We start from the raw sequence: 56,304 nt of genomic DNA, 5'->3' as shown, positions 1-56,304 counted from the left end.
CCAGCTACGAGGCCCGCCGCTACGGCGTCCGCAGCGCCATGCCCACCGCCCGGGCCCGGGCGCTCTGCCCGCAGGCCGTCTACCTGCCGCCGGACTTCACCGCCTACTCGGCCGCCTCGCGGGCGGTGATGCGGATCTTCCGCGACGTCACCCCGCTGGTCGAGCCGCTCTCCCTGGACGAGGCGTTCCTCGACGTGGCCGGCGCCCGGCGGCTCTTCGGCGCCCCCACCGAGATCGCCCGGCTGATCCGCCGCCGGGTCGCCGAGGAGCAGGAGCTGACCTGCTCGGTCGGGGTGGCGCCGAGCAAGTTCGTGGCCAAGCTCGGTTCCACCCGGGCCAAGCCGGACGGGCTGCTCGTGGTGCCCGCCGCCCGGGTGCTGGAGTTCCTGCACCCGCTGCCGGTGGCAGCGCTGTGGGGGGTGGGGGAGCGCTCCGCCGAGGCGTTGCGCCGGCTCGGCCTGAACACCGTGGGCGACCTGGCCGAGGCGTCACCGGGCCTGCTGCGCCGGGCGGTGGGGGAGGCGTCCGCCGGCCACCTGCACGAGCTGGCCTGGGGGCGGGACCCGCGCGGGGTCTCGCCGGAGCACGTGGAGAAGTCGATCGGCGCTGAGGTCACCTTCGACACCGACGTCACCGACCCGGTGGAGATCCGCCGCGCGCTGCTCGCCCTCGCCGAGAAGGCCGGCGCCCGGCTGCGCGCGGCGGGTCAGGTCGGGCGGACCGTGTCGCTCAAGGTCCGGTTGGCCGACTTCCGCACGGTCAGCCGCTCCCGCACCCTCGGCGTGCCCACCGACACCGCCCGGGAGATGTTCGACACGGCGTGGGCGCTCTGGACCGCCCTCGCCCCCGGCGAGCCGGTCCGGCTGGTCGGCGTCCGGATGGAGGGGCTCGCCGCGGCGGAGGAGACGCCGCAGCAGCTCACGCTGGGCGCGCCCGAGCGCGGCTGGCGGGAGGCGGAGGCGGCGGCCGATGCGGCGGCCGCCCGATTCGGGCGGTCCGTCATAGGTCCGGCCAGTCTTCTCGGGAAGCGTGATCCCCGGCGAGTCGAAAAACCGGCCCGGCCGTAGGTCGTCCCGCTTTCCGACGCGCGAGACCCCTCGTAGACTTGCGGGTAAGCAGCCGGTCGGCTGCCACGGTCTGTCGGCCCGTCCGGGGCCGACCAACGTGACCGGGGAGGAGTGCCGTGCCGCTCTCGGAGCACGAGCAGCGGCTGTTCGAGCAGATCGAGCGGTCGCTTGCCGAGGACCCCAAATTCGCCTCGGCCGTGCGCGCCAGCGACCCGCGTTTCCACGCGCGGCGTCGCGTGCTCGTCGCTGCCGGCGTGGTCATCGCTGGTCTGGCCCTGTTGATCTACGGTGCCGTGATCAAGACGCCCCCGCTGGCCGTGGCGGGCTTTGTCGTCATGCTGGCCTCGTTGGGCTACGCGGTGCAGTCGCACCGCCGATCCCAGTCGCCCGACCTGCACGTGGTCGGCGGCACGACGAGCCGTCGTCGTCCCCGTGGCCGCAGCGGCCGCCGGGGCTCCTTCCTCGACCGGATGGAGGACCGCTGGCGGCAGCGCCCGGAGGGGCATCGCTGAGCACGTCCCGCCCCTGATCGGGCGGGTCCTTCGCGACGGCGGATCGCCGGCACTGCCCGGCGAGCGTGGTCGGCTCCGCGCGCCCTGATCCTCGGCACGCCCTGATTGATCTTCCGCGCTCTGGCTAGTCCGTGCGCCCGCGCCGCCCGTCCCTCGGCGCGCCTGCCCTGCCCGGGGCGACCCGGTCCGGCCCGCCGGCGGGGGAGCGCCGGCGGGCGGAACCGGGTCAGCGGGCCGGTCGGCCCGCCAGGAGACGACGCGGGTTCCAGCGCAGCAGTCGCTGCCGCACCTGCCCGGTCGTGGTGACCAGTCGGGTCGAGCGTTCGGTCAGGGCGTTCCGCCAGCGCAGCAGCACCGACGGCGGCAGCAGGGCCGCCAGCAACCGGGTGCGCCGGTCGGCCCGGGCCGCGAGGGCGCCGCGCACCGACCGCAGGGCCCGGTACAGCTCCTCGCCGGTCAGCGGGTCGCGGGCGTAGCGGGCCCGCTCCTCCGCCCGGCCCAGCAGCCGGACCCCGGTCACCGCCCCGGCGTCCTCGACCAGCGCCTCCCGGGCCAGCCGCTCGGCGGTGGTTCGTGGGGTCTCCGTCTGGTCCACCCGGACGTGGAAGTCGACCAGGGTGTCGAGCAACTCGTCCCAGGCCGCGTGCGCGTCCGCGCGGGCCCGGTCGGCGTCCACACCCACCACGATCTCGCGCGCCTCGCCCCGCTGCCCCGGCACGGCGGCCAGGGTGGTGGCCGCGGGCACGGCGGCCCGGGCGCGCCGGCGCCGGCGGAGCGCGGAGCGGCGCAGGGCTGGCACCGCGAGCAGCACCAGCAGGGCGAGCGCCCCGGCCACCCACCACGGCCAGACCGGGCTCTGCCGGGTCGGGCCGCCGTCGCCGACGGCGAGGCCCTGGTCGGCGTCCTTGTCGAGGCGGTCCGGGTCGTCCGGGCCGGCCGACGGGTCGACCCCGTCGGGAGCGGCGGTGCTCCCCGGCACGGGGGTGACGTCCTCGGGGGCGTCGGTGTCCGGGGCCCAGGCCGAGCGGACCGACCCCTGAATGCTCGCCGCCGGAGTGGCGTCGAACGGCACCCAGCCGAACCCGGCGAAGTAGACCTCGGTCCAGGCGTGCAGGTTCTTGTTGGTCAGCACGTACGTGCCGCCGCCGGAGTTGCTGCCGTTGCTGAAGCCGAACGCCACCCGGGCCGGGATGCCGGCCGACCGGACCAGCCAGGCCATCGCCGCGGCGTACTGCTGGCAGAAGCCCACCTTGGTGTTGAGGAAGTCGGTGATGTCCTCCCCGCTGGTGCCGTTCCGGGTCGACAGCGAGTAGGTGAACCCGTTCTCCACCGAGAAGTAGTCGTAGATCGCCCGGACCTTGTCGTAGTCGTTCGTCCTGCCCTTGACGAGCTGCTCGACCAGCCGGTCGACCCCCCGGACGGCCGGCGTGTTGGTCTGCTGCCGCAGCACCGGGTCGTCGGCCGGCAGGGACGGCGCCGAGCGCAGGGCGGTCGGGCTGAACGTCGAGCGGACGTAGTCGAACGAGTAGCGCTTGCCCCGGGAGTTCTCCCGGTTGGAGAAGACGATCTGGAGGTTCTGGTCGTAGAGCCAGCTGCCGCCGAGGTCCTCGGTCTTCACCGGCTCGGCGTAGACCGGCAGCAACGGCATGTTGAGGTTCTTGGTCACCTCGACGCTGGCCCGGTAGCGCTGCTGCTCCACGCCCCGGCCGCCGCGCTCCGCCGGGTCGGGCAGGTCCCGGTTGACCGGCCGCCCGGTGGGCACCCGCACCCGGAAGCCGTCCGGCCGCAGCTCGTCGGCCACCCCGAAGCGCAGGTAGAACGGGCTCGGCTCGTTGGTGGTGACCTTGACCAGCTCGGACACCTCGGTCTGGTTGAGCTGGCCGCTGAGCGCGGCGAACAGGTCGATCCGGCCGGGGCTGCCGCCCTGGCCCGGCCGCCCGTTGCCGGTGCCGGTGCCGTCGCCGACGGCGCTCATCAGCCCGCCGGTCATCCCGGGTACGGCCAGCGGCAGGGCCACCGCCAGGGCCACCCCGACCACGGCCAGCCGGCGGCCCGCCGCGGCCAGCGGCGACGCCTCCCAGACGTCGACGTCGCGCCCCTCGCCGGTGAACCGGCGGCCGAAGCGGCGTACCCGGTCGACGTTGTCGGTGACCAGCAACCAGAGGAAGCCGCAGGCGCCCACCACAAAGGGGGTGGCCGGGACGCTGTCCACGTAGACCGCCACCGGCACCGAGTAGATGGCCAGCATGGGCAGCCCGGCCAGCGCCGGCCGGCGCAGCCCGACGGCGAGCACGTCCACCACCACGGCCACCGCGCCGATGCCGAGCACGGCGAGGAAGAGCAGCGAGTCCACATCCGGCACCTGCACGCCGTAGGAGCGCATGTCCGGCAGGGAGGCGCTCAGCAGGTCGCCGAAGTGGGCGAAGGTGGCCGGGGTGGGCACGAACGCGAAGAACTCGGTGCCACCGGGGAAGACCCAGGTCAGGGCCAGGGTGAGACCGGCCAGCATGGCCAGCACCTGGCCCCACAGCGGCGCCCGGACCAACCGGCTCAGCGCGGCCGCGCCGGCCACCACGGCCACCACGATGGCCGCCTGGATGAGCCACGTCCAGCGCTCGAAGATCGCCGACAGCGGGGCCGCCGCCAGCAGGGTCGCCGCCGCGGCGACGAAGCCGAGGTTGCGGTGCGCGGTCACGGGTCCACCCTTCCGGTCATCGCACGCCTCCGGCCACGGTCTCGGCCAGCGCCGCCCGCAGCGCGAACCCCTGGGACCCGCGGGCCGCCTGCGGCCAGAGCACCGGCAGCCGGTTGCCGTGCTCCACCCCGATCACCCGCCAGCCGCTCTGCATCAGGGCGAGCGCGGCGGCGCCGTGCGCGTGCTCCGCCTCGGCCCGGGCCTTCGGCGGCAGGTTCAGCCAGGTGTTGCTGTCGAGCAGGAAGCCCACGCAGGTCGCGCCGCTGCCGCGCAGCCCGGCCAGCAGCTCCGCCTCGGCCGTGCTCAGCGTGCCGAGGAGCGCGATGATCAGGCCGCCGTCGGCCCGCTGCCGGACCTGCTGCACCAGCGTGGTGAGCTCGCCGCGCTTGTCCAGGTGCACCTGGGCGAGCTGGTCGAGGAGCAGACCCTCGCCGCCGGCCTCGGTGGCGTCCACGTCCGCGCCGGAGCCGGTGACCAGGCGCAGCTTGTAGCCGGCCTGGCGCAGGTGCACGGCGATGCTGGCGGCGGCCGACACCGCCCACTCGAAGCTCGCGGTGGGCCCGTCGCCCCGGTGCCCGAAGGCGCGGGTGTCCAGCACCACCGTGGCCCGGCTCTCCCAGGGCTGTTCCTCCCGGCGCACCATCAGCTCGCCGGTGCGGGCGGTCGACTTCCAGTGCACGCGGCGCAGGTCGTCGCCCATCCGGTACTCCCGGGTGGCCGCGTCGTCCTCGCCGTGCACCGCCACCGAGCGGGCCCGGCTGTCGCCGCTGCCCGCGTACTCGCCGGGGAGGCGGACCGAGGGCAGGGGGGTGACCTGCGGGATCACGACGAGGTGGTCGGTGCTGGGGAAGGCCCGGCTCAGCTCGCAGAGCCCGAACGGGTCGGTCAGCCGGATCACCAGCGGCCCGACCTCGTAGCGGCCGCGCACGTCGGCCCGGACCGTGTACGCCACCGAGCTGGCCTGGTGGGCGCCGAGGCGCTCCAGCACCACCCGCGGCCGGCTGCCGAGCGCGTAGGGCAGCCGGTCCTCCAGCAGTAGGGTGCCGGTGGGCAGCCGGGACAGGTTCTGCAGCCGCAGCACCACCCGGGAGCTGGCCCCGACCGGCACCCGGTGCGGCTCCAGCGACCGGTTGCAGGCGAGCTTGTAGCGGCTGCGCCCGACGTAGGCCGCGGCGAGCAGCGGCAGGATGGCGAGCAGGACGGCCACCCGGAGCAGGTCCTTCTCGCCGAGGATGCCGGCGGAGATCGCGGCGGCGACCGCGGCTGCCAGGAACGAGCGGCCGCGGGTGGTCAGTCCTCGCAGCCCGTCGCGCACCTCACGGCCTCCGCGGCTCGTACGGCCCGCGACCGTTGCCGCCGGGCCGGGTGTCGTACGGGGAGCGCTTGCGGTCGTGCGGGAGCGGGAGGCGGTGCACCAGCTCGGCGACGATCGCGTCGGTGGTGCGCCGGGCCAGCTGGGCGTCGGCGGTGGGGATGATCCGGTGCGCCAGCACCGGCACCGCGAGGGCCTGGAGGTCGTCCGGCAGAACGTAGTCGCGGCCCTCCAGGGCGGCCACCGCGCGGGCGGTGCGCAGCAGCTGGAGGGTGGCCCGCGGGGACGCGCCGAGCCGCAGGTCGGTCGCCTCGCGGGTGGCGGTGACCAGGTCGATCGCGTACTGCTTGACGGCGTCGGCGACGTGCACCTGCCGGACGTGGCCGATCAGCCGGCGGACGGTGGCCGCGTCGGAGACCGGCCGCAGCTCGTTCAGCGGGTCGGTGCCCCCGTGACCGTCCAGCATGGCCAGCTCGGCGCCCGGATCCGGGTAGCCCATCGCGATCCGGGCGGTGAACCGGTCGCGCTGCGCCTCCGGCAGCGGGTACGTCCCCTCCATCTCGATCGGGTTCTGCGTCGCGATCACCATGAACGGGGTCTGCAGCTGGTAGGTCACGCCGTCGACGGTGACCTGCCGCTCCTCCATGCACTCCAGGAGCGCCGACTGGGTCTTCGGCGAGGCCCGGTTGATCTCGTCGCCGACCACCAGGTTGGCGAAGACCGCGCCGGGGCGGAACTCGAAGTCGTGCGTCTCCTGGTTGTAGACGCTGACCCCGGTGACGTCGCTGGGCAGCAGGTCGGGGGTGAACTGGATCCGGCGCACCGAGCAGTCGATCGACCGGGCCAGGGCCTTGGCCAGCTTGGTCTTGCCGACGCCGGGGACGTCCTCGATCAGCAGGTGGCCCTCGGCCAGCAGCACCGCGAGGGCGAGCCGGACGGTGGCCGTCTTGCCCTCGATGACCTGCTCGATGTTGGCCACGATGGCCTCGCTGGCGGCGCGGAACTCGTCGTGCGGCAGCAGACCGCCCACCTCGTCCCAGGTCTGTTGTGTCACGGGCCTCCTCCTCGTCGCCTGGACGGCAGCGCTGAATAGAGCACCTGGACCCGCCGTTAGGTTCGCGACGTCGAGCCACGTCTGCCGCAGAAATCTCAACTGTCTCTCAGGCTAACCATGTTTCTCGTCGTCGCCGACCCCCGCAGGCGGTCGGTCGGTTACGCCCGGAATATTCGCCGGACCGGGGGAATGTCCCGACCGGTGGTGCGGGCGAGATGGCCGACGGGTAGGCGGGGTACACTCCGGGGCATGGCCGGAGCCTTCCTGCTTCTTACCGAGCCGTGCTGATGCGCTGAACGCGCGACAGCACGGCCGCCCCTCCTGCGCGAGGGGCTTTTTTGTGCCCGCAGCAGACCTCCCCATATCCGACATGACCCGCGCCGAGGAGACGCCATGAGTGAGGCAGCCGCACCGGCGACCGACATCCCCCCGTTCCGGTACACCGCCGCCCTGGCCGACGAGATCGAGCACCGCTGGCAGGACACCTGGGCGCGCGAGGGCACCTTCCACGCGCCGAACCCGGTCGGCCCGCTGGCCGACCCGGACCACCCGCGCGCGGGCGCCGAGAAGCTGTACGTGCTGGACATGTTCCCCTATCCCTCCGGCGCGGGCCTGCACGTCGGCCACCCCCTGGGCTACATCGGCACCGACTGCTACGCCCGCTACCAGCGGATGGCCGGTCGGAACGTGCTGCACGCGATGGGCTTCGACGCGTTCGGCCTGCCCGCCGAGCAGTACGCGGTGCAGACCGGCACCCACCCGCGGACCACCACCGTGGCCAACATCGAGCGGTTCAAGGCGCAGCTGCGCCGGCTGGGCCTGGCCCACGACGAGCGGCGCTCGGTGGCGACCATCGACACCGAGTTCTACCGCTGGACCCAGTGGATCTTCCTGCAGATCTTCAACTCCTGGTACGACGCGGACGCGAAGAAGGCCCGGCCGGTCGCCGAGCTGATCTCCGAGTTCGAGGGGGGCACCCGGCCCACCCCGGACGGCCGGCCGTGGGCCGAGCTGACCGTGGGCGAGCGGCGGAAGATCGTCGACGACCACCGCCTGGCGTACGTCTCGGAGGCGCCGGTGAACTGGTGCCCGGGTCTGGGCACCGTGGTGGCCAACGAGGAGGTCACCGCCGACGGCCGCTCCGAGCGGGGCAACTTCCCGGTCTTCAAGCGCAACCTGAAGCAGTGGATGATGCGGATCACCGCGTACGGGGACCGGCTGCTGGAGGACCTGGACACCCTGGACTGGCCGGAGCCGATCAAGCTGCAGCAGCGCAACTGGATCGGCCGGTCCACCGGCGCGCACATCGACTTCCCGACCGAGCGCGGCCCAGTGCGGGTGTTCACGACCCGCCCGGACACCGTCTTCGGCGCCACCTACATGGTGCTGGCCCCCGAGCACGAGCTGGTCGACGTGCTGGTGCCGGCCGCCTGGCCGGAGGGGACGAAGGACGCCTGGACCGGCGGGCACGCCAGCCCCCGGGCCGCCGTCGACGCGTACCGGAAGGCCGCCGCGGCCAAGACGGACGTGGAGCGGCAGGCGGAGACCAAGGAGAAGACCGGCGTCTTCGTCGGCGCCTGGGCCACCAACCCGGTCACCGGCGGACCGGTCCCGATCTTCATCGCCGACTACGTGCTGGCCGGCTACGGCACCGGCGCGATCATGGCGGTGCCCGCCCAGGACGAGCGGGACTGGGACTTCGCCGAGGTCTTCGACCTGCCGATCGTGCGCACCGTGCAGCCGCCGGAGGGCTTCGCCGGCAAGGCGTACACCGGGGACGGCCCGGCGATCAACAGCGCCGCGCCCGACCGCGGCCTGGACCTGAACGGCCTGGGGGTGGCCGACGCCAAGGCCCGGATCATCGAGTGGCTGGAGGCCAACGGGCACGGCGCCGGCGCGGTCACCTGGCGGCTGCGGGACTGGCTGTTCTCCCGGCAGCGCTACTGGGGCGAGCCCTTCCCGATCGTGTACGACGAGACCGGCGCGCCGATCGCGCTGCCGGAGTCGATGCTGCCGGTCGAGCTGCCCGAGGTGGACGACTTCTCGCCGAAGACGTTCGACCCGGAGGACGCCGAGTCCGACCCGGAGACCCCGCTGTCCCGCCGGCGCGACTGGGTCGAGGTGGAGCTGGACCTGGGCGACGGGCCGAAGCGCTACACCCGGGAGACCAACGTGATGCCGCAGTGGGCCGGCTCCTGCTGGTACGAGCTGCGCTACCTGGACCCGACCAACTCGCAGACCTTCGCCGACCCGGCGAACGAGGCGTACTGGATGGGGCCGCGCGCGGCCGGCGACTCCGGCGGCACCGACCTGTACGTCGGCGGCGCCGAGCACGCCGTGCTGCACCTGCTGTACGCCCGTTTCTGGCACAAGGTGCTGTACGACCTGGGCCACGTCTCGTCGATCGAGCCGTTCCACCGGCTGTTCAACCAGGGCTACATCCAGGCGTACGCCTTCACCGACCCGCGCGGCGCCTACGTGCCGGCCGAAGAGGTCGTCGAGGTCGACGGCCGCTACTTCCACGGCGACACCGAGGTCACGCGCGAGTACGGCAAGATGGGCAAGTCCCTGAAGAACGTCGTCACCCCGGACGAGATGTGCGCGGCGTACGGCGCGGACACCTTCCGGGTCTACGAGATGTCGATGGGGCCGCTGGAGGTGTCCCGCCCGTGGGAGACCCGGGCGGTGGTCGGCTCGTACCGGTTCCTGCAGCGGGTCTGGCGCGCGGTGGTCGACGAGCAGACCGGCGCGGTGCGGGTCACCGACGCGCCGGCCGACGAGGCCACCCGGCGGCTGCTGCACAAGGTGATCGACGGGGTCCGCGGCGACATGGAGGCGATCCGGTTCAACACCGCGATCGCCAAGCTGATCGAGCTGACCAACGGGCTGACCCGGCTGGCGGAGACCCCCCGCGAGGTGGCCGAGCCGCTGGTGCTGATGGTGGCCCCGTTCGCCCCGCACATCGCCGAGGAGCTGTGGCGGCGGCTGGGCCACGACACCTCGCTGGCGTACGCGGGCTTCCCGACCGCCGACCCGGCGCTGCTGGTCGCCGAGTCGGTGACCTACCCGGTGCAGGTCAACGGCAAGGTCCGGGGCCGGGTCGAGGTGGCCGCCGACGCGTCCGAGGACGACGTCCGGTCGGCCGCGCTGGAGGCGGTCGCCGGGGCGCTGGCCGGCAAGGAGCCGCGCAAGGTCATCGTGGTGAAGGGCCGGATGGTCTCGGTCGTCGCCTGACCCCACCGCCGCGTGTCGGAGGCGCGTCCCGGGCCCGGGACGCGCCTCCGCCGTGTCCCGGGCCGGCGGGGAACCGGCCGTCGGTCAGCGGGCCTGGAACGCCGCCTCGACCGCCGGGCGGTGGTGGAGCAGCCACCCGTGCCAGCCGCGTACCGCGTCGACGGCGCCCGCCGCCCGGAGCCGGCGCATGCCCGGCTCGTCCCGGTCGGCGCCGGCGTCGATGCCCCGCCAGGTGCCGTCGAGCTGGTCGAGCATGACGCCGACCAGCTCGCCCCGGGGCAGGGACACCCCGGGGGCGGCCGACTCGTAGGCGTCGCAGAGCAGCCGGCAGCGCCGGGCCAGCTCGGCCGGGTCAGCGTCGCCGCCCAGCGCGGCCCAGTGCCAGCCGGCGAAGGCCACGTCCTCGATGCGCCGGCCCGGCCGGGCCAGGTCCCAGTCCAGGAAGGCCACCGGCAGCGGCCCGGCCGGTGAGGGCCGGTAGACGGTGTTCTTCGGCGACAGGTCCCGGTGGCAGACCGTCTCCGCGTCGCCGGCCAGCGGGCTGCTGGCGCAGGCGTCGTGCAGCGCCCGGATCAGGCCGGCCAGCCGGGTGAGCGCCGGATCGGCGAAGTAGGCCGGGTCCTCCCGGTCCCGCCAGGGCACCCGCCCGTCGAGGTGGGTCAGCACCTGCCGGCCCCGCTCGTCCACCCCGAGGTAGCCGGGCGCCAGGCCCGGCGCGGCGGCGGCCAGGTGCCGCAGCAGGGCAGCCGCGAACGCGGCCCGGGCCGGGGGAGTGCGGCGCACCGTGTCGCCGATCCGGACCACCTCGCTGACGAACCCGCCGGGCAGCCGCTCCTCCGCGGCGGGCATCTCAGCTCGGGCCCAGCCGGCGGTGCCGCTCCGCCCGCCACCAGCGGTGGATGATGAGCACGCTGGCGATCAGGCCGAGGCTGGCCGGGGCTGCGGCGTACCAGTTGATCGAGTCGGGGGAGCTGACCGCCGCGCCGATGGCCGCGTAGCCGATCGCGGTGGGGGCGGCGGCGATCACGCTGCCGGCCAGGAACGGCAGCACCCGGGCCCCGGTGGTGCCGTAGCCGTAGCTGACCAGCCCGAACCCGGCGATCGGCAGCAGCCGGACGGTCATCACGCCGAACACGCTCTGCCGGGCGAACCAGCCGTCCAGCCGGGCCAGCTGGCCGCGGACCCGCTCGGCGACGAACTGCCGGCCCAGCAGGCGGCCGACCGCGAAGCCGAGGGCCGCCGCGAGCAGCGCCGCGCCGAGGGCGTACGCGGCGCCCTGCACCGGGCCGAAGATCGCGCCCGCGGCCAGCGTGACGAAGGTACGCGGGACCAGCGCCACGAGCAGCAGCGCGCCGCCCACCACGGCGGCGACCGGGGCGTAGCCGCCGAGCGAGTCGGCCAGCCGGGGCAGGTCGCCCGGGTCCGGGCGGGGGATCAGCAGCAGCGCGATGCCGAACCCGGCGAGGAGCAGGAGCAGCAGTGCGAACCGGCGCGCCGACGGCTGCCGCAGCAACCGGACGAGCCGGCCGGACGCCGGTCGTCGCCGCCACAGTCGGGCGGCGCCGATCATGCCCTCGCGGCGGCGGTCACCGCGGCGCGGCGCTCGGACCGGAGCCGGTCGGCCCAGGTGTCGTCGAGCGGGGGGAGCTGGTGGATGCCGGTCGCCCAGCGCAGCAGCAGGTCGGCCAGGTCGGGGTTGCGGGCCAGCGCCGGGCCGTGCGAGTAGGTACCGAGCATCTTCCCCCGCCAGGCGCCCTCGGTGGTCCCGTCGTTGCCGACCCCGGCGGTCACCCGGGCCACCGGCGAGGCGCCGGGGCCGAGGTGGGTCCGCCCGCCGTGGTTCTCGAACCCGGTCAGGTACGGGATGCCCAGCCGCGGGTCGACCTCACCGGCCAGCTCGCCGACCGCCCGGGTGGGACCCCGGTCGGAGGAGATGTCCAGCAGCTCCAGGCCAGTGCACCGGGTGCCCTTGGCGAAGAAGGAGGTGCCGAGCAACTGGTAGCCGGCGCAGACGCCGAACACCACCGAGCCCTGGGCCACCGCCCGGTGCAGACCGCCGTCGGCGATCAGCCGCTGGGCGCCCAACGCCTGCGGGCCGTCCTCGCCGCCGCCGATGAGGTAGATGTCGGCGGTGGCGGGCAGCCGCTGGTCGGAGCGGACCTCCAGCACCTCGACCGGCATGCCGCGCAGCTGGGCCCGCCGGGCCAGGATCAGCGCGTTGCCCCGGTCGCCGTAGGTGGACAGCAGGTCGGGGTAGATCCAGACGATGCGCAGGCTCTCAGTTGACACGGTCCAGCTCCGCTCGGATGTCCTGGAAGGCGGTGTAGTTGGCGATGACCTCGAGCCGGCCCGGCGGCACGGCGCGGACCGCGTCGTCAAAGCTCCGGACGTGCTGGAACGGCACGCCGTTGACGTCGAGCCGGACCGCCAGGTCGTACGCCCGGTCGCCGGTGATCAGCACCTGCCGGCCGCGCAGCGGGGCGAAGTCGACGTCGAAGAGCCAGGAGGTGTCCAGCCCGTCGGGGTCGCGCGCGTTGATGGAGAGCAGTGTCGGCGCGACGTCGGCCATGTCGAACGCCTCCAGCCAGCTGGCCGGGTTCTTGGCCAGCAGCAGCCGGATGTTGCGCCCGTCCCGGTCGACCTGGGCGTAGCGGCCGGCCACCGAGGTGACCACCCCGAGCCGGGAGACCGCGTCGACCGGGCGTACCCCGAACTCGGCGGCGACCGCCAGGGCGGTGGCCGCGTTGCCGAGGTTGACCTTGCCGGGGAGCTGGAGCTGCACCTTGTGCCAGGCGCCGGTGGGGTCGAGCACACCGTCGTCCTCGACGGTCCACTGCGGCTGGGGGCGGCGCAGCGGGCAGCCGGTGCACCACCACTGCTCGCCTGAGCGCTGGATGGTGGAGCCGCACTCGGGGCAGACCCAGGAGTCGTCGTGCCAACGCTGGCCGGCGCTGAACCAGGTGACGTGCGGCGGGATGTGGCCCTGGGTCGGGTCGGCCGGCGGGGTGGCGGCCCAGACGACCATCGGGTCGTCGGCGTTGGCGACCACCCGCACGTCGGGGTGCCGGACCAGCGCGACCCGCCAGAGCTGCGCCATCATGGCGACCTCCTTGGCCCGGTCGAGCTGGTCGCGGGAGAGGTTGAGCAGCGCCACCACGTGCGGGTCGGTGGCCTCCAGCACCTGGGCGAGGTAGTGCTCGTCCACCTCCAGCACCGCGTAGGGGGTGCTGCCGGCCTTGGCCAGCGCCGAGGTGTGCCCGGTCGGCATGTTGGCGCCGAAGGAGTTGGTCGCGACCCGGCCCAGCACCCCGACGGCGGCGGTGGTGAGCCGGGTGGTGGTGGTCTTGCCGTTGGTGCCGGACACCAGGGCGATGGCGCGCCCGGCCGAGAGGTGGGCCAGCAGTTCCGGGTCGATCTTGAGGCCGATCCAGCCGCCGATCACCGAGCCGTCGCCACGGCCCGCGGCCCGCGACAGCGCCGCGGCTGTCCGCGACACGGAGCTGGCCACCTTTGCCCGCAGGGGCATCTTCGCGTCCGTCACCCGAGCGAGGTTACCGGACCACCGGGCCCACCAGATCGCCGCCGACGGCGATCCGTTCGGCCGAGGAGGCCCGGCGGACGGGCGACGCGCGCTCCGCCGGGCGGAGTCGATCTATGTCGGGAAGCGGACCGCTGGCGGGGCGCGCCGCGCCCCTCCACTCCGCCCCACCCCCGTTGACGTGCTGTTTTGCGCGCCGAAACGCCGCGCCGCGCGGGCGTTTCTGGTTGCAGGTGGAGGGAAGTGGAGTAGAGTGGGGCGCGATGGTGAGGCCGGGAGGGCCACACCGGCCCGGGGGGGTCAGCGGCGCCGCGAACGCCGCTCAGGGCGAGGGGGTTGGGCCGATGTTCCTCGGCACCCACACTCCGCGCCTGGACGACAAAGGCCGGTTGATCCTTCCGGCGAAGTTCCGGGATGAACTGGCGGGGGGTGTCGTGATCACCAAAGGGCAGGAGCGCTGCCTCTACGTCTTCCCGATGCCCGAGTTCCAGCGCATCGCCGACCAGTTGCGCGCGCAGCCGATGACGAGCAAGGCGGCCCGGGCCTACAGCCGGGTCTTCTTCGCCAGCGCGCACGACGAGGTGCCGGACAAGCAAGGGCGGGTCACCATCCCCGCGCACCTGCGGTCCTACGCCGCTCTCGACCGCGACCTGGTCGTGATCGGCGCGAGCAGCCGGGTGGAGATCTGGGACAAGGCGGCCTGGGAGGCCTACCTCGCGGAGAGCGAAGACGACTTCGCCGACATCGAGGAGGGGGTGCTGCCCGGCGGTCTGTAGGGCGTGACGGCGCCCGACGTACTGCGAGATCTCCAGCCGCTTTCGAGTTCCTGGCACCCCTTCCCCGGTGCCAGGCGCACGATCCGATACGGAGGGCCGCGGCCTCCGGCGGGCGGGAGCGGATGGGGATCTGGCGGTATGGCGAGGCGTCGTGGCGACGGCGGACACAGGGACGGAAGCGGGTTTCAACCAGTGGGGGTCGAGATGGGCGAGCTACGCGGCACGCACGTGCCGGTGCTGCTCGAGCGGTGTCTCGAGTTGCTGGCCCCCGCGCTGGGTCGGAACGGCCGCACGGTCTACGTCGACGCCACGCTCGGCCTGGCCGGGCACGCCGAGGCGGTGCTCGAGGCGCACCCGGACACGGTGCTGGTCGGCCTGGACCGGGACACCGAGGCCCTCGCCCACGCGCGGGTCCGGCTGGCCCGGTTCGCCGACCGGATCCACCTCGAGCACGCCGTCTACGACGAGTTGCCCGAGGTGCTCGACCGGCTGGGCTACCCGGCGATCGACGGGATCCTGTTCGACCTCGGCGTCTCGTCCCTGCAACTGGACGCGCCCGACCGCGGGTTCGCCTACGCGCAGGACGCGCCGCTGGACATGCGGATGGACCAGACCCGGGGGGTGACCGCCGAGGAGGTGGTCAACACCTACGCCCACCCGGACCTGGCCCGGGTGCTGCGGGTGTACGGCGAGGAGAAGTTCGCCGGGCGGATCGCCTCGGCGATCATCCGGGAGCGCGAGCGCGCCCCGATCACCTCGTCGGCGCGACTGGCCGAGCTGGTCCGGGAGAGCATTCCGGCACCAGCCCGACGAACCGGGGGACACCCGGCAAAGAGAACGTTTCAGGCTTTACGGATCGAGGTAAACAGGGAACTGGCAGCGCTGGAGACGGCGCTGCCGGCCGCTCTCGACAAGCTCAACGTGGGCGGTCGCATGGTGGTCCTGTCCTACCACTCGCTGGAGGACCGGCTCACCAAGCACGCGCTCGCCGACCGGGTCCGCAGCAAGGGCCCGGTCGACCTCCCGGTCGAACTGCCCGGGTCGGGTCCGACGTTCCGGCTGCTCAGCCGGGGCGCGGAGCTGCCCGGGGAGGCGGAGGTCGCCGCGAACCCGCGCGCCGCCTCGGTGCGGCTGCGGGCCGCGGAACGGCTCGACCCGGAGGCGGCCCGGCAGGGGCGTACCGACCGCGAACGGTACCGCCGCCGGGTGAAGGCGATGCACCAACCAGGGACGGGGTCACCGGGGTCCGCGACGGACCCGCGGTCGGCGCCGGGGGACGGGAACGGGACGGACGAAGAGGGGGAGGGGACATGAACGTCAACCAGCGCGACGGCCGGGACACCGGCATCGGGCAGCGCGCACCGCGGTCGGGGGGCCGGACCGCGGCGCAGCGCGCCCCGCGCGGCACCACGTCGACGGTGGCGGCCGACCGGCCCGACCGCCGGGGGGAGACTCGCGCCCGGGGGGCGCGCGAGTTCCCCACCCAGGGCAGCGCCGCTCTGCGGCCGGCCGAGGGCACCAGGACCACCGGCGCGACCTCGCCGCGGCTGCGGGTCGCCCCGCCGCCGCCGGTCCGGGTGCCGCGGGCGCCCTTCGTCGGGCTGATCCTGGTGCTCGTGGTCGGCGGGGTGCTCGGCATCCTCGCGGTCAACACCAAGATCAACGAGAACGCCTTCAAGCTGGAGAAGCTCCAGCAGCAGCAGTCCAAGCTCGACGTCGACCAGCAGCAGCTGGAGAAGGAGATCGCCGACCAGAAGGCGCCCGGCAACCTGACCGCCAACGCCCGCAAGCTGGGCCTGGTGGATTCGGACGAGGTGGCCTACATCCGGCTGCCGGACGGGAAGGTGATCGGCGTCCCGCACCCGGTGGAGGGCGCGCCGGCGATCACCAGCCAGCAGGGCAACGGAGGCTGAGCGGTGCCGCCGAGATCGGAGGAACCGCGCCGGGACGCCAAGGGCTCCCGGCGCGGCTCGTCCCGGGGGGAGCCCCGGGAGCCGGGCGTCGGCGGGATCTCCGACGCCCGGGCGTACACCCCGCGGGGCCGGACCATCCGCGAGGGCGGCGGCGCCGCCCGGACCGGTGGGGGCATCGAGCAGCGGCGTACCCCGCGCAGCAGCCGCTCCGGTGACCCGTTCCGCCCGGCCCTGCAGGTGCTCGACGGCGGCCGGACCGGGGCGACCCGCGCCGGTCGCCGGGAGACCGCCGCGGGTGGCCGGGCCGGCGTGGTGCGGACGGTGTCCGCCCGGTCGGCGCGCGAGCCGTTCGACGACGACGAGCCGCCGTCGCGGCGCCGGCCCGGGCCGCGCCGCCCACCGCGGCCGCCCGCCGCCCGGCGTCCGGTCCGCAAGCCACGCCGCCCGCCGAAGCTCGCCGACCCGCGCCGCCGGCTGCGGCTCGGCACGCTGCTCGCGCTGGCGCTCTTCGCCACCATCGGCATCCGGCTGGTCTTCCTCCAGACCGTCAGCACCCCGGCGTACGCCGACGGCGGGCTGGCCGACCGGGTCGCGGTCGTCGAGCTGCCGGCCCCGCGCGGGGCGATCTACGACCGCACCGGCGCCCCGCTGGCACACAGCGTCGAGGCGCGGTATGTCTTCGCCGACCCGACCCGGGTCAAGGACCGGCTCGCCACCGCGCGGCTGCTCTCCCCGCTGCTGGGCGTGCCGGTCTCCGAGCTGGCCGACCGGATGAAGAAGCGCAATCTGCCCGGCACCACCACCCCGTCCCAGTTCGTCTACCTGGCGCGTGGTGTCGACATCGACAAGGCCAAGCAGATCATGGCGCTCGACCTGGCCGGCATCAACGTGCACCGCGACGAGCGGCGCGAGGTGCCCGGCGGTGACCTGGCGGCCAACCTGATCGGCTTCGTCAGCCAGGACATGAACGGCATCGAGGGCCTGGAGATGAAGTACGACGACCTGCTGGAGGGGCAGCCCGGAAAGAAGACCTACGAGGTGGGCCAGGGTGACCTGGCCGCGCCCATTCCGGGCGGCTACAGCCAGACCACCCTGCCGAAGCCGGGCAGCTCGCTGACGCTGACCATCGACCGGGACCTCCAGTTCATGACGCAGCGGATCCTGTCGGAGCAGATGGCCCAGACCAGGGGCAGCGTCGGGGCCGCCGTGATCATCGACGTGCCCACCGGCGAGGTGCTGGCCCAGGCCAGCCAGCCGACGTACGACGCGGCCGACCCGGGGGACAGCGCGCCCACCGACCGGGAGGACGCGGCCACCAGCTTCATCGTCGACCCGGGCTCGATCCACAAGGCGATCACCTACGGCGCGGCCCTGCAGGAGGGCGTGATCACCCCGGACACCGCCTTCCCGGTGACCAACACGATCCGGAAGGGCGACACGACGTTCCGGGACACCCACCCCGCGAACGGGCAGAAGATGAGCATCCCGGGGATGCTCGCCTTCTCGTCCAACGTCGGCACCATCGAGATCGCCGAAAAGCTGGGCCGGGACCGGCTGATCGACTACCAGAAGCGGTTCGGGCTGGGCCAGCCCACCGGCGAGGGCATGCCCGGGGAGGCCGCCGGTCGGTTGCTCCCCGCTAGCGAGTGGAGCGATTCCTCCTACGGGTCGGTGCCGATCGGGCACAGCGTGGACGCCACCCCGTTGCAGATGGCCGCCGCGTACGCCGCCATCGCCAACAACGGCACGTACGTCCAGCCGCACCTGATCAAGCAGGTGATCGCCCCGGACGGGAAGAAGACGCCCGGCGCGACCCCGGTCACCCGGTCGGTGCTCAGCCCGGCCAACGCGGCCGCGCTGCGCAGCATGCTGGAGGCGGTCACCACGGTCGACGGCCCGGACGGGCGGGCCACCGGCCTGGCCGCCGCGGTGCCCGGCTACCGGGTGGCCGGAAAGACCGGCACCGGCCTGCGCTACGACAACGGCAGGCTCCAGCCCGGCGAGGTCGGTTCGTTCATCGGGATGGCCCCGGCGGAGAAGCCGCGCTACGTGGTGGCGGTCTTCGTCTGGAGCCCCGGCGGTGAGGGTGGTGCGGTGGCTGCGCCGGCCTTCCGGGAGATGATGGGCTTCACTCTGCGCCACTACCGGGTGCCGCCCTCGGCGACCGACCGGTCCCCGAAGTTCGAGGTCTTTCCGCGCTGAACCGGGAGGGCGGGACATCATCGGTGAGTGGCGACGAACCACCGGGGCGGCTGTGGGGTCGGGACCGGACGACCGGGTAGGGTCTGACGCCGTGCCCGGCAATCCACGTCCCGCCACCGTGAATCCCGTCCGGCTCGGCGATCTCGCCGCCCGGCTGGCCGTCGCGCCGCCGGAGGGGGCCGCCGAGGTGGCCGTCACCGGGGTGACCCACGCCAGCCAGGAGGTCCGTCCCGGCGACCTGTACGCGGCCCTGCCCGGGGCCCGCCGGCACGGCGCGGAGTTCGCCGCCGCCGCGGCCGGTGCGGGCGCGGTGGCGCTGCTGACCGACCCGGCCGGTGTCGCGCTGGCCGCCGGGGCGGGCCTGCCCGTGCTGGTCGTCGACGACCCCCGGGCGGTGCTCGGCGAGGTCGCGGCCACCGTCTACGGCGACCCGACCGCCGGGCTCACGATGATCGGCGTGACCGGCACGGCCGGCAAGACCTCCACGAGTTACCTCATCGAGTCCGGGCTGCGCGCCGCCGGGCACACCACCGGCCTGATCGGCACCGTGGAGACCCGGCTCGGCGACCTGGTGATCGACAGCGTCCGGACCACCCCCGAGGCGACCGACCTGCACGCCATGCTGGCGGTGGCCCGCGAGCGCGGGGTGGACACCGTGGTCATGGAGGTCTCCAGCCACGCCCTGGCCATGGGCCGGGTCGGCGGGGTCCGGTTCGACGTCGGCGGCTACACCAACTTCGGCTCCGACCACCTGGACTTCCACGCCGACGAGGCGGACTACTTCGCGGCGAAGGCGAAGCTCTTCGACGGGCGCTGCCGCGTCGAGGTGCTCAACCACGACGACCCGGCGCTGCGGCCGCTGCGCAAGCCGGCGACGGTGACCTACTCGGCGGCCGGCGACCCGACCGCCACCTGGTGGGCCGACGGGATCGGCGGCGAGGGCTACGCCCAGCGCTTCACCGTGCACGGCCCGGACGGGCTGACCCTGCCCACCGGGGTGGCCCTGCCCGGCCGGCACAACGTGGCCAACGCGCTGCTGGCCGTCGCCACCCTGGTGGCCGCCGGGGTCGACCCGGCGACCGCGGCCCGCGGGGTGGCCGCCTGCGGCGGGGTGCCCGGCCGGCTGGAGCTGGTCAGCGGCGACGCCCCGGTGCGTGGGGTGGTCGACTACGCGCACAAGGCGAACGCCATCGAGGCGGTGCTGGCGGCCCTGCGGGACCTGACCGACGGCCGGCTGATCTGCGTGCTGGGCGCCGGCGGCGACCGGGACCGGGGCAAGCGGCCGGTGATGGGCGGCGCCGCCGCGCTCGGCGCCGACGTGGTGCTGGTGACCGACGACAACCCGCGCACCGAGGACCCGGCCGCGATCCGGGCCGAGGTGCTGGCCGGCGCGTACGCGGCGGGCGCCGGCGCGCGGATCATCGAGGCGCCCGGCCGGCGGGCCGCGATCGAGGAGGCGGTCCGGGTGGCCGAACCGGGGGACATCGTGGCGCTGCTGGGCAAGGGCCAGGAGCGCGGCCAGGAGATCAACGGCGAGGTGCTGCCGTTCGACGACCGGGTGGAGCTGGCGGAGGCGCTGCGCGCCCGCTTCGGCGACCTGGTGGGGCAGCGATGATCCCGCTGACCCTGGCCGAGGTGGCCGCCGCGGTCGACGGCCGGCTGGTCGCCGCCGACGCGGACGCCCGGGTGACCGGCTCGGTGGAGTTCGACTCCCGCAAGGTCACCCCCGGCGGCCTCTTCGTCGCCTTCCCCGGCGAGAAGGTGGACGGCCACGACTACGCGGCCGGCGCGGTCTCCTCCGGTGCGGTGGCCGTGCTCGGCACCCGCGAGGTGCCCGGCGTGCCCATGGTGCTGGTCGGCGACGCGCTCGACGCGATGGGGCGGCTGGCCCGCGCCGTGGTCGACCGGCTGCCCGGGCTGACCGTCATCGGGTTGACCGGTTCCTCCGGCAAGACCACCACCAAGGACCTGATCGCCCAGCTCGCCGTCCGGCTCGGCCCCACCGTGGCGCCGCCCGGCTCGTTCAACAACGAGCTGGGGCACCCGTACACGGCGTTGCAGGCCGGCCCGGAGACGCGCTACCTGGTGATGGAGAAGGGCGCCCGCGGGGTGGGGCACATCCGTTACCTGTGCGACGTGGTGCCGCCCCGGATCTCGGTGGTGCTCAACGTCGGGGTGGCGCACCTCGGCGAGTTCGGCTCGGTGGAGACCATCGCGCTGGCCAAGGGGGAGCTGGTCGAGGCGCTGCCCGCCGACGGGCTGGCCGTGCTCAACGCCGACGACCCGCGGGTCGACGCCATGGCGGCGCGCACCTCGGCGCGGGTGGTCCGCTACGGCGAGTCCGAGCGGGCCGACGTGCGCGCGGTCGACGTGACGCTGGACGGGCGGGGCCGACCCTCCTACACCCTCGTCACGCCGGAGGGCAGCGCGCCGGTGCGGCTCGGGCTGACCGGCCGGCACCAGGTGTCCAACTCGCTGGCCGCCGCGGCGGTCGCCCGGGAGCTGGGCCTGCCCCTGGCCGAGCTGGCGGTGGCCCTGGGCGAGCTGGGCCTGGTCTCCACCCGCCGGATGGACGTGTTCGAGCGCCCCGACGGGGTGACCGTGATCGACGACTCGTACAACGCCAACCCGGCATCCACCGGCGTGGCGCTGCGGGCGCTGGCGAGCATGCGCGGTACGGGGCGTACCGTCGCGGTGCTCGGCTACATGGCCGAGTTGGGCGACTTCGAACGGGAGGGGCACCAGCAGGTCGGCCGTCTGGCGGCCGAACTGGGGGTCGACCGGCTGCTCGTGGTGGGCGAGTCGGCGGCGCCGATCCACGAAGGCGCGACAGCGGTAAGCAACTGGGGAGGAGAGTCGGTGCTGCTCACCGATCAGGCGGCGGCCGTCGAGGTGCTGCGGAGCGAGCTACGTCCGGGTGACGTGGTGCTGGTGAAGGGCTCCCGGTACCGCACCTGGGAGGTGGCCGACGCGCTGCGCGCGGACGCCACGAAGGGTTCGGCCGCATGAGGGCGGTGATCGTCGCCATCGGGGTCGCCTTCCTGGTTTCGCTGTTCTGCACCCCGATCGCGATCAAGGTGTTCACCCGGCTCAAGGCCGGCCAGCCGATCCGGGCCGAGGGCCCGGCCATGCACCAGGGCAAGAAGGGCACGCCGACCATGGGCGGCGTGGTCTTCATCCTGGCCACGGTGATCGCGTACGTCGCCGGCCACCTGGCCCTGACCACCCTGCCGGACGCGCAGATCGCCCAGGTCGAGCCGACCATCACGGCGCTGGTGCTGCTGGGGCTGATGGTGTTCTCCGGGGCGGTCGGCTTCATCGACGACTTCCTGAAGGTCCGCAAGCGGCACAGCGGCGGTCTGAACAAGCGCGGCAAGCTCGCCGGCCAGATCCTGGTCGGCGCGATCTTCGGCGTGGTGGCGCTCTACTTCCCGAGCAGCATGACCGACGTCCGCGGCAACGCGACCAACACCGAGACCGTCGGCAGCACCATGCTCAGCTTCATCCGGGACATCCCGGCCCTGGAGATCGGCAAGATCGGCGCGGTGATCGTCATCATCCTGGTGGTGATGGCGGCGACCAACGGGGTGAACCTCACCGACGGCCTCGACGGCCTGGCCACCGGCGCCTCGGTGATGGTCCTGGCTGCGTACGCGTTGATCGCCTTCTGGCAGTACCGGCACTGGTGCGCCGACCCGAACTACACCGAGGCGTACTGCTACGCCGTCCGGGACCCGCTGGAGATCGCGTTGATCGCCGGGGCGGCGGCCGGGGCCTGCGTCGGCTTCCTCTGGTGGAACACCTCGCCGGCCCGGATCTTCATGGGTGACACCGGGGCGCTGGGCCTGGGCGGCCTGATCGCCGGCATGGCGATGTCCACCCGGACCATCCTGCTGCTGCCGATCATCGGCGGCCTCTTCGTGATCATCACGATGTCCGTGGTCATCCAGATCATCTCGTTCCGGACCACCGGCAAGCGGGTGTTCCGGATGTCGCCGCTCCAGCACCACTTCGAGCTGGCCGGCTGGAGCGAGGTCAACATCGTGGTCCGGTTCTGGATCATCGCCGGCATCGGGGTGGCCATCGCGCTGGGCCTGTTCTACAGCGAGTTCCTCGCCGCGGTGAGCTGAACCGGCTGGCGCTGCGTCACGGCGGGATCCCTCGGTGTTACCAGGGGTCCCGCCGTTTCGCCTTCCGACACGCCGACCGGGCGGTTGCGCCACGGACGGGCGGGTCGAGCCGCCATGATGGGCGGGTGGGGGAGGCAAGAGACACCGAGGGCACGACCGACACGCAGGCCCGACGGCCGCCCGCCGCGACCCGCCCGGCCGACCCGCCCGGGCCGCTGCTCGGGCTGGACGCGGCCGGTGGGCTGGCCGCGCTGCGCGGCCTGCTGGCCCGGCCGCTGGCCTCCTACTACCTGCTGCTCTCCAGCGCCGGCCTGCTGCTGCTGATCGGCCTGACCATGGTCTTCTCCGCGACCAGCGTGAAGGACTTCGCCGAGGGCGGTGACGCGACCGCCTCCCTGGTCAAGCAGACCATCTTCGCGGTGGTCGGCATCGTGGCGTTCTGGGCGTGCCAGCGACTGCCCGCCAAGACCTTCCGGGCCGGCAGCCGCCCGGCACTCGGCATCGCCGTCGTGCTGCTGCTCCTGCTCAACGTGCTGGTCGCCCTGGAGGCGCTGTTCCGGGTGGAGTCGGTCGGCCCGCTCAAGGCGGAGCTGCTCTGGCTCTTCCTCGGCCCCATCTCGGTGCAGCCGGTCGAGGTGGCCAAGTTCGCCCTCGTGCTGTGGGGCGCGCACGTGCTGGCCCGCAAGGGCGCCGCGCTGGGCTGGTGGAAGGAACTGGCCACCCCGCTCTTCCCGGTGGTCGGGCTGCTCTTCGTGCTGGTCGGCTACAACGACCTGGGCAGCATGCTCTGCCTGCTCGCCCTGGTGGTCGGCCTGCTCTGGGCGGCCGGGGTGCGGCTGCAGGTCTTCGCGGCGCTGACCGCGCTCGGCCTGGCCGGGGTGGGCCTGCTGGTCGCGGTGGCCTCGCTCGGCGCCGGTTCCGGCGAGCGGGGCGCGGAGAACTACCGGCTGGCCCGGCTCACCATGTTCCTCAACCAGTCTGATCCGGCCAAGTGCTTCGAGGACCAGTGCTACCAGCTCGTGCAGGCCCGCAACGCCATCGAGCACGGCGGCTGGTTCGGCGTCGGGCTGGGCAAGAGCAGTTTCAAGTTCGGCTGGCTGCCCGAGGCGCACAACGACTTCATCTTCGCCATCATCGCCGAGGAGCTCGGCGTGGTCGGCTGCGCAGTGGTGCTGGTGCTCTTCGCCGTGCTGGCGTACACCGGGCTGCGCATCGCCCGCCGGGTGGAGGACCCGTTCCGCCGGCTCGCCGCCGCCGGGGTCACCGCCTGGCTGGTCGGCCAGGCCGTGATCAACGTCGGCGGGGTCACCGGGCTGCTGCCACTGACCGGCGTACCCCTGCCGTTCATCTCCGACGGCGGCAGCGCCCTGGTGGTGACGCTGGCCGCGGTCGGGATGCTCGCCTCCTTCGCCCGCGCCGAGCCCGACGCGGCCCGAGCCCTGCATGCCCGTCCGCCGGCCCGGTGGGTCCGACTAGTGTGGGCCCCGTTGCCGCCGCTTCCCGGCCGGCGCCGCCGACCGGCGTCGCCGCCGGCGGACCGAGGGTCCGTGCCCCGGTCCCGCCCGCGTCGGCCGGACGACCAGGCCGCGGCCCGCGGCGCCCGGCCCGACCGGGCACGCGCCGGCACGGCGAACGAGAGGAGACGCTGATGGGTCCGCTGCGTTCGGTGGTGCTCTGCGGAGGGGGTACGGGCGGTCACATCTACCCGTTGCTCGCCTTCGCCGACTGCCTGCGCCGACACGACCCGAGCGTCCGGATCACCTGCCTCGGCACACCCAAGGGGCTGGAGAACGAGCTGATCCCGCCGGCCGGCTACGACCTGCGCCAGATCCCGGCCTACCAGCTGCCGCGCTCGGTCAACATGAGCCTGGTGCGCACCCCGGACCGGATGTGGAAGGCCGCCCGCGCCGCGGGCAAGGTGATCGACGAGGTGCGGGCCGACGTCGTAATCGGCTTCGGCGGGTACGTCTCGGTCCCCGGCTACCTGGCCGCCTGGCGGCGCGAGCTGCCCATCGTCATCCACGAGGTGAACGTGCCCCCGGGCGTGGCCAACCGGCTCGGGATGAAGTTCACGAAGAACGTCGCGGTCGGCTTCCCGCACCAGCCGGTGCAGGCCGAGTCGCTGCGCGACGCCCGGGTGGTCGGGGTGCCGCTGCGCCGGGGCATCGCCGGGCTGGACCGGGCCGCCGTGCGCAACGCCGCGCGCGCCCACTTCGGACTCCGTCCCGACCTGCCGGTGCTCTTCGTGGCCGGCGGCTCGCAGGGCGCCCGCTCGATCAACCTGGCGGTCTCCGGGGCGGCCAAGGAACTGGCCCGCAACGGCGTGCAGGTGCTGCACGTGATCGGCGCCCGCAACGAGCCGGTCTCCGTCCCCACCGACCTGCCGGTCCCGTACGTGACCCTGCCCTACCTGTCCGAGATGGAGCTGGGCTACGCGGCCGCCGACCTGATGCTGGGCCGCGGCGGCGCGATGACCTGCGCCGAGGTGGCCGCGATCGGCCTGCCCACCATCTACGTGCCCTACCCGCACAGCAACCAGGAGCAGAAGCGCAACGCGCTGCCCGTGGTGGAGGCCGGCGGCGGGGTGCTCGTCGACGACGCCGAGGTGACCCCGGCCTGGGTGGAGCGCACGGTGATCCCGCTGATCCGGGACCCGCAGCGGCTCGCCGCGATGGGCGCCGCCGCGGCCGCGTACGGCCGCCGCGACGGCGACGTGGCCCTGCTGAACTTCGTCTACGAGGCGGTGTCCCGCTGATGTGGGCCGCCGCGACCGGAAGGTACGTCCCATGAACACCGCGCAGTTCACCCCCGCCGGCACGATGACCGCGGAGGACCTCGGCCGGATCCACCTCATCGGGGTGGGCGGCGTCGGCATGAGCGGCCTGGCCCGGCTCTTCCTCACCCGGGGCCTGCCGGTCTCCGGCAGCGAGCTGCGGGAGTGGCCCTCCCTGGCCGGCCTGCGGGCGCTCGGCGGCACCATCCACATGAGCCACGAGGCGACCAACCTCGACGGGGTGGACACCGTGGTCTACTCCTCGGCCATCCCGCAGGACCACCTGGAGATGGTCGAGGCGCGCCGGCGCGGCCTGCGCGTGCTGCACCGCTCCGAGGCCCTGGCCGCCGCGATGACCGGCCGCCGGACCGTGGCGGTCGCCGGCACCCACGGCAAGACCACCACCACCTCGATGGTCACCATGGTGCTCCAGCAGGCCGGCACCGACCCGTCCTTCGTAATCGGTGGCGAGATCTCCGAGGTCGGCTCCGGCGCGCACCACGGCACCGGCGAGTACTTCGTGGTCGAGGCGGACGAGAGCGACCGCTCCTTCCTCATCTACCGCCCGTACGTGTCGATCATCACGAACATCGAGGCGGACCACCTCAACACCTACGGCGACCTGGCCAACCTGGAGGCGACCTTCGCCGAGTTCGCCCGGCTCACCGACCCGGAGGGCTTCATCGTCACCTGCGCCGACGACCCGGGCGGCCGGCGGCTGGCCGAGACGCTGCGGGCCGAGGGGCGCCGGGTCTGGACGTACGGCGAGTCCGCCGACGCCGACCTGAAGCTCAGCGGGATGACCTCCTCCGCCCAGGGGGTGCGCTACCTGGCCGAGATCGAGGGCCGGTCGCTGGGTGAGATCCGGCTCCCGGTGCCCGGGCGGCACATGGGGTTGAACAGCGCCTCCGCGGTGCTCGCCGCGTACCTGCTGGAACTGCCGGTCACGTCGGCGGAGGGCGCGCTCGGCGTGTTCCCCGGCGTGCGGCGGCGCTTCGAGCGCAAGGGCGTCGCGGACGGCGTGCTGGTCTACGACGAGTACGCCTACCACCCGACCTCCATGACGCTGGCCCTGCAGACGCTGCGCGAGGTCGCCGGCGAGGGCCGGCTGATCGTGGTCTTCCAGCCCTACCGCCTCTACCGCACCCGCGACCTCCAGCCGGAGATCGCCGCGGCCCTCGGCATCGCCGACGAGCTGGTGCTGCTGGAGGTCTTCGGCCCGGGCGAGCTGCGCCAGCCCGGCGAGGGCTCGGCCGCGCTGCTCCAGGTGGTGCCGCTGCCCGCGGAGCGCAAGGTCTTCGTCGAGGCCTGGGACGACGTGCCGGCCGAGGTGGCCCGCCGGGCCCGGCCGGGCGACGTGGTGGTGACCATGGGCGCGCCGCCGATCTCGCTGATGGGCGACCAGCTGCTCGACGCCCTGCTGGCCAGGTCCGGCGACGCGGCGGCCATCGGCACCGGCGTCGACCCGGACGGCGCGGCGGCCACGGCCGGATGAGCCCCGGCCCGGCCCGCGGCCGCACCCCCGGCCAGGACGGCGGGGCCGGCCGGCGCAGCCCGGCCCGGCGGTGGCAGCTGGTCCGGGCCGGCGCGGACGCCGTACCCCCGTCCACCCGGCGCTTCATGGCCCGGGCCCGGCAGCGGCGGATGCGCGCGGCGCTGCCCTGGGCGGTCACCGCCGCCGTGCTGGCGATCGCCGGGCTGGTCGCCTGGACCGTGCTGGGCACCGGCCTGTTCGGCGTCCGGGAGGTGCGGGTGGTCGGCGCGAAGCTGGTCACCCCGGTCGAGGTACGCGACGCCGCGGCCGTGCCCGACGAGGCTCCGCTGGCCCGGGTAGACCTGGCCGCCACCGCCCGCCGGGTCGGCGCGCTGGCTGCGGTGGAGCGGGCCTCGGTGGAGCGGGACTGGCCGGGCGCCCTGGTGATCCGGGTGGTGGAGCGGACCCCGGTGGCCGCGGTGCCGCAGGGCGACCGCTGGGCCGTGATCGACCGTGCCGGCGTGGTCTTCCAGAACCTGGACCAGGCCCCTGCCGGGCTGCCGGTCGTCCGGGTCGGCAAACCGGCCCCCGACGACCCGGGCACCCGCGCCGGGCTGGACGTGCTCGCCGCGCTCAGCCCGAAACTGCGCGCCGAGCTGGTGGCGGTGGACGTGGCCGGGCTGGCCCGGATCACCCTGCTGCTGCGCGGCGACCGGAAGGTGGTCTGGGGCGACGCGGCCCGCAGTCCGGACAAGTCCAGGGTGGCCACCGCCCTGCTCGGCCGGAAAGCCGACACGATCGACGTGAGCGCGCCGGACGTGGTCACCTTCCAGTGATCCGCCGGTCAGCCGACGTGAGCCGGCCCGCTCCCCGGGCGACACGCCGGAAGGGTCCTTGGCTCAGCGCTCGGCGGCGCATACGTTGCCCCGAAGAGATCAGTGGTTGACATCGCTCTAAGCCTCTAGTAGAGGGTGAGGGTTTCAACCCTCGGCACAGCTGGGAAATGCTCCGCCGCTGGTCTGGCCAAGCCGTGTGGGGTCGGCCCATGCCAATCTCGAAGGGAAAGGACCGGAGATGACACCTCCGCACAACTACCTGGCGGTCATCAAGGTCGTCGGCATCGGGGGCGGCGGCGTGAACGCCGTCAACCGGATGATCGAGGTTGGGCTCAAGGGCGTCGAGTTCATCGCGATCAACACCGACGCGCAGGCGCTCCTGATGAGTGACGCCGACGTCAAGCTCGATGTCGGCCGGGAGTTGACCCGCGGGCTGGGCGCCGGCGCCAATCCCGATGTCGGCAAGAACGCCGCCGAGGACCACCGCGACGAGATCGAGGAGGTGCTCAAGGGCGCCGACATGGTCTTCGTGACCTGCGGCGAGGGTGGCGGCACGGGCACCGGCGGCGCGCCGGTGGTGGCCAACATCGCCCGCAAGCTCGGCGCGCTCACCATCGGCGTGGTCACCCGGCCGTTCTCCTTCGAGGGCAAGCGCCGCCAGGTGCAGGCCGAGTCGGGCATCGAGGAGCTGCGCAACCAGTGCGACACGCTCATCGTGATCCCGAACGATCGGCTGCTGGCGCTCGGCGACCGGAACATCTCCATGATGGACGCATTCCGCACCGCGGACCAGGTGCTCCTCTCCGGTGTCCAGGGCATCACCGACCTGATCACCACGCCGGGTCTGATCAACCTGGACTTCGCCGACGTGAAGAGCGTGATGAGCGGCGCGGGCAGCGCGCTCATGGGCATCGGCAGCGCCCGCGGCGAGAACCGCGCCGTGGAGGCGGCCGAGGCGGCCATCTCCAGCCCGCTGCTGGAGCAGAGCATGGACGGCGCGCGGGGCGTGCTGCTCTCCATCGCCGGCGGCTCCGACCTGGGCCTGTTCGAGATCAACGACGCCGCCCAGCTGGTCACCGACGCGGCCCACCCGGACGCCAACATCATCTTCGGCGCGGTCATCGACGACGCGCTCGGCGACGAGGTGCGGGTGACCGTGATCGCAGCGGGCTTCGACGGGGGCGCGCCCGCCTACAAGGCGGTCGAGCCGGCCCGCAAGACCAACCAGAACCCGCCGACCCAGGCGAACGCGCCGGTCAGCCCGCCGGCCACCATGCCGGCCCCGCAGCAGTCGCCGCGCCGGGTGCTCTTCGACGACGTCGACGTGCCGGACTTCCTGAAGAACGGGTCCTGAGCCGCGCCGATGACCGACTCACCCACCACGGTGCGACCCGACCGTCGCGCCGAGCTCGCAGCCGGCCTCGCCCGGGTCCGGGCCCGCATCGCCGACGCCTGTGCGGCGGCGGGCCGGGACCGGGGCGAGGTCACCCTGGTCGCGGTGACCAAGACGTACCCGGCCGCGGACGTGGTCGCGCTGGCCGGGCTCGGGGTGACCGACGTCGGGGAGAACCGCGACCAGGAGGCGGCCCCGAAGGCCGCCGAGGCGGCCGCCGCCGGGGCCGCGCCGCGCTGGCACTTCATCGGCCAGCTCCAGCGCAACAAGGCCCGCTCGGTGGTCCGCTACGCCGACGTGGTCCAGTCGGTCGACAGCGTGCGGCTGGCGGCCGCGCTGGACGGCGCCGCGGCTGCCGCCCGGGACCGGCCGTTGGACGTGCTGGTGCAGGTGAGCATCGACGGCGACCCGGCCCGCGGCGGGGCGCTGCCGGACGCGGCCGACCCGGACCGGGGGCTCGGCCCGGTGGCCGCGGCGGTGGCCGGCGCCGGCGCATTGCGACTCGCCGGCCTGATGGCGGTCGCCCCGCTGGGCTGGGAACCGGACCGGGCGTTCGCCCGGCTGGCCGAGGTGACGGCACGATTCCGCGCCGACCATCCCGGTGCGACGGTCCTCTCGGCGGGCATGAGCGGAGATTTGGAAATCGCGATCGGATATGGCGCGACACATGTCCGCGTCGGCAGCGCGTTGCTCGGAATGCGTCCCACGCTGCGGTAGCCTGACCGCGAAAGAGCAAATTACAGCAGTGTTGTTTCAGGAACGGCGTTCCCGTAGTCGGGGGCCGTGGCGGGCGGACCGCGAATCGCTCGCCAGGGGATTGCCGATCCGGTCCGGTGGGCAGTTGTCCACCCGTGATCAAGCGACACGGCAACGGGGGCGCGTGCCGCACGGCGGACGGAAGGGCGCGGGGATGGGTGCACTGCGCAAGGCGGGGGTCTGGCTCGGTCTCGTCGAGGAGGACGATGAGCGGGCGTACGAGGACGGTGGCTACGACAAGGGTGGCTACCGCGAGTCGCGCTACCGGTCGAGCCGTTACTCCGAGGAGTTCGCCGACGACGAGGACGACGAGTCCGAGGAGCCGCCGGCGACCCGGGGCCGGGTCGGCGACCGCGGGCGGCTGACCGAGCGCGCGTCGAGCCGCGCCGTCGAGGCCGACCGGGCCGACGAGCGGCCGGAGCGGGCCGAGCGGTCCAGCGTCCGGTCGATCACCCGGTCGGGCGCGGGGGAGACGTCCGGCGCGCTGACCTACCACACCCGCGACAACCTCGCCCTGGCGCCGCAGGCCCAGCCGCGGGAGCGGGCGGTGGTGCCCGAGGACGAGCAGCGCTACCAGATCACCACGCTGCACCCGACCACCTACCGGGAGGCGCGCACCATCGGTGAGCACTTCCGCGACGGCGTGCCGGTGATCATCAACCTCACCGAGATGGACGAGGCGGACGCCCGCCGGCTGGTCGACTTCGCCGCCGGGCTCGCGTTCGGCCTGCGCGGTACGATCGAGCGCGTGACCAACCGGGTGTTCCTGCTCTCACCGGCCAACGTCCAGGTCACCGCGGAGGACAAGGCCAAGATCGCTGAGGGCGGCTTTTTCAGCCTGAGCTAGCCCGCACGACCGAGGGACGTCGCCTGCCGTGTTGTCGATCCTGTTCCAGGTGCTCTATTTGCTCCTGTATTTCTTCCTGCTTGTGCTGTTGGCCCGATTTGTCCTCGGCGCTGTTCTGGCCTACGGTCGCCGTTGGCAACCGGGCCGGGGAGCATCGGCGGGATTGGAAGTCGTGTGGAGCGTCACTGATCCGCCCCTGCGCGCGTTGAGGCGTGTGATCCCACCACTGCGAATTGGTACCGTGAGCATCGACCTGGCCTCCCTTGTGCTCCTGGTTATCCTGTTCGTGCTGATGGAGTTCGTGTTTAGGCGCCTGATCCTGGCCTTCGCCTGACCAGAGCGCTTTCGCGGCCGCAACTGACCCGAGGAGTTTCGATGCCGCTGACCCCGGCCGACGTCCACAACGTCGCCTTCAAAAAGCCGCCGATCGGCAAGCGGGGGTATGACGAGGAGGAGGTCGACGCCTTCCTGGACGAGGTCGAGCGCGAGCTGGCCCGTCTGATCGAGGAGAACAACGAGCTGCGCGCCCAGGTGGAGCGCGGCGGTCGGGGTGGCGCTCCCGCCGGCCCCGGCGGCGACGCCCGCCTCGCGGCGGAGCTCAACGACGTCAAGGCCCAGCTCGACCGGGTGCAGCGCGACAAGGCGGCCGCCGAGCAGGCGGCCCGGGCGATGCAGGCCGAGCTGGAGCAGGTCCGCACGCAGGGTGGCCCGGCGGCCGCCGCCGCGGACGGCGAGCAGCAGGCGCTTCGCGTGCTCATGATGGCCCAGCGCACCGCCGACGACCACGTGTCCGACGCCCGGCGCGAGGCCGACCAGCTGCTCTCCGAGGCCCGTTCCAAGGCCGAGGAGGTCACCCGCGAGGCCCGCGCCAAGGCCGACGCCCTGGAGCGCGACGCCCGCCAGCGGCACCAGGAGGCCATGGGCGGCCTGGACGCCAAGCGCACCGCGCTGCAGAAGCACATCGAGGAGCTCAAGCAGTTCGAGCGCGAGTACCGCACCCGCCTCAAGGCCTACCTGGAGAGCCAGCTGCGCGACCTCGACGGTCGCGGCCAGGGCCTGGAGGCCGAGATGACCCGCTCCGAGGGCACCCGTGCCACCGGCGGCAGCAACGGCCTCGCCACCGCCGGCCTCGCCGGCTCCTACGGCGGCGGCCGCGCGGGCTCCCTCGAGTCCGGCCGCTGATCCCGCCGTCGGTGGCCGTCCCCGGGGCGGCCACCGACCGCGCAGACCGACACGACGCGGCCGGGGGTGAGCCGTGATAGCCGTCAGCATCCCGCTCATCCTCGTCGCGGTCGTGCTCCTGGTGGCCGGGCTGGCCGGTGGGTCCAGCCCGCTGCTGATCACCTCGATCGCGGCCAGCCTGCTGGCCGCCGTAGCCCTTGTCGCGGGCGCCCGCCAGGCGGTCGCGGCCCGGGGCGCGGCGGGCCGGGAGACCCGGTCGCGCCGCCGGACCGCGCCGACCGGCCCGTCCCACGACGGACCGCAGGTCGAGGTCCCGCACGTCACGTCGACGGTCGGCGCCGGTGCGCCCGGGTGGCGGCAACCACCCGAGTCACCGGCGGCCGACCCGTTCGACGCTCCGGCCCGCACAGTCGACGCGCCGGCCGCCGCGTTCGAGCCGGCGGCCGACCCGTTCGACCCGCCGGCCGAGCCCTACTCGCCGCCCGCCCCGCGTGGCCCGTCCCGGGCCGAGGCGGCGTCGGACGCCCCGGCGCCCACCTCGCCGGCGCCGGACGGCCCGTTCGAGGGCGACCCGCCCGCCGAGTTCCTCTCCGCCGGGGAGGTCGCCCAGCTGGTCCGGCTCGACGGCGAGGTCCGGGTGGTCGACGGCCACCCCCGCTTCCACCTGCCCGGCTGCCCGCACCTGGTGGGCCGGATCGACGAGCCCCTGCCGGTCGCCGAGGCGGTCGCGCTGGGCTTCACCCCGTGCGCCGGCTGCGCGCCCGCGACCACCCTGCTCGCCGAGGCCCGGCCGCACTGATCATGATGGCCATGGACGACACGCTCACCGTCGCCGTACGCGTGAAGCCGGGGGCCTCGCGGACCCGGGTCGGCGGCCGGTTCGACGGGCCGCACGGACCGGCCCTGGTCATCGCGGTGAACGCGCCCGCGGTCGACGGCCGGGCCACCGAGGCGGCCCGCCGGGCCCTGGCCGACGCGCTCGGCGTCCGGCCGGCGGCGGTCGCCCTGCGGGCCGGCGCGGCCAGCCGGGACAAACTCTTCCTGGTCGAGCATCCGGCCCCCGGGCTGCCCGAGGTGCTCCGGCGGCTGCGCGACGGATCGGTCGGGTGAGGACCGTCCGGACCGGTCCCGGATGACGCCGGGGCTCGATGTCGCGCTGCTGATCGGCGCGGGCGTCCTGCTCGTCGCGGTGGGCGCGGTGCGGTTCTCCACCCGGCTCGGCGTGCCGAGTCTCCTGGTCTACCTGGCGCTCGGGGTGGCCATCGGCGAGGCCGGCCTGGGCATCCGCTTCGACGACGTCGAGCTGACCCGGGTGCTCGGCTTCTGCGCGCTCATCGTGATCATCGCGGAGGGCGGGCTGACCGCCCGGTGGAGCACCCTGCGGCCGGTGCTCGGCCTGGCCGCCGCGCTCTCCACGGTCGGCGTGGCGGTCAGCATCCTGGTCGTCGGCGTGGTGGTGCACCTGCTGCTCGGCCTGGACTGGCGGCTGGCGCTGCTCTACGGCGCGGTGCTCTCGTCCACCGACGCGGCGGCCGTCTTCGCCACCCTGCGCCGGCTGCGCCTGCCGCCCCGCCTGGTCGCCACCCTGGAGGCCGAGTCCGGGATCAACGACGCCCCGGTGGTCATCCTGGTGCTGCTGCTGTCCCGGGCCGGGGTGGCGGCCACCCACCCATGGTGGCACGAGGTGCTCCTGGTCGGCTACGAGCTGAGCACCGGCGCCGCCGTCGGGGTGGCCGCCGGGATCGCCGGCCGGTACGTGCTGCGCCGGGCCGCCCTGCCGTCCGCCGGCCTCTACCCGATCGCGGTGGTCGGCTTCACCGTGCTGGCGTACGCGGCCGGATCGGTGCTGCACGCCTCGGGCTTCCTCGCCGTCTACGTGGCCGGAGTGTTGCTCGGCAACGCCCGGCTTCCGCACCGGCAGGCCATCCTGGGCTTCGCCGACGGGCTGGCCTGGCTCGCCCAGATCGGTCTGTTCGTGCTGCTCGGCCTGCTGGTCTCGCCGAGCCGGCTGGACGCGGCGGTGCTGCCGGCGGTGGTCACCGGGCTGGCCCTGCTGCTGCTCGCCCGGCCGCTGTCGGTGGCGGTCTCCGCGCTGCCGTTCCGGCTCCGGCTGCCCGAGCAGCTCTTCCTCTCCTGGGCCGGGCTGCGTGGGGCGGTGCCGATCGTGCTGGCCACCATCCCGCTCTCGCTGCGGGTGCCGGGCGCCGACCGGCTCTTCGACGCGGTCTTCGTGCTGGTGGTGATCTTCACGCTGCTCCAGGCCGGGACCCTGGCGCCGGCGGCCCGCCGGCTCGGGGTGACCGCGCCGGCCGAGGCGGCGGAGATCCTGCTGGAGACGGCCCCGCTGGAGCGGATGCGGGCCGACCTGCTCCAGCTGGAGGTGCCGCCGGGCTCCCGGCTGGGCGGGGTGCACGTCGACGAGCTGCGGCTGCCGGTGGGCGCCTCGGTGACCCTGGTGCTGCGCGACGGGGTGGGCTTCGTGCCCGGCCCGGACACCCGGCTGAAGGTCGGGGACAGCCTGCTCATCGTGGCCACCGCGGAGGTGCGGGACGAGGCGGAGCGGCGGCTGCGGGCGGTGAGCCGGCGGGGTCGGCTGGCCCGGTGGTTTGGCGAGTACGGGGAGGACCGGACCGGCTGATCTGCTAGCGTTCCCTTTGCCCCAATTGGTGGCTGTTCGGGGCTGAATCGCGGTGCGACGGTGCGGCACGTTGTCGGACGCCTGTACGTTCCGTATTCTTGCCACCCTCCGGAGTGCGCGGCCCCCGTCGCCGCGCGCCCGTTCCGTACATGGGGGACGCCGATGCCGGCGAGCCCCGCCCAGGCACGTTGACCGCCGCGGCACGCGGCTGAGGGAGCTGACGATGGCGAAGCCAGCCGACACCAGGACCGCCGGCCGTAAGCCGGTGGTGAAGGCCACCCGCAGCGCGGCGGAGACCGAGAAGATCCGGGCCGCCCTGGCGGCACGGCGGGACGAGCTCAACGCCGAGTACGATCAGACGCTGAGCGAGATCACCGAGCTGCAGCGCGACCGGCTGACCGACTCGGCCGGGGACGACCAGGCCGACACCGGCACCAAGACGTTCGAGCGCGAGCAGGAGATCTCACTCGCCAACAGCATCAAGGAGCGGATCACGCAGGTCGAGCGCGCGCTGGAGCGCCTCGACGAGGGTGGCTACGGCTGGTGTGAGAAGTGCGGCAACCCGATCCCGGTGGAGCGGCTCGCCGCCTTCCCGTCGGCGACCCTCTGCGTGAGCTGCAAGCAGCTGGAGGAGCGGCGCTGACGTCCGTTCCCCGGCGGCCGAACGGCAGACGGTGACCGCCACCGTCGCGAGCGTCGATGGGGAGCAGATGACCGCAGCACCGCCCGCCGGGTCCGGCACCGCCGAATCGGGCACCGGCACGCCCCGCCGCAAGGCGACCGGCCTGCTGCTCGGCGTGGCCCTGGCCTCGCTCGTCGCCGACCTGGTCACCAAGCAGCTCGCGCTCTCGGAGCTCACCGGGCGGGGGCCGGTGTCGCTGCTCGGCGGCGCGGTCTACCTCAGCCTGACCCGCAACAGCGGCGCGGCGTGGAGCATCGGCTCCGGCCACACCTGGGTCTTCCCGCTGATCACCATCGGCGTGATCGCCTGGATCGCGTGGATGGCGCTGCGGCTGCGGTCGGTGCCCTGGGCCGTGTCGCTGGGGCTCGTGCTGGGCGGTGCGCTGGGCAACCTCACCGACCGGATCTTCCGGGCCCCCGGGCACTTCGTCGGCCACGTGGTCGACATGGTCAGCCTCTTCGACCCGTACGGGCAGGTCTGGCCGGTGTTCAACCTGGCCGACAGCTCGCTGGTCTGCGGCGTGCTGCTGGCGGTGTTCCTGGAGCTGACCGGCCGGCAGCGGGACGGCTCCCGGGCCACCGCCGAGCGGTCCGACGTCGAGGCCCCCGCCGAGCAGCGGGAGCGCGCATGACCTCCGCCTTCGCCGCCGGCGGCGACCACCGGTCCCTGCCCGTCCCGGACGGGCTCGACGGCATGCGGCTGGACCAGGCCGTCTCCCGGCTCTTCGGGCTGTCCCGGACGGCCGCGGCGGCGCTGGTCGACGCCGGGGACGCGCTGGTCGACGGCGCGGCCCGGCCCAACTCGCACAAGGTCAAGGCGGGCTCCTGGCTGGAGGTCACGCTGCCCGCGCCGGCCGCCCCGCCGACCGTGGTGCCGCAGGCCGTGCCGGGCCTCACCGTGGTCTACGCCGACGACGACATCGTGGTGGTGGACAAGCCGGTCGGGGTGGCCGCCCACCCCAGCCCCGGCTGGACCGGCCCGACCGTGATCGGCGGGCTGGCCAGCATCGGCCACCGGATCTCCACCAGCGGCGCCGCCGAGCGGCAGGGGGTGGTGCACCGGCTCGACGTGGGCACCACCGGGGTCATGGTGGTGGCCAAGAGCGAGCAGGCGTACACCGCGTTGAAGCGGGCGTTCAAGTACCGCGAGGTGGAGAAGCGCTACCACGCGGTGGTGCAGGGCCACCCGGACCCGCTGCGCGGCACCATCGACGCGCCGATCGACCGGCACCCGCACCACGACTACCGCTGGGCCGTGGTCTCCGGCGGCAAGCCGAGCATCACCCACTACGACACCCTCGAAGCGTTCCCGTCGGCCAGCCTGCTCGACGTGCGGCTGGAGACCGGGCGTACCCACCAGATCCGGGTGCACCTCTCCACGCTGCGGCACCCCTGCGTGGGCGACCTGACCTACGGCGCCGACCCGACCCTGTCCGCCCGGCTCGGGCTGAGCCGGCAGTGGCTGCACGCCCGCTCGCTGAGCTTCCTGCACCCACGCACGGGCGACGAGGTCACCTTCGTCAGCGACTACCCGGACGACCTGGCCCGGGCGCTGGAGATCCTCGGCGACTGACCCGCCGATGACGACCGACACCGAGCCGCCGCGCCGGTCGCGCTCCGGCGCGCTCACCTGGCTCGCCCTGGCCTGCGCGCTGGTGGTGCTGGCGGTCGCCGTCGCGCAGCGGCGGGACCAGCCGGTCGGGGACCGCACGGTCGGCGAGGTGACCCGGGTCGGGGTGGCCGACGGCGACGCCGTCCCGGCCTACCTGCGCGGCGCTGCCGACGAACTCGCCCGGCTCAACGCCCCGGCGCCCGGCAGTTACGCCCTTGTCTCGTTCGCCGCGTACCTGACGCCGGCGCAGGTGGCCACCGCGCTGGGCGGCGCCCCGGTCGCCGCGGTGGTGGCCCGCGTGCCGGTGCCCGGGAGGCAGACCGAGATCGTCCGGATGGCCGCGCTGCGCCTGCCCGACGACGTGGTCGCCGGGATGGCCGAGGTAGCCGCGCGCAAGGACCGGGAGGCCGCCGACTACCGGGCCCGCGCCGCCGCCCCGGCGGCCACCGCCGATCCCGAGCTGCGCCGGGTGTACGACACCGGGGCCGCCGTGGCGGCGCGGGAGGCGGCCGGCTACCGGGCGGGCTGCGCGTGCGTCTACGCCGCCGTGGTCCGGGACGCCCCGGAGGCCCTGCGGAAGCTGGCCGCCCGCCCCGGCGTCCGCGCGGTCGACCCCGCCCCGGAGGTGACCCGGTTGGACCGCGCGGTGTTCACTCCGCCGTTGCCGGAGCAGCGGGACGTGGCCCGGCCGCCGGCCGACACCGGACTCGCGCCGGCCGCCGGTATGGGCGATTCGTCGGAAGCCGCACCGACGGTGACCGGATCATCACCCGCCACCGGCCGGCCCGCCGCCGGGGCGGGACCGCCCAATCCCGCTCCCACCTCCTGAGACGTGCAGGTGGGCGGCGTCGGGCCGGCCGGCCGGTGAGGAGACCCCCCGGGGGATGTGCGAACCGGGGTGTGGTCCGAATAGGGTTTCGTTCGTAGCCTGTCAGGCGGAGATCGATGGGCTGGGGGAGGGGCGAGGCCTTGGACGGCAGCGAAACCGGTTGGGGTCGGCAGGCTGAGCCGGCACCACGGTGGCGGGCGCTGCTCGACCGGGCCCGGCTCGGCGCTCGCGGCGCGGAACACCCCGACGCCGACGGTCGCGTCGAGGAGAGCCCGCCGCCGCCACCGGAGCCGCTGCCCCGGCGCGCCGCCGGCACCGGCTGGACGGGCCGGGCGCAGGCCGTCGCCCACCCCGCCGACGGCTCGTACGGCGCCGAGCCGGGCTACCGCGTCGAGGCGACCTACCGGGTGGAGCCGGCCTACCGGGTCGACCCGCGCTACGGCGGCGAGCCGGCGTACCGGGCGGAGCCCGCCTACCGACCCGAGCCGGAGCCGCACGGCGAACCGTCCTGGCGGGCTGAGCCGGAGCCGCACCCCGAGCCGTCCTGGCGGGCCGAGCCGGAGCCGCACGGCGAACCGTCGTGGCGGGCCGAGCCGGAGCCGCACGCCGAGCCGTCCTGGCGGGCCGAGCCGCTCCACCAGCCGGAGCCGCGCGCCGAGCCGTCGTGGCGGGCCGAGCCGGCCCACCAGCCGGAGCCGCGCTACCCCGAGCCCGAGGCGCGCGGCCGGGGCACCGCCTCGGTCGAGTCCCGGTACGCCCTGCTCGACAGCGGCTACCAGCCCGACCCACCCTCGGCGGAGTCCCGCTACGCGCTGCTGGACCGGGGCCGCTACCGGCCGGAGACGCCACCGGCGGCCGAGCCGGCCCCGGCCTATCCGGCGCAGATCGAGGGCTACCCGGCCCGGATCGAGGCGGCCCGGGTGGAGTGGCGCGCCCCGGAGCCCGAGACCGAGCTGGAGCGGGCGGCCGGGGTGCTCCGCCGCGAGCTGGGCGGCCCCCGGGTGCTCGCCTTCGCCAACCCCAAGGGCGGGGTGCACAAGACCACCGCCACCGTGCTCGCCGCGGCCACGGTGGGCAGCGTGCGGGGGCGCGGGGTGCTCGCCTGGGACGACAACGAGCTGCGCGGCACCCTCGGCCTGCGCGCCGGCAGCGCCCGGCACGCCCGCACCATCCGGCACCTGATCCACGATCTCGCGCAGATCGAGATCCTGGAGGGCGACGTTCTGCTGGAACACCTCGACGACTACCTGCGGCACGCCTCCGACGGCTCGTACGACGTGCTGGCCGGCGAGGAGAGCCCGCGCTTCGCCCAGCGGCTGGACCAGTTCACCGTCAAGCGGGTGCTGGAGCTGCTGCGCCGCACCCACGACGTGGTCTGCGTGGACACCGGCAACAACGTGGAGAGCCCCAACTGGCGCACCGTCATGCAGGCCGCCGACCAGCTCGTGGTGACCACCGTGCCGCGTGAGGACGCCGCGTTCAGCGCGGACTGGATGCTCGACCTGCTGCACGAGGAGGGCATGGGCGAGCTGGCCGACAACGCGGTCACCCTGATCTCCTGCCCCACCCCCGGGCGCACGCCGCTCCAGGACGACCTGGAGCGCCACTTCGCCACCCGGACCCGGGCGGTCGCCGTGGTGCCCTACGACCCGGCGCTGGAGACCGGCTCCTCGATCGAGTACCACCAGCTCCAGGCCGTGACCCGGCAGGGCTGGCTCAAGGCCGCCGCGGTGATGCTGGAGCCGTTCGCCCGCTGACCGCCACCGCCGCCCCGCGCCGCCCCGTCGCCTGAGAGGATCACCGGGTGAGTCCGGACACCCCTGATTCCGAGCGGGCCGCCGACGGTTCCGGCGCGCCCGGCGCCGCCGCCCGCCCGCCCGCCGGTGCGGAGAGTTCCCCGCCCGCCGGCGCGGAGAGTTTCCCGCACCCCGACCGGCAGGCCGACGGCACGCCCGACCGGTCCGCGGGCGAGGGTGCCACGGCGCCCGGCTGGCCCGGCGGCCTGCCGGTGCCCGCCGGCACCCCGGTCACCGCGCCCGGCGCAGACCCGCTGGCCGGCTATCCGGGCGTCGTGGGCGAGGTGGCCGGTGCGCCGTCCGCCACCCGGCGGGCCGGCGCGCGGACGGCCGCGACCGCCCTCGGCATGGCGCTGCTGCTGACCGTGCTCGGCGCGCCCCTGGGCCTGCTCTGGGCGCTGGTCGCCCCCGGCACGCCGGTGCAGATGACCGCCGAGGGCGCCGTCTACGCAACTCCGCAACCGGAGCAGCCGGTCGCCGCGGACGGCTGGTTCAGCCTGCTCGGGCTCGGCTTCGGGGTGCTCGCCGCGATCACCCTCTGGGTGGTGCTGCGCCGCCGCCGCGGCCCGGCCGGCCTGCTCGCCGGGGCGTTCGGTGGGCTCGGCGCGGCGGTCGTGGCCTGGCAGGTCGGCCGCCGGATCGGGCTCGGCACCTACCAACGGCTGCTGGACAGCGCGCCGCCCGGGACCGACTTCGCCAAGCCCGCCGACCTGCGCGCCGGCGGGATCGACTGGTACGGGCCGCTGCCCGTGCCGCACGGCAACCTGCTGCTGGCGGCGTTCGGCGCGGCCGTGACGTACACCCTGCTGGCCGGCTGGTCGCGATGGCCCTCGCTGCGCCCGGAGCCGGAGTGGGACGGCGGCTGGGCGCCCGGCGGGCCGGGGATCAGTTCGGAGCCGGGGGACCAGCCAGCTCGCTGAGCGGCACCGGGACCGCCCGCACCTCGCGCAGCAGGGCGGTCTCCCGGTTGAGCAGGCGCAGCTCGGCCCGGAGCCGGCCGGCGGTGTCGTCGATGGCGAGCAGCCGTTGCCGGTCGTCGACGGTCAGGGCCGCGGTCGCGGCGACCAGGTGCGACAGCACCGTCGGATCCTCCGGCAGCTGTTCGGAGATCTCCTGCGGGTCGGGCCGGACCAGGCCCAGATACTGCCGGAAGACCGAGATCACCCGGGCGGCCAGCAGGTCGGTCACCTCGTCGGTGCCGGCCGGCTCGGGCAGCCACTCCACCTCGGCGGTCAGGTACGGCGCGGCGGCGTCGTCGACCTCGGCGATGCGGAACCGTCGCCGCCCCACGGTGACGATGTCGAACCCGCCGTCGGCCAGCTCGGTGACCTGGCGCAGCTCGGCGGTGCAGCCCACCTCGTGCAGGGTGACCTCGCCACCGGCGAGGCCGGACCGGTCCGGTGGCCCGGCCGGCGCGACCTCCCAGCCGGCCTGGATCGCCACCACGCCGAACTCGCGCGGCGCGCCCTCGGGCAGCCCGACCAGGTGGCGCACCAGTGCCCGGTAACGCTCCTCGAAGATGTGCAGCGGGAGGACCAGCCCCGGGAAGAGGACCGTCCCGAGCGGGAAAACCGGCAGCCGTGCGGTCACGTGATCGAGAGTATCCCGAGCGCGTCCCGGCGGCGTGTCCCGGCTCACCGTCCCGGCGTACGGGCGGCTCCGGTCGGCGCGCGGGCGGGCCGCCTAGACTCGCAAGGGTGTTGAACCGGATCGACCTGCGCGGCGGGTCCCGCGACCCGCGCCGCCTGCTGCCCCGTGCCCAGCTCGACGTCTCCGTGGCGGTCGAGCGGATCCGCCCCCTCGTGGAGGCGGTCCGGGAGCATGGGTACCCGGCGATCCGCGAGGCGAGCGAACGGTTCGACGGCGTCTCCCCGGAGCGGCTGCGGGTGCCGGTCGAGGTGATCCGCGCCGCCGAGGGCACCCTCGACCCGCAGGTCCGCGCCGCGCTGTTGGAGTCGATCACCCGGGCCCGCAAGGTGCACGCCGACCAGCGTCGCGTCGACCACACCACCCAGGTGGTGCCGGGCGGCACGGTGACCGAGCGCTGGGTGCCGGTCGACCGGGTCGGGCTCTACGTCCCCGGCGGCCTGGCCATGTACCCGTCGACGGTGGTGATGAACGTGGTCCCCGCCCAGGCGGCCGGGGTCCGCTCGCTGGTGGTGGCCAGCCCGCCGCAGAAGGACAACGGCGGCCTGCCCGACCAGCGGGTCCTCGCCGCCTGCGCGCTGCTCGGCGTCGACGAGGTCTACGCCGTCGGCGGCGCCCAGGCGGTGGCCATGCTGGCATACGGGGCGACCGTCGACCCGGAGGGCGCCGAGCGCTGCGACCCGGTCGACATGATCACCGGCCCGGGCAACATCTGGGTCACCGCCGCCAAGCGGTTGCTGCGCGGCGTGGTCGGCATCGACGCCGAGGCCGGCCCCACCGAGATCGCCATCCTGGCCGACGACACCGCCGACCCGGCGCACGTCGCCGCCGACCTGATCAGCCAGGCCGAGCACGACCCCCTCGCGGCCAGCGTGCTGGTCACCCCGTCGCCGGCGCTCGCCGACGCGGTCGACGCCGAGCTGGCCCGGCAGGTGCCGGCCGCCAAGCACGCCGAGCGGATCGGCACCGCGCTGCGCGGCGAGCAGAGCGGGGTCGTCCTCGTCGACGACCTCGAGGCCGGGCTGCGGGTGGTCGACGCGTACGCGGCCGAGCACCTGGAGATCCAGACCGCCGACGCCCGTGAGTGGGCGCTGCGGGTGCGCAACGCCGGCGCGATCTTCGTGGGCGCCTGGTCGCCGGTGTCGCTCGGCGACTACTGCGCCGGCTCCAACCACGTGCTGCCCACCGGCGGCTGCGCCCGGCACTCCTCCGGCCTGTCCGTGCAGTCCTTCCTTCGCGGCATCCACCTCGTGGAATACACCGAGGACGCGCTGCGCGAGGTGGCCCCGCACGTGGTCACCCTGGCCGGGGTCGAGGACCTGCCGGCGCACGGCCAGGCCGTCAGCGCGCGCTTCCCGGGGGAGCGGCCGTGACGACCCTGGACGACCTGCCGATCCGCGACGACCTGCGGGGCCGCAGCCCGTACGGCGCGCCGCAGCTCGACGTGCCGGTGCGGCTGAACACCAACGAGAACTCCTACCCGGTGCCCGAGCCGGTGGTGGAGGCGATCGGCAAGGCCGTCGCGGCCGAGCTGCGGGACCTCAACCGCTACCCCGACCGGGACGCCGTGGCGCTCCGCGCCGACCTCGCGGAATACCTCGGCCACGGGCTCACCGTCGACCAGGTGTGGGCGGCCAACGGCTCGAACGAGGTCCAGCAGCAGCTGCTCCAGGCGTTCGGCGGCCCGGGGCGCACCGCGCTCGGCTTCACCCCGGCGTACTCCATGCACCCGCTGCTGGCGCTCGGCACCGGCACCGGCTGGATCCCGGCCGCCCGCGACGCCGACTTCGGGCTGACCGCCGCCGACGCGGTCGCCCAGGTCCGGGCGCACCGGCCCGACGTCGTCTTCCTCTGCTCGCCGAACAACCCGACCGGCACCGCGCTCGACCCGGCCGTGGTCGCCGCCGTGCTGGCCGAGGCGCCCGGCATGGTGGTCGTGGACGAGGCGTACGCCGAGTTCGCCCGGCCCGGCACGGTCAGCGCGCTCGCCGTGCTGCCCGGGCACCCCCGGCTGGTCGTCACTCGGACCATGAGCAAGGCGTTGGGCTTCGCCGGTGGCCGGCTCGGCTACCTGGCCGCCGACCCGGCCGTCGTGCAGGCGGTGCAGCTGGTCCGGCTGCCGTACCACCTCTCCGCGCTCACCCAGGCCGCCGCCCGCGCGGCGCTGGCCCACCGCGACGCCCTGCTCGGCACGGTCGCCGCGATCATGCGGCAGCGCGACCGGATCGTCACCGAGCTGCGCGCCCGCGGGCACCGGGTGGCCGACAGCGACGCCAACTTCGTGCTGTTCGAGGTCGGCGGCGACCAGGCCACCGCCTGGCGCACCCTGCTCGACGCCGGCGTGCTGGTCCGTGACGTCGGGCTGCCCGGCTGGTTGCGGGTCACCGCCGGCACCCCCGCCGAGACCGACGCCTTTTTGTCTGCGATGGAGAAGCTGTCATGAGCCGGACCGCCCGGGTGGAGCGGATCACCAAGGAGACCAAGGTCCTCGTCGAGATCGACCTCGACGGCACCGGCAAGGCCGACATCGAGACGGGCGTCGGCTTCTACGACCACATGCTCAACCAGATCGCCCGGCACGGCGGCTTCGACCTGACCGTGCACACCGTCGGCGACCTCGAGATCGACGCCCACCACACCATGGAGGACACCGCGCTCGCCCTGGGCTCGGCATTCGACCAGGCGCTGGGGGACAAGGCCGGCATCCGGCGGTACGGCTCGGCCACCGTCCCGATGGACGAGGTGCTGGTCCGGGCCGCGGTCGACCTCTCCGGCCGGCCGTACGTGGTGCACGACGAGCCGGCGCTCGCGCCGTACATCGGGCCGGTCTACCCGACCAGCATGACCCGGCACATCTGGGAGTCGTTCGGCCAGGCCGCCCGGGTCACCCTGCACGTGGACGTGCTGCGGGCGGCCCGGCCCGGCGGCAACCCGGACGCCCACCACGTGGTCGAGGCCCAGTTCAAGGCGGTCTCCCGGGCGCTGCGCGAGGCCACGTCGATCGACCCGCGGGCCGCGGGCGCGATCCCCAGCACGAAGGGCGCCCTCTGATGAGCGCGAGGAACGCAGCGCAGCGGAGTACCGCAGTCGCGAATGAAAGGCGGCTCTGATGGGGCGGGCGCTGCCGACGCTGCTGCTGATCGTGGCCGGGGTGCTGGTCGGCGGGACCTGGTCGCTCTACAAGCAGGGCGCCGCCCGCGGCGCGGTGGTGATCACCGGCCTGCTGGCCGTGCTGGCCACCGCCGGCGGCCTGCTCTGGCTGCTTCCCGGGGAGGGCGCATGAGCAGGCGGGTCGTGGTGCTCGACTACGGCTCGGGCAACCTGCGGTCGGCCGAGCGCGCCTTGGAGCGGGCCGGCGCCGACGTCACCGTCACGGCCGACCTGACCGCCGCCGCCGAGGCCGAGGGTCTGGTGGTGCCGGGCGTCGGCGCGTTCGCCGCCTGCATGGCCGGGATCGAGGCGCTGGGTGCCGGCCCGGTCATCGCCGACCGGGTCGCCGCCGGCCGCCCGGTGCTCGGCATCTGCGTCGGGATGCAGGTGCTCTTCGAGCACGGCGACGAGCACGGCGTGGTCACCAAGGGGCTCGGGCTGCTGCCCGGCGGGGTGACCCGGCTGCCGGCGCCGCGGCTGCCCCACATGGGCTGGAACACGGTGCACGCCCCGGCCGGCTCGGTGCTCTTCACCGGCCTGCCGGCCGACGCGCGGTTCTACTTCGTCCACTCCTACGGGGTGACCGAACCGGCCGCGCTGACCGCCGCCGGGACCACCGTCACCACCGCACACCACGGCACCGACTTCGTCGCCGGGGTCGAGCGCGGCCCGCTGTCGGCGGCCCAGTTCCACCCGGAGAAGTCGGCCGACACGGGTGCTACCCTCCTGCGCAACTGGCTGGGCAGCCTTTGAGCAAGGAGCGGGCCCGGCGCCGGGAGGCGCGCCAGGCCGAGCTGGAGCGGGAACGCGCCGCGCGCGCCCGCCGGGTGGCGCGCCGGGCGCGGCGGCGAGCCGTCGTACGCCGATTGACGCCCACGCCGCGGCGGGGCCGGACCGGCCGGCTGCGCCGGCACAGCCGTGGCGAGCGGGCGGCGATCGTGCTGCTCACCGGCGCGGCGGTGGCCGGCATCTGGAGTTTCGTCGACGACTTGGCGCTGCGGCTGGCGTTGGTCGTGTTGTTGCTGCTGGTCCTGCCCGCGGTCGTGGTGATCGCTCTGGACCGCCGTTGAAGATGCGAGGAGAAGAGCGTTGACTCTCACCCTGTTGCCCGCCGTGGACGTCGCCGACGGCCAGGCCGTCCGGCTCGTCCAGGGCGCCGCCGGTAGCGAGACCGCGTACGGCGATCCGGTGGAGGCCGCCCTCGCCTGGCAGTCCGACGGGGCGGAGTGGATCCATCTGGTCGATCTGGACGCCGCGTTCGGCCGGGGCACCAACGCCCATCTGCTCGCCGAGGTGGTCCGCCAGCTCGACGTGAAGGTCGAACTCTCCGGCGGCATCCGGGACGACGAGTCGCTGCAGGCGGCGCTGGGCACCGGAGCGGCGCGGGTCAACATCGGCACCGCCGCCCTGGAGAACCCGGAGTGGTGTGACCGGGTCTGCGGCGAGTACGGCGACAAGGTGGCCATCGGGCTGGACGTGCGCGGCCGTACCCTCTCCGCGCGTGGCTGGACCCGCGACGGCGGCGACCTCTACGAGGTGCTGGACCGGCTGGACAAGGCCGGCGCCGCCCGCTACGTGGTCACCGACATCACCAAGGACGGCACCATGCGCGGGCCCAACCTGGACCTGCTGCGCGAGGTCTGCGCCCGCACCGACGCCCCGGTGATCGCCTCCGGCGGTGTGTCCACCCTGGACGACCTGCGCGCCCTGGCGACTTTGGAGTCGGTGGGCGTGGAGGGCGTGATCGCCGGCAAGGCGCTCTACGCGGGGGCGTTCACCGTCGCCGAGGCGCTCGCCACGCTGCGGGCCGGGGCGTGACCGCCGTCGCGGGCGACAGCGCCGGAGCGGGGCTGGAGGTCCCGGGTGACGGTGCGGCCGTCACCCGGCTCGGCTCGGGCGGCCCGTGGGAGGCGCTCTACGGCTACTGCCGCGTGGTCCGGGCCGGGCGGCTGGCCATCACCGCCGGCTGCACCTCGACCGTGGACGGCCGGGTGGCCCACGTCGGGGACGCCGCCGCGCAGACCGCCCAGGCGATCCGGATCGGCCTGGACGCGCTCGCCGAGGTCGGCGCCGAGCCGGCCGACGTGGTGCGCACCCGGATGTACGTGACCGACCGGATCTACGCCGACGAGGTCGGCCGGGCGCACAACGCGGTGTTCGGCCCGGTCCGCCCGGTGGCCACCATGGTCGTGGTGGCCGGGCTGATCGACCCGGACCACCTGGTCGAGGTCGAGCTGGAAGCCTGGCTCGGCGACCGCTGACGGTCGTTCCCACGGTGTGGGGGCGGCCACCCGGTGCAATTAGGTTGTGCGCAACTCAATTGGGCGCTACGGTTTCGGGGTGACCGATGATCTGGTGCTGCGCCGGCAGGTGTGCTTCGCCCTCTACGCGGCGTCGCGCGCCCTCACCGACGTCTACCGGCCCATCCTCGACGAGCACGGCCTGACCTACCCGCAGTACCTGGTGCTGCTGGTGCTCTGGGAGCGCGGCGACGACGCCCCCACGGTCTCCGAGCTCGGCGCGGCGCTGCGGCTGGACTCCGGGACGCTCTCCCCGCTGCTCAAGCGGCTGGAAGCGGCGGGCCTGGTGGTCCGGACGCGCTCGGCGAGCGACGAGCGACGGGTGGAGGTGGGGCTCACCGCCGACGGTGTGGCCCTGCGGGAGCGGATGACCGAGGTGCCGGTGCGGGTCGCCTGCGCCACCGGTCTCACCGAGGCCGAGCTGGTCGCCCTGCGCGACACCCTCACCCGGGTCACCGAGACGATCCACCGACAGAAGGAGCAGTGACCACCATGCAGGTGCTCTACACCGCGTCCGCGCGGGCCACCGGCGACGGCCGGGACGGCCACGTCCGCACCTCCGACGGCGGCCTCGACCTGGACCTGGCCATCCCGAAGGAGATGGGCGGCGCCGGCGGCGCGACCAACCCGGAGCAGCTCTTCGCGGCCGGCTACGCGGCCTGCTTCCACTCTGCGCTGCGCCTGGTGGCCCGCAAGGCCCGGGCGGACGTCTCGAACTCCGTCGTCGAGGCCGAGGTGGGCATCGGCCCGAACGGCAGCGGCGGCTACGGCCTGGCCGTGACCCTGGTGGTCGACCTGCCCGCCGTCGAGCGGTCCGCCGCGCAGCAGCTCGTCGAGGCGGCCCACCAGGTCTGCCCCTACTCCAACGCGACCCGGGGCAACATCGAGGTCGCCCTGACCGTCCGGGATGCCCGATGACGGCCAACCGGGAGATCCACCTGGCGTCCCGGCCGCAGGGCTGGCCGACCGCCGACAACTTCCGGCTGGTCACCACCGAGGTGCCCACCCCGGGTCCGGGCCAGCTCGTGGTCCGCAACCGGTTCATGTCGGTGGACCCGTACATGCGCGGGCGGATGAACGACGTCAAGTCGTACGTGCCGCCGTTCGCGCTCGACGCCCCGCTCGACGGCGGCGCGGTCGGTGAGGTGGTGGCCGGCGAGGCCGAGGGCTTCGCGCCCGGCGACGTCGTGCTGCACGGCCTGGGCTGGCGGGAGTACGCGCTGGTCGACGCCAAGGGCGCGCGGAAGGTCGACCCGGATCTGGCCCCGGTCAGCGCCTACCTGGGCGTGCTCGGCATGACCGGGCTCACCGCGTACGCCGGGCTGCTCGACGTGGCGGCCATGAAGCCGGGCGAGACGGTCTTCGTCTCCGGCGCGGCCGGTGCGGTCGGCAGCATGGTCGGGCAGATCGCCAAGCTGCGCGGCGCGGCCCGGGTGGTCGGCAGCGCCGGCTCGCCGGCCAAGGTCGAGCGGCTCCTGGCGCTCGGCTTCGACGCCGCGTTCGACTACCACGACGGCCCGGTCCGGGACCGGCTCAGAGCCGCCGCGCCGGACGGCGTCGACGTCTACTTCGACAACGTCGGCGGCGAGCACCTGGAGGCCGCCATCGGCGCGATGAACCTGCACGGCCGGGCCGCCATCTGCGGCATGATCGCGCAGTACAACGCCACCGAGCCGCCGGCAGCCCCACGCAACCTGGCGCTGCTCATCGGCAAGCGGCTCACGCTGCGCGGCTTCCTGGTCGGCGACCACGGGCACCTGCGCGAGCAGTTCGTCCAGGAGATGGCCGGCTGGCTGCGGGACGGCCGGATCTCCTACGACGAGACGGTGGTCGACGGCATCGAGCGCGCTCCGGAGGCCTTCCTCGGCATGCTGCGGGGCGAGAACCTCGGCAAGATGCTCGTCCGCGTGTGACCCGGACCTCGTTCACGGCGGTCGGCCCGATCGGGCCGGCCGCCGTGCCGTGCCGGTTGGATAGGCTCGCGGCATGACGGTGGCGGTACGGGTGATTCCCTGTCTGGACGTGGACGCCGGGCGGGTGGTCAAGGGGGTCAACTTCCTCGACCTGCGCGACGCCGGCGACCCGGTCGAGCTGGCGGCCGCCTACGACCGGGCCGGCGCGGACGAGCTGACCTTCCTCGACGTCACCGCCTCCAGCAGCGACCGCGGCACCATGCTCGACGTGGTGCGGCGCACCGCCGAGTCGGTCTTCATCCCGCTCACCGTCGGCGGCGGCGTCCGCCAGGTCGCCGACGTCGACACCCTGCTGCGGGCCGGCGCGGACAAGGTCGGGGTGAACACCGCGGCCATCGCCCGCCCCGAGCTGATCGCCGAGATCGCCGACCGGTTCGGCCGCCAGGTGCTGGTGCTCTCCCTCGACGTACGCCGGGCCCCCGCCGGCACCACGCCGAGCGGGTTCGAGGTGACCACCCACGGCGGGCGCCGGGGCACCGGCCTCGACGCCGTGGAGTGGGCGGCGCGCGGCGCCGAACTGGGCGCGGGGGAGATCCTGCTCAACTCGATGGACGCCGACGGCACCAAGGCGGGCTTCGACCTGCCGCTGATCGAGGCCGTCCGCGCGGTCGTCGACGTGCCGGTGATCGCCAGCGGCGGCGCCGGCCAGGTGGCCCACTTCCCGCCGGCCATCGGCGCGGGCGCCGACGCGGTGCTCGCGGCCAGCGTTTTCCACTTCGGCGAGCTGACCGTCGGCGAGGTCAAGGACGCCCTGCGCGGCGCCGGGCACCCCGTGCGCTGACCGCCCGCCCCCTGCTCCTGCGGGGCAGGTGCCGGTCAGGGGCGGCCGGAGTGGCCCTCCGGCGAGCGGCGCGGCATCGGTATCGAGCGAACCGCATACTCCTGGACCGCCGCGGCGTGGTCGTCCTCGTCCAGTTGCCAGTCGGACTCGTTCGGGGCGGGGCGGCGGCTCAGCACGCCCTGCACCGTGTCCACCGTGGTGCCCAGCCCGGCGCTGGGCCGGGTGCGCCAGAGCCGCTCGCCGTCCGGGGTCACCCGGAACCAGCCGTCGGTGACGCTGACCAGGCCGGCGCTCACGAGCCGACGGACCGCCCCCTCCACCTCGTGCCGCTCGGGGATGGCCTGGTTGAGGTGGTCGGCTGTGGAGAGGACGTCGGCGAGGCGCACGCCCTCCGGGCGCCGGGTGGCGGCGGCCCGGCGGTGCCGACCGGCGCCGCTCGCGATGATCAGTGAGACGAAGATCCAGGCGTCGCTCCAACGCCAACCGTTCTCCCCCATGAACGAATGATGCCCGGCCGCGACGGCAGAGAAAACACCCGGTTTCCCGGCGAGGCGTCGCCGCAGCTCAGCGACGTCCCGGGCGTCCCAGCCGGTGGCGGTCGGCGTGGCGGGGGTGACGCTGCGTGGTCGAGGGGCGAATCAGGCCGTCTCGCCGGCCGGGCGCGGGGCGGTGGCGACCGCCGGCTCGTCGGCCGGTCGGGCCGGCACCGCGAAGATCGGGATGAAGAACTGGGCGAGCGGCCCGATGGCCAGCGCGTACGCCACGGTGCCGAGGCCCAGGGTGCCGCCGAGCAGCCAGCCCAGGCTCAGCACGGTCACCTCGATGACGGTCCGGACCAGCCGGATGGAGAAGCGGGGGTGGCGGGCGGTGAAGCCGGTCATCAGGCCGTCGCGCGGGCCGGGGCCGAGCCCGGCGCCCAGGTAGAGGCCGGTGGCGGCGCCGTTGGCGACGATCCCGACGACCAGCAGGGTGGCCCGGATCGGCAGGCCGTCGCCGGGCGGCAGCAGGGCCAGGGTGGCGTCGACGACCAGCCCGATCACCACGACGTTGCTGATGGTGCCGAGGCCGGGGCGCTGCCGCAGCGGGATCCAGAGCAGCAGCACCACCGCGCCGACCGCGATCGTGATCGTGCCGAAGGAGAGGTGGGTCTGCCGGGCGAGCCCCTGGTGGAACACGTCCCACGGGTCGAGCCCCAGGCCGGACCGGATCATCAGCGCCATGCTGATCCCGTAGAGGGCGAGCCCCACGTAGAGCTGGCTGAGCCGCCGGGCCGGCCGGTACCGGAGATTGCCAATCTGTGCCATGCATGCCACCCTAGGGGCCAATCCTGCCCGTGACAGAGCCAATTTAGGAGGGGTGGCCATGACGAGTCAGGTACGTGGCGTCCAATTGGCTCGGCTCCTCGGGCAGTGGCATGCCCTGCCGGGCCGCCGGCGCAGCCCGGACTACGCCGCGCTCGCCGCCGCGGTCCGCGGGCTGCTCGCCGACGGCCGGCTCCCCCTCGGGGTACGCCTGCCGGCCGAGCGGGACCTGGCCGAGGCCCTGCGGATCAGCCGGACCACGGTCACCGCCGCCTACCGGGAGCTGCGGGAGACCGGCCACCTGGCCAGCCGGCGGGGCGCCGGGAGCTGGACCATGCTGCCGGGCACCCACCGGGTGGCCAGCACCGGCCTCTGGACCCCGCTGGACGACCGCGACATGATCGACCTGGGGGTGGCCGCGCTCTCCGCCCCGGCGCAGCTCGTGCCGGCGGCCCGGGCCGCCGCCGAGGACCTGCCGCGCTATCTCGGCGGGGCCGGCTACCACCCGACCGGCATCATCGAGCTGCGCGAGGCGGTGGCCCGCTCGTACACCGAGCGAGGGCTGCCGACCAGCCCGGAGCAGATCATGGTCACCAGCGGCACACAGCACGCGCTAGACCTGGTGCTGCGGCTGGCCCTGTCGCCCGGCGGCGGGGTGCTGGTGGAGTCCCCGACCTACCCGAACGCCCTCGCCGCGCTCGCCGCCCGGCGGGCCCGGATCACCACCCACGGGCTGGCCGCCGACGGGGTCGGCTGGGACGCCGACCTGCTGCTGGGCAGCATCCGGCAGACCCGGCCGAAGCTCGCCTACGTGATCCCCGAGTTCCACAACCCGACCGGCCACCTGATGGCGGCCGACCTGCGCGAGCGGCTGGTCGGCGCGGCGCACGCCGCCGGGACCGACCTGGTCGTGGACGAGTCCTTCGTGGAGCTGCCGCTGGACGGCACCCCGCTGCCGCCGCCGGTGGCCACCTTCGACCGGCACTCCCGGGTGATCAGCATCGGCGGGATGAGCAAGCCCTACTGGGGTGGCCTGCGGATCGGCTGGGTCCGGGCGTCCGCCCCGCAGGTGCAGCGGCTGGCCGCCGCCCGGGTCGGCGTGGACATGGCCAGCCCGGTGCTCGACCAGCTCGTCGCGGTGCACCTGCTGGCCGAGGGGCCGAGCATCGTGGCCGCCCGGCGGGCCCAGCTCGCCGCCCAGCGGGACGCCCTGGTGAAGGCGATGGCCGACCGGCTGCCCGACTGGCGGGTCACCGTGCCGCGCGGCGGCGTGACGCTCTGGGTGGAGCTGGACGGCCCGATCTCCAGCGCGCTGGCCCGGGCCGCCGAGGAGGCCGGCGTACGCCTGGCGCCCGGACCCCGGTTCGGCCTGGACGGCACCCTGGAGCGGTTCCTCCGGCTGCCCTTCACCCTGCCCGCCGCAGACCTGGTGGAGGCCGTCGGCCGGCTCGCCGCGGTCCGCTACGACCTGGACCGGACCGGCCGCCCGCAGTGGCGGGAGCCCTCCGTCATCGCATGAGCCCGGCCGCGGCGCGCCCGGGCTGCCCGGAGGACAGCGGCCCGGCCGACCGGCTGCCAGACTGTCCGCCGTGACGGACGGGACGCGGCGCGGGCCACGGATGCGGGTGCTGACCGAGGGCGCCTCTGTCACCCCGCTGGAGCTCTTCTTCGACCTGGTCTTCGTCTACGCGCTCACCCAGGTGACCGCGTTGATGGCGGCCGACCTGACCTGGCCCGGCGTGGGGCGGGGCCTGCTGGTGCTGGCCCTGCTCTGGTGGAGCTGGTGCTGCTACGCCTGGCTCGGCAACACCGTCCGCGCCGACGAGGGCGTGGTCCGGGTGGTCCTCTTCGCGGTGATCGCCACCATGTTCGTGGTCGCCGAGACCATCCCGGAGGCCTTCGTCGACCTGCCCGGCGGGCTTCCCGGCCCGGTCGTCTTCGCCGCCTGCTACCTGGCCGTCCGGGTGCTGCACCTGACCATCTACCGGTACGCCGCCCGCGGCGACGCCGGCCTGCGCCGGCAGCTGGTGCGCGCCGCCCTGCCGATGCTGGGCGGCGCGGTGCTGCTCTTCGCCGCGGCGCTGCTGCCCCCGTACCTCACCGACGACCCGGCGCGGGTCGTCCCGCTGCGTACCCTGATCTGGGTGCTCGCCCTCGCCGTCGACTACGGCGGCATCATGGCCATCGGCGCGGCGGGCTGGCAGATCTTCTCGGCCGCGCACTGGACCGAGCGGCACGGCCTGATCATCATCGTGGCGCTGGGAGAGTCCCTGGTCGCGATCGGCGTCGGGATCACCGCGCTGCCGATCTCCTGGCCGATCATCGTGGCCTCGTTCCTCGGCGTGACGGTGGCGGGGGCGCTGTGGTGGGCGTACTTCGACGTGGTGTCGATCGCCGCCGAGCGGGTCCTGGCCCGGGCGCGCGGCGCCGAGCGGGCCGCGCTGGGCCGGGACTCCTACACCTACCTGCACCTGCCGATGGTCACCGGGATCATCCTGCTCGCCCTGGGCCTCAAGAAGGTGATGTCGTACGTCGGGGACGAGAGCGACCACCGGCTCACCGACCCGCTGCACGGGCTGGGCCTGTTCGCCCTCTACGGCGGCGTGATCGTCTACCTGCTCGGCCACGTGGGCTTCCGGCTGCGCAACATGGGCTCGGTCAACTGGCCGCGGGTGGCCGCCACGGCGCTGCTGGTGCTGCTCCTGCCGGTGGCCGACCACCTGCCGGCGCTGGCCGCGCTGGGGCTGCTCGCCGTGGTCTGCGCCGGGATGGTGGTGGCCGAGGTGGTGCTCTTCGGGGCGGCCCGCCGGGCGCTGCGCGACGAGTTCCTCGAGGAGCACGGCGTCGGCGGCCCGCCCGGGCGGTAGCCCCGTTCCGGTACGGATCCGAAGGATCGCAGCGGCGCGGGGCGGGATTGCGGAGACTGCCCGGGTGGGGAACGGCGAGGGTGCCCGGTGGTCGCGCCTCGTGCGGCCCGCGGCGCCCGGCTCCCGGACCACCCGGCTGGAACTCTTCTACGACCTGGTCTTCGTCTTCGCGTTCGTCAACGTCACCACCCTGACCGCCAACCGGCTCACCCCGGCCAACCTCTACCGCTGCCTGCTGGTGCTGGCCCTGCTCTGGTGGTTGTGGACCGGTTTCGCCCGGCTCGGCAACGCGGTACGTGCCGACCAGGGCCTGCTGCCGCTGGTCGGCTTCCTCACGGTGGCCGCGACGTTCCTGCTGGTGCTCAGCGTGCCGGGCGCGTTCGTGGACGCTCCCGGCTGGCTGAACGGCCCGCTGGTCTTCGCGGCCTGCTACTTCGTGATCCGGGCGGCCCAGCTCGCGGTCCTCGGCTGGATGGACTGGTCGGATCGTGTGCTGCGCCGGCGGCTGCTGCCGCGCGTCGTGCTGCCGGCGGTGGCCACCGCGCTGCTGGTGGTGGCCGGCACGGTGCCCCAGCGACTCGCCGACCGGCCGATCGCCGTGGCGCTGCAACTGGGCCTCTGGACCGTGGCGCTGCTCGTCGAGTACGTCGGCGGGGTGGTCCTGGCCCAGCGCTGGTGGGTGGTGGTCTCCGCCGGCCACTGGGCGGAACGGCACGCGCTCATGGTGCTGATCGCGCTGGGGGAGTCGATCATCGCGCTCGGGCTCGGCCCGAAGACCGGGCTGCCGCTCAGCGGTCCGGTGGCGATCGCCGCGCTGCTCGGCGTCCTGGTCGTGGCGATGCTCTGGTGGGCGTACTTCGACACCCTGGCGTACGCGCTGGAGCAGGCGCTGCACCAGGCACGCGACCCGGCCGCCCGGCTCCGGCTCGCCCGGGACGTCTACACGTTCCTGCACCTGCCGTTGATCGCCGGGGTCATCCTCTTCGCCCTGGGCCTGAAGGACCTGCTCGCCGAGTCGGCGAGCCCGATGACTCCCACCTGGGGCGAGCCACTGGGCGGCTTCTGGGTCACCGTCTTCTACGGCGGGGTGGGCCTCTACCTGCTCAGCCTCGCCGGCTGCGCGCTGGTGGCGCTGCGGGAGGTGCACTGGCCGCTGCTGGTCACGATCGTGGTGCTCGCCGCGGTCGCCCCGTTCGCCGCCCCGATCCCGGAGCTGGTCGCGCTCGCGCTGCTGACGGGGCTCACCACCCTCGGGGTGCTGGCGGAGACGTTGAGCGAAAACGGCCGGCGGCGCCGGGTCCGGCAGCTCGCGCTGGAGGAGCAGCTCGCCGCGGAGGCGGAGCAGAGCCACTGGCGCCAGAGGCACCTGTGAGCGCGAGGAGTGAGCCGGGGTTGCGAGCCCCGCAGTCGCAAACGAAGACCGGCGCTGTGACCGGGCCCGGAAACCACGGCGGCGGCCGTGCCCCGGGACGGAGGGGCGCGGCCGCCGGGCGGTGCGGGCCGGCTACAGCTCGGCGAGGCTGCCCGCGTACATCTTGTCGATCTCGCCGGCGAAGTTGGTCTCCACGCTCCGGCGCTTGATCTTCAGCGACGGGGTGACCTCGCCGTCCTCGATGGTGAGGTCCCGGGGGAGGATGGTCACCTTCTTGATCGTCTCCCAGCGGTTGAGCTTGCCGTTCAGCTCGGTCACGTAGCCCTCGACCATGGCCTGCGCCTCGGGCGAGGTGACGATCGCGGTGTAGTCGCGCCCCTCCAGCGGCGTCCCGGCGGCCCAGCCCTTGATCGCGTCCGGGTCGAGCGTGACCAGCATGGTGCAGTAGTTGCGCGCCTGCCCGATCACCACGGCCTGGGAGGTGTACGGGCAGACGGCCTTGAACATGCCCTCGATGTGCGACGGCGCGATGTACTTGCCGCCGGAGGTCTTGACCAGGTCCTTCTTCCGGTCGGTGATGCGGAGGTAGCCGTCGTCGTCGAGGGTGCCGATGTCGCCGGTGCGGAAGAAGCCGTCCTCGGTGAACGCGGCCGCGGTCTCCTCGGGCAGGTTGTGGTAGCCGCGCATGACCGGCTTGCCGCGGACCAGGATCTCGCCGTCGGTGTCGATCCGGCACTCCAGGTCGCCCATGGCCCGGCCCACGCTGCCGATCTTCAGCCCGTCGGGCGGGTTCACGAACGCGCCGGCGCTGGTCTCGGTGAGCCCGTACCCCTCGGAGATGGGCAGGTTGGCCGCGGCGAAGAAGGTGGCGATCTCCTTGCTCAGCGGCGCCGCGCCGGAGACCAGCACCCGCATCCGGCCGCCGAGCCGGGCCTGGAGCTTGCTGAACACCAGCTTCTCGGCGAGCGCGTACTTGAACTTCAGGCCGGCCGGCACCGGCTTGCCGGCCTGCTCCAGCGCGACCTTCGCCTTGCCCACCGCGACGCCCCAGGCGAAGATCTTCGCCTTCGCCCCGGCGGCGCTCTGGGCCGTGGTCACCGCCTTGTTGTAGACCTTCTCGAAGACCCGGGGCGCCCCGCACATGAGCGTCGGCCGGATCACCCCGAGCAGGTCGACCAGCTTGTCCACCCGGCCGTCGACGTAGGTGGGCAGGCCGACGTGGGTGGCGCCGCAGAGCAGCGTCTTGCCGAACGAGTGCGACAGCGGCAGCCACAGGTACTGCAGGTCGTCGGCGTGCAGCAGGCCCAGCTCGGCCTGCGCCACGCCCTCCCAGCACCAGCCGCCGTGCAGCAGCTCGACGCCCTTGGGTCGGCCGGTGGTGCCCGAGGTGTAGATCAGGGTGGCCAGGTGGTCCGGGCCGATCCCGGCGACCAGCATGTCGATGAGGTCGGGCTCGTTCACCAGCGCCCGGGCCCCGCGCTCCTCCAGCTCGGCCAGGGTGAGCTGCGGGACGGTGGCGGCCGGGTCGGGCGCGCCGTCGAAGAGCACCACGTGGGTCAGCGCCGGCACCGCCGTGCCGGCGATCTTCGCCGCCTGGGCGGTGTTCTCCGCGAAGAGCACCTTCGACCCCGAGTCGGCGACGATGTACGTCGCGTCCTCCGGC

The 56,304-nt window shown here is 74.4% G+C and carries 54 protein-coding genes (2 of these 54 cut by a window edge); 43 read left to right on the top strand and 11 right to left on the bottom strand.

Annotated elements, in window-relative coordinates; all coding sequences use genetic code 11:
- Positions 1-1,067, top strand: the 3' portion of a protein-coding gene (locus AC0OLQ_RS27010; RefSeq protein ID WP_357342773.1) for a DNA polymerase IV. Its footprint begins 193 nt before the window's first position; 1,067 of the gene's 1,260 nt are visible here — the last part of the coding sequence; its start codon lies beyond the left edge, outside the window; its stop codon occupies positions 1,065-1,067.
- A 116-nt stretch (positions 1,068-1,183) separates the two neighbouring features.
- Positions 1,184-1,579, top strand: coding sequence for a DUF3040 domain-containing protein (locus AC0OLQ_RS27005; protein ID WP_091268111.1), 396 nt, complete (start codon positions 1,184-1,186; stop codon positions 1,577-1,579).
- Positions 1,580-1,805: 226 nt separating this feature from the next.
- Here AC0OLQ_RS27005 and AC0OLQ_RS27000 read toward each other — a convergent pair whose 3' ends face one another.
- From AC0OLQ_RS27000 to AC0OLQ_RS26990, 3 genes are read right to left on the bottom strand one after another with little or no spacing between them, the layout of a single operon-like run.
- Positions 1,806-4,274, bottom strand: coding sequence for a transglutaminase TgpA family protein (locus AC0OLQ_RS27000; RefSeq protein ID WP_484528593.1), 2,469 nt, complete (start codon positions 4,272-4,274; stop codon positions 1,806-1,808).
- Between the two features lie 16 nt (positions 4,275-4,290).
- Positions 4,291-5,589, bottom strand: coding sequence for a DUF58 domain-containing protein (locus tag AC0OLQ_RS26995; RefSeq protein ID WP_357342769.1), 1,299 nt, complete (start codon positions 5,587-5,589; stop codon positions 4,291-4,293).
- A 1-nt stretch (position 5,590) separates the two neighbouring features.
- Positions 5,591-6,640, bottom strand: coding sequence for an AAA family ATPase (locus tag AC0OLQ_RS26990; RefSeq protein WP_357342767.1), 1,050 nt, complete (start codon positions 6,638-6,640; stop codon positions 5,591-5,593).
- A gap of 393 nt (positions 6,641-7,033) precedes the next feature.
- Here AC0OLQ_RS26990 and leuS point away from each other — a divergent pair, with 393 nt between their 5' ends.
- Positions 7,034-9,874 carry a leucine--tRNA ligase gene (gene leuS, locus AC0OLQ_RS26985; RefSeq protein WP_484528592.1) on the top strand — a complete coding sequence of 947 codons (2,841 nt, stop codon included), beginning with the start codon at positions 7,034-7,036 and terminating at the stop codon, positions 9,872-9,874.
- Positions 9,875-9,958: 84 nt separating this feature from the next.
- Here leuS and AC0OLQ_RS26980 read toward each other — a convergent pair whose 3' ends face one another.
- The 4 genes from AC0OLQ_RS26980 to AC0OLQ_RS26965 are packed head-to-tail and all read right to left on the bottom strand — an operon-like array spanning position 9,959 to position 13,400.
- Positions 9,959-10,723, bottom strand: coding sequence for a phosphotransferase (locus AC0OLQ_RS26980; protein WP_484528591.1), 765 nt, complete (start codon positions 10,721-10,723; stop codon positions 9,959-9,961).
- Position 10,724: 1 nt separating this feature from the next.
- A complete protein-coding gene (locus AC0OLQ_RS26975; protein WP_484528590.1) occupies positions 10,725-11,444 on the bottom strand; it encodes a TVP38/TMEM64 family protein in 720 nt (239 codons plus the stop codon).
- Positions 11,441-12,163: a type 1 glutamine amidotransferase gene (locus AC0OLQ_RS26970; protein WP_484528589.1), complete on the bottom strand. Its 723-nt coding sequence runs from the start codon at positions 12,161-12,163 to the stop codon at positions 11,441-11,443. The genes AC0OLQ_RS26975 and AC0OLQ_RS26970 overlap by 4 nt, the downstream gene beginning before the upstream one ends.
- Complete coding sequence (locus AC0OLQ_RS26965) at positions 12,153-13,400, bottom strand: MurT ligase domain-containing protein (RefSeq protein ID WP_484532444.1); 1,248 nt, start codon at positions 13,398-13,400, stop codon at positions 12,153-12,155. Before AC0OLQ_RS26965 ends, AC0OLQ_RS26970 begins: the two co-directional genes overlap by 11 nt.
- Positions 13,401-13,756: 356 nt before the next feature.
- Between AC0OLQ_RS26965 and mraZ the strand changes: the two genes are divergently transcribed.
- The 25 genes from mraZ (at position 13,757) to AC0OLQ_RS26840 (ending at position 40,170) form a co-directional block, all read left to right on the top strand.
- Positions 13,757-14,188 carry a division/cell wall cluster transcriptional repressor MraZ gene (mraZ, locus tag AC0OLQ_RS26960; RefSeq protein ID WP_484528588.1) on the top strand — a complete coding sequence of 144 codons (432 nt, stop codon included), beginning with the start codon at positions 13,757-13,759 and terminating at the stop codon, positions 14,186-14,188.
- 204 nt (positions 14,189-14,392) lie between these two features.
- Positions 14,393-15,502, top strand: a complete 1,110-nt coding sequence (rsmH, locus tag AC0OLQ_RS26955) for a 16S rRNA (cytosine(1402)-N(4))-methyltransferase RsmH (protein WP_357342755.1) — start codon at positions 14,393-14,395, stop codon at positions 15,500-15,502.
- A complete protein-coding gene (gene ftsL, locus AC0OLQ_RS26950; protein WP_484528587.1) occupies positions 15,499-16,101 on the top strand; it encodes a cell division protein FtsL in 603 nt (200 codons plus the stop codon). Before rsmH ends, ftsL begins: the two co-directional genes overlap by 4 nt.
- Before the next feature lie 3 nt (positions 16,102-16,104).
- Complete coding sequence (locus AC0OLQ_RS26945; RefSeq protein WP_484528586.1) at positions 16,105-18,303, top strand: peptidoglycan D,D-transpeptidase FtsI family protein; 2,199 nt, start codon at positions 16,105-16,107, stop codon at positions 18,301-18,303.
- Positions 18,304-18,394: 91 nt separating this feature from the next.
- On the top strand, positions 18,395-19,918 hold the full coding sequence (locus tag AC0OLQ_RS26940; RefSeq protein ID WP_484528585.1) for a UDP-N-acetylmuramoyl-L-alanyl-D-glutamate--2,6-diaminopimelate ligase: 1,524 nt from the start codon (positions 18,395-18,397) through the stop codon (positions 19,916-19,918).
- On the top strand, positions 19,915-21,312 hold the full coding sequence (locus tag AC0OLQ_RS26935) for a UDP-N-acetylmuramoyl-tripeptide--D-alanyl-D-alanine ligase (RefSeq protein WP_484528584.1): 1,398 nt from the start codon (positions 19,915-19,917) through the stop codon (positions 21,310-21,312). The genes AC0OLQ_RS26940 and AC0OLQ_RS26935 overlap by 4 nt, the downstream gene beginning before the upstream one ends.
- The gene (gene mraY / locus AC0OLQ_RS26930) at positions 21,309-22,433 is read left to right on the top strand and encodes a phospho-N-acetylmuramoyl-pentapeptide-transferase (RefSeq protein WP_357342741.1); all 1,125 of its coding nucleotides are present in this window, start codon (positions 21,309-21,311) and stop codon (positions 22,431-22,433) included. The genes AC0OLQ_RS26935 and mraY overlap by 4 nt, the downstream gene beginning before the upstream one ends.
- 242 nt (positions 22,434-22,675) lie before the next feature.
- Positions 22,676-24,082 carry an FtsW/RodA/SpoVE family cell cycle protein gene (locus AC0OLQ_RS26925; protein ID WP_484532443.1) on the top strand — a complete coding sequence of 469 codons (1,407 nt, stop codon included), beginning with the start codon at positions 22,676-22,678 and terminating at the stop codon, positions 24,080-24,082.
- Positions 24,082-25,188 (top strand): undecaprenyldiphospho-muramoylpentapeptide beta-N-acetylglucosaminyltransferase, encoded by a 1,107-nt coding sequence (murG, locus tag AC0OLQ_RS26920; protein WP_357342739.1) that lies wholly within the window; start codon positions 24,082-24,084, stop codon positions 25,186-25,188. The genes AC0OLQ_RS26925 and murG overlap by 1 nt, the downstream gene beginning before the upstream one ends.
- A 31-nt stretch (positions 25,189-25,219) precedes the next feature.
- Positions 25,220-26,701: a UDP-N-acetylmuramate--L-alanine ligase gene (murC, locus tag AC0OLQ_RS26915; protein ID WP_484528583.1), complete on the top strand. Its 1,482-nt coding sequence runs from the start codon at positions 25,220-25,222 to the stop codon at positions 26,699-26,701.
- Positions 26,698-27,516: a cell division protein FtsQ/DivIB gene (locus AC0OLQ_RS26910; protein ID WP_484528582.1), complete on the top strand. Its 819-nt coding sequence runs from the start codon at positions 26,698-26,700 to the stop codon at positions 27,514-27,516. The genes murC and AC0OLQ_RS26910 overlap by 4 nt, the downstream gene beginning before the upstream one ends.
- A 238-nt stretch (positions 27,517-27,754) precedes the next feature.
- Positions 27,755-28,870, top strand: a complete 1,116-nt coding sequence (ftsZ, locus tag AC0OLQ_RS26905; protein ID WP_357342732.1) for a cell division protein FtsZ — start codon at positions 27,755-27,757, stop codon at positions 28,868-28,870.
- Between the two features lie 9 nt (positions 28,871-28,879).
- Positions 28,880-29,626 carry a YggS family pyridoxal phosphate-dependent enzyme gene (locus tag AC0OLQ_RS26900; protein ID WP_484528581.1) on the top strand — a complete coding sequence of 249 codons (747 nt, stop codon included), beginning with the start codon at positions 28,880-28,882 and terminating at the stop codon, positions 29,624-29,626.
- 193 nt (positions 29,627-29,819) lie between these two features.
- Positions 29,820-30,512: a cell division protein SepF gene (locus AC0OLQ_RS26895; RefSeq protein WP_484528580.1), complete on the top strand. Its 693-nt coding sequence runs from the start codon at positions 29,820-29,822 to the stop codon at positions 30,510-30,512.
- A gap of 28 nt (positions 30,513-30,540) precedes the next feature.
- A complete protein-coding gene (locus tag AC0OLQ_RS26890; RefSeq protein ID WP_091268049.1) occupies positions 30,541-30,846 on the top strand; it encodes a YggT family protein in 306 nt (101 codons plus the stop codon).
- Between the two features lie 41 nt (positions 30,847-30,887).
- Positions 30,888-31,694, top strand: a complete 807-nt coding sequence (locus AC0OLQ_RS26885; RefSeq protein WP_484528579.1) for a DivIVA domain-containing protein — start codon at positions 30,888-30,890, stop codon at positions 31,692-31,694.
- 73 nt (positions 31,695-31,767) lie between these two features.
- Complete coding sequence (locus AC0OLQ_RS26880) at positions 31,768-32,493, top strand: hypothetical protein (RefSeq protein ID WP_484528578.1); 726 nt, start codon at positions 31,768-31,770, stop codon at positions 32,491-32,493.
- 5 nt (positions 32,494-32,498) lie between these two features.
- The gene (locus AC0OLQ_RS26875) at positions 32,499-32,804 is read left to right on the top strand and encodes a DUF167 domain-containing protein (RefSeq protein WP_484532442.1); all 306 of its coding nucleotides are present in this window, start codon (positions 32,499-32,501) and stop codon (positions 32,802-32,804) included.
- Between the two features lie 22 nt (positions 32,805-32,826).
- The gene (locus tag AC0OLQ_RS26870) at positions 32,827-34,332 is read left to right on the top strand and encodes a potassium/proton antiporter (protein ID WP_484528577.1); all 1,506 of its coding nucleotides are present in this window, start codon (positions 32,827-32,829) and stop codon (positions 34,330-34,332) included.
- A 223-nt stretch (positions 34,333-34,555) separates the two neighbouring features.
- Positions 34,556-34,975, top strand: a complete 420-nt coding sequence (locus AC0OLQ_RS26865) for a TraR/DksA family transcriptional regulator (RefSeq protein ID WP_357342716.1) — start codon at positions 34,556-34,558, stop codon at positions 34,973-34,975.
- Between the two features lie 67 nt (positions 34,976-35,042).
- A complete protein-coding gene (gene lspA / locus AC0OLQ_RS26860; RefSeq protein ID WP_357342714.1) occupies positions 35,043-35,645 on the top strand; it encodes a signal peptidase II in 603 nt (200 codons plus the stop codon).
- Positions 35,642-36,586 (top strand): RluA family pseudouridine synthase, encoded by a 945-nt coding sequence (locus AC0OLQ_RS26855; RefSeq protein ID WP_357342712.1) that lies wholly within the window; start codon positions 35,642-35,644, stop codon positions 36,584-36,586. Before lspA ends, AC0OLQ_RS26855 begins: the two co-directional genes overlap by 4 nt.
- 7 nt (positions 36,587-36,593) lie before the next feature.
- Positions 36,594-37,454: a hypothetical protein gene (locus AC0OLQ_RS26850; protein WP_484528576.1), complete on the top strand. Its 861-nt coding sequence runs from the start codon at positions 36,594-36,596 to the stop codon at positions 37,452-37,454.
- Positions 37,455-37,594: 140 nt separating this feature from the next.
- Positions 37,595-39,211, top strand: coding sequence for an ATPase (locus tag AC0OLQ_RS26845; protein ID WP_484528575.1), 1,617 nt, complete (start codon positions 37,595-37,597; stop codon positions 39,209-39,211).
- A gap of 47 nt (positions 39,212-39,258) precedes the next feature.
- Complete coding sequence (locus tag AC0OLQ_RS26840; protein WP_484528574.1) at positions 39,259-40,170, top strand: DUF2567 domain-containing protein; 912 nt, start codon at positions 39,259-39,261, stop codon at positions 40,168-40,170.
- Here the strand turns inward: AC0OLQ_RS26840 and AC0OLQ_RS26835 are convergent.
- On the bottom strand, positions 40,136-40,840 hold the full coding sequence (locus AC0OLQ_RS26835; RefSeq protein WP_484528573.1) for an LON peptidase substrate-binding domain-containing protein: 705 nt from the start codon (positions 40,838-40,840) through the stop codon (positions 40,136-40,138). The two genes, AC0OLQ_RS26840 and AC0OLQ_RS26835, sit on opposite strands and share 35 nt — an antisense overlap.
- A 107-nt stretch (positions 40,841-40,947) precedes the next feature.
- Here AC0OLQ_RS26835 and hisD point away from each other — a divergent pair, with 107 nt between their 5' ends.
- The 12 genes from hisD to hisF all read left to right on the top strand — a co-directional run bounded on the left by hisD (position 40,948) and on the right by hisF (position 49,101).
- Positions 40,948-42,270, top strand: a complete 1,323-nt coding sequence (gene hisD / locus AC0OLQ_RS26830) for a histidinol dehydrogenase (protein ID WP_484528572.1) — start codon at positions 40,948-40,950, stop codon at positions 42,268-42,270.
- Positions 42,267-43,340, top strand: coding sequence for a histidinol-phosphate transaminase (locus tag AC0OLQ_RS26825; RefSeq protein WP_484528571.1), 1,074 nt, complete (start codon positions 42,267-42,269; stop codon positions 43,338-43,340). The genes hisD and AC0OLQ_RS26825 overlap by 4 nt, the downstream gene beginning before the upstream one ends.
- Entirely contained in the window at positions 43,337-43,948 is a 612-nt protein-coding gene (gene hisB, locus AC0OLQ_RS26820; RefSeq protein WP_357342702.1) for an imidazoleglycerol-phosphate dehydratase HisB, read from the top strand. The genes AC0OLQ_RS26825 and hisB overlap by 4 nt, the downstream gene beginning before the upstream one ends.
- 58 nt (positions 43,949-44,006) lie before the next feature.
- Positions 44,007-44,180 carry a hypothetical protein gene (locus tag AC0OLQ_RS26815; RefSeq protein ID WP_484528570.1) on the top strand — a complete coding sequence of 58 codons (174 nt, stop codon included), beginning with the start codon at positions 44,007-44,009 and terminating at the stop codon, positions 44,178-44,180.
- On the top strand, positions 44,177-44,800 hold the full coding sequence (gene hisH / locus AC0OLQ_RS26810; RefSeq protein ID WP_484528569.1) for an imidazole glycerol phosphate synthase subunit HisH: 624 nt from the start codon (positions 44,177-44,179) through the stop codon (positions 44,798-44,800). Before AC0OLQ_RS26815 ends, hisH begins: the two co-directional genes overlap by 4 nt.
- Positions 44,797-45,117 (top strand): hypothetical protein, encoded by a 321-nt coding sequence (locus tag AC0OLQ_RS26805; RefSeq protein WP_357342697.1) that lies wholly within the window; start codon positions 44,797-44,799, stop codon positions 45,115-45,117. Before hisH ends, AC0OLQ_RS26805 begins: the two co-directional genes overlap by 4 nt.
- 19 nt (positions 45,118-45,136) lie before the next feature.
- Positions 45,137-45,865 carry a bifunctional 1-(5-phosphoribosyl)-5-((5-phosphoribosylamino)methylideneamino)imidazole-4-carboxamide isomerase/phosphoribosylanthranilate isomerase PriA gene (gene priA, locus AC0OLQ_RS26800; protein WP_357342695.1) on the top strand — a complete coding sequence of 243 codons (729 nt, stop codon included), beginning with the start codon at positions 45,137-45,139 and terminating at the stop codon, positions 45,863-45,865.
- Positions 45,862-46,308 carry a Rid family hydrolase gene (locus AC0OLQ_RS26795; RefSeq protein ID WP_484528568.1) on the top strand — a complete coding sequence of 149 codons (447 nt, stop codon included), beginning with the start codon at positions 45,862-45,864 and terminating at the stop codon, positions 46,306-46,308. The genes priA and AC0OLQ_RS26795 overlap by 4 nt, the downstream gene beginning before the upstream one ends.
- A 79-nt stretch (positions 46,309-46,387) precedes the next feature.
- A complete protein-coding gene (locus tag AC0OLQ_RS26790; RefSeq protein ID WP_357342691.1) occupies positions 46,388-46,834 on the top strand; it encodes a MarR family winged helix-turn-helix transcriptional regulator in 447 nt (148 codons plus the stop codon).
- 5 nt (positions 46,835-46,839) lie between these two features.
- Complete coding sequence (locus AC0OLQ_RS26785; protein WP_484532441.1) at positions 46,840-47,265, top strand: organic hydroperoxide resistance protein; 426 nt, start codon at positions 46,840-46,842, stop codon at positions 47,263-47,265.
- On the top strand, positions 47,262-48,260 hold the full coding sequence (locus tag AC0OLQ_RS26780; RefSeq protein WP_484528567.1) for an NADP-dependent oxidoreductase: 999 nt from the start codon (positions 47,262-47,264) through the stop codon (positions 48,258-48,260). Before AC0OLQ_RS26785 ends, AC0OLQ_RS26780 begins: the two co-directional genes overlap by 4 nt.
- A 73-nt stretch (positions 48,261-48,333) precedes the next feature.
- Positions 48,334-49,101 carry an imidazole glycerol phosphate synthase subunit HisF gene (gene hisF, locus AC0OLQ_RS26775; RefSeq protein WP_355637853.1) on the top strand — a complete coding sequence of 256 codons (768 nt, stop codon included), beginning with the start codon at positions 48,334-48,336 and terminating at the stop codon, positions 49,099-49,101.
- A gap of 35 nt (positions 49,102-49,136) precedes the next feature.
- Here hisF and AC0OLQ_RS26770 read toward each other — a convergent pair whose 3' ends face one another.
- A complete protein-coding gene (locus tag AC0OLQ_RS26770) occupies positions 49,137-49,598 on the bottom strand; it encodes a hypothetical protein (RefSeq protein WP_357342686.1) in 462 nt (153 codons plus the stop codon).
- 141 nt (positions 49,599-49,739) lie between these two features.
- Positions 49,740-50,405, bottom strand: a complete 666-nt coding sequence (yczE, locus tag AC0OLQ_RS26765) for a membrane protein YczE (RefSeq protein ID WP_484528566.1) — start codon at positions 50,403-50,405, stop codon at positions 49,740-49,742.
- Between the two features lie 58 nt (positions 50,406-50,463).
- Here yczE and yczR point away from each other — a divergent pair, with 58 nt between their 5' ends.
- From yczR to AC0OLQ_RS26750, 3 genes are all read left to right on the top strand, one after another.
- Positions 50,464-51,921: a MocR-like transcription factor YczR gene (yczR, locus tag AC0OLQ_RS26760; protein WP_484528565.1), complete on the top strand. Its 1,458-nt coding sequence runs from the start codon at positions 50,464-50,466 to the stop codon at positions 51,919-51,921.
- Between the two features lie 70 nt (positions 51,922-51,991).
- Positions 51,992-53,269 (top strand): low temperature requirement protein A, encoded by a 1,278-nt coding sequence (locus AC0OLQ_RS26755; RefSeq protein ID WP_484528564.1) that lies wholly within the window; start codon positions 51,992-51,994, stop codon positions 53,267-53,269.
- 64 nt (positions 53,270-53,333) lie between these two features.
- A complete protein-coding gene (locus AC0OLQ_RS26750; protein WP_484528563.1) occupies positions 53,334-54,641 on the top strand; it encodes a low temperature requirement protein A in 1,308 nt (435 codons plus the stop codon).
- Positions 54,642-54,773: 132 nt separating this feature from the next.
- Here the strand turns inward: AC0OLQ_RS26750 and AC0OLQ_RS26745 are convergent, their stop codons facing one another.
- Positions 54,774-56,304, bottom strand: the 3' portion of a protein-coding gene (locus AC0OLQ_RS26745; protein ID WP_484528562.1) for an AMP-dependent synthetase/ligase. The gene runs 296 nt beyond the window's last position; 1,531 of the gene's 1,827 nt are visible here — the last part of the coding sequence; its start codon lies beyond the right edge, outside the window — the gene reads right to left on this strand; it ends in the stop codon at positions 54,774-54,776.

The organism is Micromonospora sp. Utrum1 (assembly GCF_057197805.1).
Note: the sequence above shows the minus strand (reverse complement) of the source record. Positions and strands in the feature narration are given on the sequence as shown.

Excerpts from the sequence above, each read along its gene's own strand:
- leuS (WP_484528592.1), top strand. The coding sequence starts at position 7,034 with ATGAGTGAGGCAGCCGCACCGGCGACCGACATCCCCCCGTTCCGGTAC.
- AC0OLQ_RS26980 (WP_484528591.1), bottom strand. The coding sequence starts at position 10,723 with ATGCCCGCCGCGGAGGAGCGGCTGCCCGGCGGGTTCGTCAGCGAGGTG.
- AC0OLQ_RS26975 (WP_484528590.1), bottom strand. The coding sequence starts at position 11,444 with ATGATCGGCGCCGCCCGACTGTGGCGGCGACGACCGGCGTCCGGCCGG.
- AC0OLQ_RS26965 (WP_484532444.1), bottom strand. The coding sequence starts at position 13,400 with ATGCCCCTGCGGGCAAAGGTGGCCAGCTCCGTGTCGCGGACAGCCGCG.
- mraZ (WP_484528588.1), top strand. The coding sequence starts at position 13,757 with ATGTTCCTCGGCACCCACACTCCGCGCCTGGACGACAAAGGCCGGTTG.
- rsmH (WP_357342755.1), top strand. The coding sequence starts at position 14,393 with ATGGGCGAGCTACGCGGCACGCACGTGCCGGTGCTGCTCGAGCGGTGT.
- ftsL (WP_484528587.1), top strand. The coding sequence starts at position 15,499 with ATGAACGTCAACCAGCGCGACGGCCGGGACACCGGCATCGGGCAGCGC.
- AC0OLQ_RS26935 (WP_484528584.1), top strand. The coding sequence starts at position 19,915 with ATGATCCCGCTGACCCTGGCCGAGGTGGCCGCCGCGGTCGACGGCCGG.
- mraY (WP_357342741.1), top strand. The coding sequence starts at position 21,309 with ATGAGGGCGGTGATCGTCGCCATCGGGGTCGCCTTCCTGGTTTCGCTG.
- murG (WP_357342739.1), top strand. The coding sequence starts at position 24,082 with ATGGGTCCGCTGCGTTCGGTGGTGCTCTGCGGAGGGGGTACGGGCGGT.
- murC (WP_484528583.1), top strand. The coding sequence starts at position 25,220 with ATGAACACCGCGCAGTTCACCCCCGCCGGCACGATGACCGCGGAGGAC.
- AC0OLQ_RS26910 (WP_484528582.1), top strand. The coding sequence starts at position 26,698 with ATGAGCCCCGGCCCGGCCCGCGGCCGCACCCCCGGCCAGGACGGCGGG.
- ftsZ (WP_357342732.1), top strand. The coding sequence starts at position 27,755 with ATGACACCTCCGCACAACTACCTGGCGGTCATCAAGGTCGTCGGCATC.
- AC0OLQ_RS26900 (WP_484528581.1), top strand. The coding sequence starts at position 28,880 with ATGACCGACTCACCCACCACGGTGCGACCCGACCGTCGCGCCGAGCTC.
- AC0OLQ_RS26895 (WP_484528580.1), top strand. The coding sequence starts at position 29,820 with ATGGGTGCACTGCGCAAGGCGGGGGTCTGGCTCGGTCTCGTCGAGGAG.
- AC0OLQ_RS26885 (WP_484528579.1), top strand. The coding sequence starts at position 30,888 with ATGCCGCTGACCCCGGCCGACGTCCACAACGTCGCCTTCAAAAAGCCG.
- AC0OLQ_RS26875 (WP_484532442.1), top strand. The coding sequence starts at position 32,499 with ATGGCCATGGACGACACGCTCACCGTCGCCGTACGCGTGAAGCCGGGG.
- AC0OLQ_RS26870 (WP_484528577.1), top strand. The coding sequence starts at position 32,827 with ATGACGCCGGGGCTCGATGTCGCGCTGCTGATCGGCGCGGGCGTCCTG.
- AC0OLQ_RS26865 (WP_357342716.1), top strand. The coding sequence starts at position 34,556 with ATGGCGAAGCCAGCCGACACCAGGACCGCCGGCCGTAAGCCGGTGGTG.
- lspA (WP_357342714.1), top strand. The coding sequence starts at position 35,043 with ATGACCGCAGCACCGCCCGCCGGGTCCGGCACCGCCGAATCGGGCACC.
- AC0OLQ_RS26855 (WP_357342712.1), top strand. The coding sequence starts at position 35,642 with ATGACCTCCGCCTTCGCCGCCGGCGGCGACCACCGGTCCCTGCCCGTC.
- AC0OLQ_RS26850 (WP_484528576.1), top strand. The coding sequence starts at position 36,594 with ATGACGACCGACACCGAGCCGCCGCGCCGGTCGCGCTCCGGCGCGCTC.
- hisB (WP_357342702.1), top strand. The coding sequence starts at position 43,337 with ATGAGCCGGACCGCCCGGGTGGAGCGGATCACCAAGGAGACCAAGGTC.
- AC0OLQ_RS26815 (WP_484528570.1), top strand. The coding sequence starts at position 44,007 with ATGGGGCGGGCGCTGCCGACGCTGCTGCTGATCGTGGCCGGGGTGCTG.
- hisH (WP_484528569.1), top strand. The coding sequence starts at position 44,177 with ATGAGCAGGCGGGTCGTGGTGCTCGACTACGGCTCGGGCAACCTGCGG.
- AC0OLQ_RS26785 (WP_484532441.1), top strand. The coding sequence starts at position 46,840 with ATGCAGGTGCTCTACACCGCGTCCGCGCGGGCCACCGGCGACGGCCGG.
- AC0OLQ_RS26780 (WP_484528567.1), top strand. The coding sequence starts at position 47,262 with ATGACGGCCAACCGGGAGATCCACCTGGCGTCCCGGCCGCAGGGCTGG.
- hisF (WP_355637853.1), top strand. The coding sequence starts at position 48,334 with ATGACGGTGGCGGTACGGGTGATTCCCTGTCTGGACGTGGACGCCGGG.
- AC0OLQ_RS26770 (WP_357342686.1), bottom strand. The coding sequence starts at position 49,598 with ATGGGGGAGAACGGTTGGCGTTGGAGCGACGCCTGGATCTTCGTCTCA.
- yczE (WP_484528566.1), bottom strand. The coding sequence starts at position 50,405 with ATGGCACAGATTGGCAATCTCCGGTACCGGCCGGCCCGGCGGCTCAGC.
- yczR (WP_484528565.1), top strand. The coding sequence starts at position 50,464 with ATGACGAGTCAGGTACGTGGCGTCCAATTGGCTCGGCTCCTCGGGCAG.